Raw genomic sequence first — 57671 nt, 5'->3', positions numbered from 1 at the left:
TCGAATTGAGTAAAGACGCCGACAGACGCCCCAATGAGCTTGGCATGGATAACATCGAGTTTTTAGTGTCAACGAACCCCGGGCAACCAATGCAAGCCCTTGCGAAGGTGGCTTCTGGTGGTGAGCTATCACGGATCAGCCTCGCAATTCAGGTGATTATTGCTAATAAGGTCACTACACCAACTTTAATATTCGATGAAGTAGATGTCGGGATTTCAGGGCCTACCGCCTCTCAAGTTGGTAAACAATTAAGGTTACTAGGCCACTCCACACAAGTCATTTGTGTAACACACTTACCTCAAGTAGCCTGCAGTGGTCACCAACAGTTTTTTGTCCAAAAAGCAGTCAACAATGCGCAAACATATACCTCTATGGTGCCATTGGATATGCACCAACGCGTAGATGAGATAGCCCGATTGCTTGGTGGGGACAGTGTCAGTGACACCACTAGAGCCAGCGCGAAGGAGCTGCTGAGTGTACAAAGCAGCTAAAACAATATACATGCGGGGTGATATCTCTTGCCTATATCACTCACGTAATTTATTTATGGTGCACTGGATGTCATTTTTTTCAGTGTCCGATCTTTTTTCATATAGTGATGAAAAAATGCAGCGCCTGCATGACCTGCTATTAGTAACCAAATTAACCATGCGCCGAGGATGTCTTTGTGAATAAAGTCAATGGGCTTCTCAAATTCCTTAAAGGTAAGCCCTAGGCCATCTATGACAAAGTAGTGAAATAGAGCTGTATCCTCGAATTTAGGGATCTCTAACAAAAAGAAAAACTCTGTATTTGCACCTGTCCCAATATACCCTGTCACAGGTGCGAGAATCATGATGGCATACAAAACGTGGTGACCTACGCGCGCAGCCAACTGTTCTACTCTCGTGCCGGGTTCAGGCGCAGGTGGCTTATTCAATGTTCTCCACAGGACCCTCAGCAAAACAATAACCATAATGGATACGCCAAATGATAAATGCAGCTGCAATGCAGTCCAATTTTCGGGGGTTTTTACTTCTGTAAACCACTGACGATAATATACGCTCATATAGGCCGCCAAAAATAATATCGCGGTGATCCAATGGATCCACTTGGCGATGGTGCCATAATCCGTGTCTGTATTTTTAAGTGTCATAAATACCTCAATCAATTACCGAAATATTATCAAGCTATAAGAGGGTATATTAATACTAGCCCCCCATAAATGTATCTCGGTTAATGCTGGACAACACATCCTGAAAAATAGAATGTTAATAGATAACACTTAGTAGATAAGTTCCTAAAAAACAAAAAAGCCCCAGCATTAGTGCGCTGGGGCTCGTGTCAAAGTATCAGGTTATTTGAATTACGCGACTTATACCTCAAGGTAGTCTAAGATCCCTTCTGCTGCATTTCTGCCTTCGAAAATCGCAGTAACAACCAAATCAGAACCACGTACTGCGTCCCCTCCAGCAAATATTTTAGGATTGCTAGTTTGGTGTGTGTATGCGGCTTGTTCAGGCGCCACAATTCCGCCCCAATGATTTATCTCAACATCATACTGCGCAAGCCAGTCTAGGTTGTGTGGTTTGAAGCCAAATGCCAGTACCACTGCGTCAGCGTCTATAATATGCTCAGAGCCTGCCACTTCCTGTGCTTGGCGGCGCCCATTGCCATCAGCCTCACCCAGCTGTGTTTTAACCATTTTAACGCCGCTCACATTGCCCTTTTCATCTAGTACAACTCCTTTGGGCTGAACGTTAAATTGAAAAACTACACCCTCTTCTTTGGCATTTTTAACTTCTCGCTTGGAACCGGGCATGTTGTCCTCGTCACGTCGATAAGCACAAATCACGGATTTGGCATTTTGTCGAACCGAGGTGCGGACACAGTCCATTGCAGTATCGCCCCCACCAAGCACAACTACACGTTTGCCAGCCATATTAATGTAAGGCTGCTGAGATTCGTCATAACCCATTACACGGTTAGTATTGCCAATCAAAAATGGTAACGCGTCATATACCTGTTCTGAATCCTCATTCTCCAGTCCACCGCGCATATATTGATATGTGCCAACACCGACAAACACCGCATCATATTGTGCGATTAACTCATCCATTGTTACATCAGAGCCAACTTCTGTGTTTAATTTAAATTCAACGCCCATCTCGGTGAAAATCTCTCGGCGCTTTTCCATGACTGATTTTTCAAGTTTAAACGACGGGATCCCAAAAGTGAGTAAGCCCCCGATCTCTGGGTTGCGGTCATAGACAACTGCTTTAACCCCATTGCGAACTAAAATATCAGCACAGCCAAGCCCTGCGGGGCCTGCGCCGATAATCGCTACTTTTTTGTCAGTCCAAGTGACGTAAGATAAATCCGGCTTCCAACCTTGTGCAAATGCGGTATCAGTGATGTATTTCTCTATATTGCCGATGGTAACTGCACCAAATTCATCATTTAGCGTACAAGCACCTTCACATAATCTATCTTGTGGGCACACACGCCCACAGACTTCAGGCAAACTATTAGTACGGTGCGACAACTCAGCCGCTTCCATAATACGCCCAGTTCGGATCAGCTTTAACCACTGAGGAATATAGTTATGCACTGGGCACTTCCATTCACAGTAAGGGTTTCCGCAATCTAGGCACCTGTCTGCTTGTGAGTCAACCTGCTGCCCAGAAAACGGCTCATAGATTTCAACAAAAGAGTTCTTACGTGTTGATATTGGCTTTTTTCTTGGGTCAACGCGCTGCACATCGATAAATTGGTAAACGTTTTCGCTCATAACTCCTCCTCTACTGCGCCTGCACTCTTAGCTCTGCACTACTGCGCGCTCGGTGTCCTAATAAGCTCTTTACATCACTTGACTTAGGCTTTACTAACTTAAACATAGGAATATATAACTCGAAGTTTGCAAGTACTTGCTCTGCTCTATTTGATCCTGTGCACTCCAAGTGTTCTGCTATTAACCCCCTCAGGTGCTCCTGATGTGACGGTAGTCTGTCCAATGTCAGAACCTCCACCAATTCTGGGTTAAAACGTTTGTCCATGTCATTTTCTTCATCCAGCACATATGCAAATCCGCCTGTCATCCCTGCACCAAAGTTAACGCCAATTTGGCCAAGGACGCAGACAACTCCACCCGTCATATATTCACAGCCGTTGTCTCCTAGCCCTTCAACTACCGCATGTACACCGGAGTTCCGCACTGCAAAACGTTCTCCAACACGTCCCGCCGCAAATAACTTGCCCCCTGTTGCGCCATATAAACAAGTGTTACCTGCAATGGTCGCTTGATGAGACATAAAACTAGATCCCAATGGCGGCCTTATTACTAGCTTGCCACCAGCCATGCCCTTACCAACATAGTCATTGGCATCACCAACTAAAGTTAGCTCTAACCCACCAGCATTCCATACACCAAATGACTGCCCTGCCGTACCATGCAATTCTATCGACACAGGATCTGCTGCCATACCTTGATTACCGTATTTACCGGCAATGTAACCAGACAACATAGCACCAACGGAGCGATCCGTATTTTTGATTCGACTAACAAGCGATGTGCCAGATTTTTCATCAATTGCCTGTTTAGCTTTACCTAATAAAGACTCGTTTAGCTCTCCACGGTAATGCGAGGTATTCTCTGCACTACAATACAAAGTCTGCTTGCTCGGGTTGTTGGGCTTAGCCAAAATTGGTGACAGATCTAGCTTTTGCTGTTTGCTCGTTTTGCCTTCAATAACATCTAAAAGATCCGTTCGACCAATTAAGTCTGTCAATTTAGTTACACCTAGAGAGGCCATAAGCTCTCGAGCTTCTTGCGCAATGAATTTGAAGTAATTCATCGCCATTTCAGGCAACCCGTGGTAGTGGCGCTGCCTTAACGTGTCATCTTGCGTTGCAACACCTGTCGCGCAATTATTTAGGTGACATATACGTAAGTACTTACACCCTAATGCCACCATAGGCCCGGTGCCAAATCCAAAACTTTCAGCGCCTAAAATTGCGGCCTTGATAATATCTAGCCCTGTTTTTAGGCCTCCGTCAGTTTGCAAACGAATTCTGTGTCGCAAACCGTTTTCGACCAGTGCTTGCTGTGTTTCTGCCAACCCAAGCTCCCATGGACACCCGGCATATTTCACAGACGTCAACGGACTCGCCCCCGTGCCGCCATCATAACCAGCGATAGTGATCAGATCTGCATAAGCTTTGGCAACACCAGTTGCGATGGTGCCAACTCCTGGTTCAGAGACGAGCTTAACGGAGATCATTGCCTCCGGATTAACCTGTTTTAGGTCAAAAATAAGTTGAGCTAAATCTTCAATTGAATAAATATCATGGTGCGGTGGCGGCGATATCAAAGTCACACCTGGAACAGAATAACGCAACTTGGCAATATATGGCGTCACTTTCTCGCCAGGTAGCTGGCCACCCTCTCCTGGTTTTGCGCCTTGAGCAACCTTTATTTGTATCACGTCAGCGCTTTGTAAATAATGCGGCGTTACACCAAATCGCCCAGACGCAACCTGTTTGATACGAGAGTTTTTCTCGTTACCAAAGCGTAACTTATCCTCACCGCCTTCCCCTGAGTTTGAAAAACCGCCAAGGCGATTCATGGCAATAGCCAATGCCTCGTGAGCTTCTGGAGAAAGTGCGCCTATACTCATTGCAGCTGAGTCAAAACGCTTATATAGGTTTTCGGCTGGTTCAACCTCGTCGATTGAAATCGCTTTTTGCGAGGTTTTAAGTTTCAATAAGTCTCTTAAATTGGTAACCGGTCGGTTATTTACAATGTTCGCGTATTCCAGATAGTCTTCGTACTTACCCGATTTGACCGCCACTTGCAGCGACTGCACCACATCTGGGTTATAAGCGTGATACTCACCACCATGTACAAACTTCAATAAACCGCCATGACTCAACAATTTACGTTTGCTAAAAGCAAGCTGATTTAACAATTTGCTTTCCGCTTCAAATTCCGCAAAATCCGCACCTTTAATACGGCTAACGACACCTTTAAAACATAAATTTACGACCTCATCAGACAAACCTACCGCCTCGAACAGCATTGAACAACGATACGATGCAATGGTACTGATCCCCATCTTAGACATGATTTTATACAAGCCTTTGTTAATCGCATTCCGATACGACAATGTCACGTCACGATATGATTTTTTGATCACACCTTTATCGCACAAAGAAACCAAGGTCTCATAGGCCAAATAGGGATAGATCGCAGTTGCGCCAAAACCAAGTAACACCGCAAATTGATGAGGGTCACGCGCACTGCCTGTTTCTACGATAATATTTGAGTCACAGCGCAGGTTTTCATTCACCAATCGTTGTTGAATTGCGCCTACCGCCATCGCTGCTGGGATGGGTAAAAACCCTTTTGTGATATCTCTATCACTTAGCAAAATCATGACACATCCGTTGGCGGCTTTTTGTTGTGCTTCGTCACATACGCGACGGAGCGCATTTTCTAATCCTTCTTCAGGTGCATAATTTAAATTGACCTGACCAACTTGGTAATGCTTGTCACCTGCTGCTGTTAGCTGTTTGATATCTGAATAGGTTAAAATTGGCGAGTCAAACTGCAAACGCTTTGCATGACCTGTTGTTTCATTGAATACGTTCTGTTCTCGACCAATACAAGTTGCAAGCGACATAACATGGTTTTCTCGCAATGGGTCGATCGGTGGATTAGTTACCTGAGCAAACTTTTGCCGAAAGTAATCGTATAATGAGCGTGCGCCTTGCGACAACACCGCAAATGGAGTGTCATCTCCCATAGAGCCCGTCGCTTCTTGCCCATTGGCACCCATCACACTGATAACCTGTTCCACTTCTTCGTTGCTGTATCCAAACTGCTTTTGGTAGGTCAACAATGTTTCGTCAGAAAAATCACGCTGACCCGCATCTTTCTCATCAAGTTGCTCAAATGGTGTGAGACGTTGCACGTTTTGCTCAAGCCAAGCCCGATATGGGTGTCTTGCTTTTAGGTCTTGATCAATTTCACTAGACTGCCATATTTTGCCATGGAGCGTATCCACAACAAGCAACTCACCGGGCCCAACACGGCCTTTTTCAACAACTTCGTCTGCTTCATAATCCCAAATTCCAATTTCAGACGCTACGGTAATAAACCCATCTTGGGTGACTACATAGCGAGCAGGCCTTAGTCCATTTCTATCTAAGTTACATGCAGCAAACCGGCCATCAGACATAACGATACCCGCAGGTCCGTCCCAAGGCTCCATATGCATTGAGTTAAAATCATAAAATGCACGTAGATCGTCATCCATGGCGCGGTTTTTTTGCCATGCAGGTGGAACTAGCATCCGCATGGCACGGAATATATCCATGCCACCAGCTAAAAACAATTCAAGGATATTATCCAAGCTCGACGAGTCTGACCCTGATTCATTGACAAATGGTGCTGCCAATTGCAGATCAGGTAGTAAAGGCGATGAGAATTTGTATGCGCGCGCTCGTGCCCATTGTCTATTACCCATAATTGTATTGATCTCACCATTGTGAGCCAAATATCTAAACGGTTGTGCCAACGGCCACTTAGGCTGGGTATTAGTTGAAAACCTTTGATGGAAAACACAAATAGCGCTGGTCATGCGAAGATCTGCCAAATCTAGATAAAAATTTGGAAGATCTGCAGGCATCATTAGACCTTTGTAAACAGTTACGAGGCCTGACAAACTCGCTATATAAAACTGCTCATCTGTTGTGATTCTTTTCTCAATTCGTCGCCTTGCGATATAGAGGCGGCGCTCTAAATCTTTAGGTCTCCAACCCTCAGGAGCACTCACAAACACTTGCTCAAACTGTGGTAGCTGAGATTTGGCAATCGGACCCAACATGTCAGGCTGGGTTGGTACTTCTCTCCACCCGACAATACTCAGTGTTTCTTTTTCTAATTCTTCATTAATAATATCTTTAGCTGACTGAGCTAGTACGTCATCGGCATTTAAAAATACCATACCAACCGCATAATTTTTGCCTAGTCGCCAGTCGTTTTCAGCCGCAATAGCTCTGAAAAAGCTGTCAGGCTTTTGCAATAACAAACCGCAACCATCACCAGTTTTGCCGTCTGCAGCAATACCACCTCTGTGTTGCATGCGATCAAGACCCGTGATCGCTGTGCGAATTAATTTATGGCTTGCCTGGCCTTGAGTATGCGCAATAAGACCAAACCCGCAGTTATCTTTTTCTAATGCCGAGTCATATAACATAGACCCCTCCCCTTGCTACACCTGCCAGCTGAATGACTTCGACGATTTGCTGGCAGATATTCAAAACTAGCGCTGAAATTAAAGCGAGTCAACAAAGAAAAGAATAAATATTCACTACATTGAATATTTTTCAACGACCCCATTACGTAACCAAAATTTAATACAACGCATCAAACTGGCAAAATCCGTCCCTAAAAAACACTTGACACCGGTATCAATTGTTAATAAATAGAATCAAAAATAAAACTCGAGATCAGTTTACGTAAACGTAAACCCACACACAAATGAATAAATATTCATAATTTTAATGCTAAGTATTTATTTGAGGCATATTGATTCTCAGCAGGGCTACGCTAGAGAGGAAAACGCTAGAAGTAATGTGTTTTATATCACGTATTGGATGTGTCTTAATGAGATAAGTCAGTTTAGTAGGCATAAAAAAGCCCGAAATACATTCGGGCTTTTACTGTATTTTAAATGTTCTTACTGATTACTCAGCCGCTTCTTCTTTATATTTAGCAGCAGTCTCAGTGATCAAAGGCTGAAGTTCGCCTTTTTGGAACATTTCGATAATGATGTCACATCCACCGATTAATTCACCTTCAACCCATAGCTGCGGGAATGTTGGCCAATTCGCATAGTGAGGCAACTCAGCGCGAATATCTGGGTTTAAAAGAATGTCTACGTATGCAAATTGCTCTCCGCACGCCATCAATGCTTGTGAAGCTTGAGAAGAAAATCCACAGTTAGGTAATTTTGGAGATCCCTTCATATATAGAAGAATTGGGTTTTCTGCAATTTGCTGTTTGATCTTATCAATGGTTTCCATATATACCTCAAATGACGATATTATCTGTTCGTACACGTACTTTTCGCTCAAAATTAACGCATACGATAAATTCACACTACAAGTCTTGGTCACGGGCATTGCTGTTTGCCAAAACTTGAGTAAAATACTCAGGAATTATAGTATCACTATATAACACTAAATCGTACTGAAATGTGCCAAGCAAGTGGCATCTTTTTAGATATTTAGAGTACTCAACCAAAAAATGGAGATTAAAATGGCTTTCGAACTACCGTCACTTCCTTATGCTATCGATGCATTAGAGCCACATATTTCTAAAGAAACTTTAGAGTTCCACCACGGCAAACACCACAACACTTACGTGGTTAAACTAAATGGTCTAGTAGAAGGTACTGACTTTGCGAACAAAACTTTAGAAGAAGTTGTTGTTAGCTCTGAAGGCGGTATCTTTAACAATGCAGCTCAGATCTGGAACCACACGTTTTACTGGCACAGCCTAGCGCCAAATGGTGGTGGCGAAGCACAAGGTAAAGTAGCAGAACTAATTAACGCGAAATGGGGTTCATTTGCCGCATTCCAAGACGCATTTAATGACAAAGCTGTAAACAACTTCGGCTCAAGCTGGACTTGGTTAGTTCAACTAGCAGATGGGTCTTTAGATATCGTTAACACTTCAAATGCTGAAACCCCGCTAACACAAGAAGGCGTTACTCCTATCCTTACTGTTGACCTGTGGGAACACGCTTACTATATCGATTATCGCAATGTTCGTCCTGAGTACCTGAAAGGTTTCTGGTCACTTGTAAACTGGGATTTTGCGAACCAAAATCTAGCTTAATTACAAGGGCATAACTGTACCAATTTAAGCAATAAAAAAGGCGCTCAGGTGCCTTTTTTTTTCACCTCCACATACTGCTATCACATTAAATTCTTATATTTTTTAAGCAAATATCCAATAACAAGACTAAGCTTTAAGTACGCCTTGCATTTTAGCCCACGCATTTAATTTAACTGGTTATTGGAGTTTGATATGACAATATTTGAGCATTACCAATCCCGATACGAAGCAGCAAAAGAAGAAGAATTCACAATTGCTGAATTTCTTGAAATCTGTAAAGAGGATAAGGCAGCTTACGCCAGTGCGCCTGAACGGTTGCTCATGGCCATCGGTGAGCCTGAAATGATAGATACCTCGACGGACGCGAGGTTAAGTCGACTGTTTTCAAATCGGGTCATAGCACGTTACCCTGCTTTCAACGAATTTTATGGCATGGAAGATGCCATTGAGCAAATCGTCTCATACCTCAAACATGCAGCCCAAGGATTAGAAGAGTGTAAACAAGTACTCTATCTATTAGGACCAGTTGGTGGCGGTAAGTCATCGATTGCGGAAAAACTGAAGTACCTAATGCAACAAGTTCCCGTCTACGCAATTAAAGGCTCTCCGGTCAACGACCACCCACTTAGTCTATTTAACCCACAAGAAGATGGCGAGTTACTTGAAAAAGAATATGGGATCTCTAAACGCTATCTAAAAACAGTCATGTCACCGTGGGCAACTAAACGCCTCCATGAATTCAACGGAGATATAAGTCAGTTTAAAGTAGTAAAACGCTATCCTTCGATTTTGGACCAAGTTGCCATCGCAAAAACTGAGCCCGGTGATGAAAATAATCAGGACATTTCGGCATTGGTGGGTAAGGTTGATATTAGAAAGCTCGAACACTTTGCTCAAAATGATCCCGATGCCTATGCATACTCTGGGGCGTTATGCTTGGCAAATCAGGGGCTCATGGAGTTCGTAGAAATGTTTAAAGCACCTATCAAGGTGCTACACCCTCTACTTACCGCAACACAAGAGGGTAATTATAACGGCACAGAAGGTATTTCAGCGCTGCCATTTAGCGGTATTATTCTAGCTCACTCGAACGAGTCCGAATGGCAAACATTCAAAAATAATAAAAATAACGAGGCCTTCTTAGACCGCGTCTTTATCGTCAAAGTACCCTACTGCTTACGGGTCTCGGAAGAAGTTAAAATATACAAGAAACTGCTTGAAAATAGTGAACTCAAAGATGCTCAATGCGCGCCAGGAACACTCGAAACGTTAGCAAAATTCTCTTCGCTTTCACGGATCAAAGAGCCTGAAAACTCAAGTATTTATTCAAAAATGCGAGTCTATGATGGCGAGAGCTTGAAAGACACAGATCCAAAAGCAAAGTCTTATCAAGAATACCGAGACTATGCGGGTGTTGATGAAGGAATGAATGGTTTATCCACTCGATTCGCATTTAAAATATTGTCGCGCGTTTTTAACTTTGACCACGCGGAAGTTGCAGCCAACCCAGTACACCTGTTCTATGTCTTAGAGCAACAAATTGAACGCGAACAATTTAGTGCTGAAGTACAAGAGCGATATTTAAGCCACTTAAAAGGTTACTTAATTCCTCAATATGTAGAATTTATTGGTAAGGAGTTACAAACAGCTTATCTTGAGTCTTATTCAGAATACGGGCAAAACATATTTGATAGATATGTCACCTATGCTGACTTTTGGATCCAAGATCAGGAATATAGAGACCCAGATACCGGGCAGCTTTTTGATAGAGCGGCATTAAATGCTGAACTTGAAAAGATTGAAAAGCCTGCAGGCATCTCAAATCCGAAAGACTTCAGAAATGAAATCGTTAATTTTGTTCTGCGTGCTAGAGCCCATCACAACGGTGAAAACCCAGTTTGGACTAGCTATGAAAAACTAAGAACAGTAATAGAGAAAAAAATGTTCTCAAATACTGAAGATTTACTGCCCGTAATTTCTTTCAATGCCAAGACGTCTGCTGAAGACCAGAAAAAACATGAAGACTTTGTCAATCGGATGATGGAAAAAGGATATACCCAGAAACAGGTTCGACTACTTTCTGAATGGTATTTGAGAGTTAGAAAATCACAGTAATCTAACGATTGGAGGATGGTCAATGGCACATTTCATCGATCGAAGATTGAACGGTAAGAACAAAAGCACGCCTAATAGGCAGCGCTTTATAAGACGCTATAAAAAGCAGATTAAAGAAGCGGTTTCGGATGCAATAAACAAACGAAGTGTGACGGATATTAGCAGTGGAGAAAGTATATCTATACCACAACGAGATATCAGTGAACCTGTATTTCACCAAGGCAAAGGGGGAAATAGAGAGCATATACATCCAGGCAATGACCAATTTAGTACTGGTGACAAAATACAGCGCCCACCTTCCGGTCAAGGAGGGGGCGCTGGTGAAGGCAATGCCAGTGATCAAGGTGAGGGACAGGACGACTTTGTGTTTTCTATTTCAAAGGATGAGTATTTAGATCTCTTGTTCGAAGATCTGGAGCTACCAAACTTGCAAAAGAGTCAGTTAGACAAACTCGTGCAAATGAAAACACACCGAGCGGGTTTCTGTAATGACGGAATGCCTAGTAATTTAGATATAGTGCGTTCACTGAAAGGCTCTATTGCAAGAAGGATCGCGATGACAGCCAGTAAACGCAGCCGCTTAAAGGAGCTCGAAGCTGAGCTTGAGCAACTATTGGCTGAACCGGTTCCACCTCAGCATCAAATTGAAACGATCGAAGCTGAAATAGAAACATTACGCCGCAGAATTGCAGCTGTGCCTTTCATAGACAACTATGATCTTAGATTTAGAAATTATGAAAAGCGCCCACATCCAACGAGCAAAGCAGTTATGTTTTGTTTAATGGATGTATCTGGATCTATGGACCAAGCAACAAAAGATATGGCAAAGCGATTTTATATTTTGTTGTATCAATTTTTAACTCGCACATACAAAGACATTGAGGTCGTGTACATTCGGCATCACACGCAAGCAAAAGAAGTTGATGAACAAGAGTTTTTTTATTCTCAAGAGACAGGTGGCACAATCGTTTCTAGTGCGTTGAAGTTGATGGACGAAATAGTCGCAGAACGCTATTCCCAAGGGGACTGGAATATTTACGCGGCACAAGCATCCGATGGTGATAATTGGGCAGATGATTCGCCACACTGTACCGATATCCTTGCAAATAAACTGCTCAAAGTGGTGCGCTATTACGCCTATATAGAAATCACGACAAGAGCACATCAGAGCCTATGGAGAGAATACCAAGGGCTATCTGCAGCTTATAATAATTTTGCTATGCAGCACATACGCTCAGTAGAAGACATTTATCCAATCTTCAGAGAGTTATTTAAAAAGAATCGGCAAAAGCAGCAAGGTGCAGCATAACAAAGAGGGGAAGCGCAAATGACCTACAACCCTTTAAATGATGGTCCAGATTGGACTTTTGAAAGATTAGAACTGTATCAGGCCGAAATTGCTCGTGTAGCTGAGCACTACCGGCTTGATACCTACCCCAATCAAATTGAAGTGATCACCGCAGAGCAGATGATGGATGCATACTCAAGTGTAGGTATGCCTATCGGTTATGCGCACTGGTCTTATGGTAAAAAGTTCATCCAGACAGAGCAAAATTATAAACGTGGGCAGATGGGGCTCGCCTATGAGATTGTCATTAACTCTGATCCCTGTATTGCTTACTTAATGGAAGAAAATACATTGCCAATGCAAGCATTGGTGATGGCACATGCTTGTTACGGTCACAACTCTTTTTTTAAAGGTAACTATTTATTTAAAACCTGGACTGATGCATCTTCTATCATTGATTATCTGGTTTTTGCAAAAAACTATGTCGCCGAATGCGAACAGAAATACGGCATCGAGGAAGTCGAAAATTTACTAGACTCTTGTCACGCGCTGATGAACTATGGTGTAGATAGGTATAAAAGGCCACAGCAAATTTCGTTGTTTGAAGAACAAAAGCGTCAAAAAGAGCGTGAAGATTATTTGCAATCTCAAGTCAATGAATTATGGAAAACCATTCCTAAAAGCAAACAAGAAGACACAGAGAATTTACCGCACTTCCCATCGGAGCCACAGGAAAACATACTCTATTTCATTGAGAAAAATGCCCCTTTACTTGAGTCATGGCAGCGTGAAATCATAAGAATAGTAAGAAAGATATCTCAATATTTTTATCCCCAAAGACAAACTCAGGTCATGAACGAAGGATGGGCAACCTTTTGGCACTACACCATTCTCAATCACCTATATGATGAAGGAAAACTAAGCGATGCATTTATGCTTGAGTTTTTGCAGAGCCATACCAATGTGGTATATCAGCCCCCCTATAACAGTAAGTTTTATTCGGGAATAAACCCTTATGCATTGGGGTTCAATATGATGGTAGACATAAGGCGCATATGCGAGAACCCCACAGAAGAAGATAGACAGTGGTTTCCTGAATTTGCCGGTAAAAATTGGTTAGATACACTGCACTTCGCAATGGAAAACTTTAAAGACGAAAGCTTTGTCAGTCAGTTTTTGTCTCCAAAGATCATTAGAGACTTTAAGTTATTTACCATATTGGATAAAGAGTCCTCTCCTCATCTTGAAGTTAAGGCTATCCATGATGAAGCTGGTTATCAGAAAGTCAGAAGCAGTCTATCTGCCCACTATAACCTCAGTAACAATGAACCAAATATACAAGTTTATAAAGTCGACGTTCGCGGCGATCGGTCTTTGACTTTAAGGTACGTACCTCAAGATAAAATTCCATTAGCAGATTCAAAAATAGAAGTGCTCAAGCACCTCTACCGGCTTTGGGGGTTTGAGGTCAGATTAGAGCAAGCTGAAGAGGATGGTAGCGTGACCACTCTTGGGCAGTGCCCGATAGAAAACTCAGAAAATGATTAGCCTTACAACACACGAGCTTCTCTCGTGTGTTGTCACTCTAGACCCTTATTTGCCTTCTTGACGCAAATGAGACCCAACTAGATACATTTCAGCGGTAATAATTACTTTCGCACTTTTGCTTTTCAGTACCCGTGCAACGCCAGGTGTATGCTCCACAGTCGCTTGAAAATATGTGAGTAGTTACGAATTATATTAAATTATACTGTCGCATGGGAGCACTCAATTAATGGATATTGGCTGAAACCTTTACCTATTTAGGTTCTTTTAAAGTTCAAGTCACAGCTTGATTTCATTACCAATGAGTGAATTTGGGTTTGCTATGGGCTTAAACCTTTTTAGTCAGGTTTAAGCCAGATTCACGACGTTGAGGTTTAATAAACTTTACAGTGCTCAATCTGCCTATTGAGCACTGTATTTCGTTTACTGAGACATCGACGGGTCATACACGGTGACTTTGTTTCTGCCAGTTTCTTTTGAATGATAGAGAGCAGAATCTGTCGCTTCTATCCACTGCTCATGCTTGTCAAAGCTATTGTCGTAACAAGCTATGCCAAGGCTCACAGTCAATCTAATTTCTTTCTTGTCATAATAAATTACTGAGTTTTCTATCATGCTTCGTAAACGCTCTGCAAAGATCAGCGCCCCATCCGCATCTGTATCAACAAGTGTGACAGCAAACTCTTCCCCACCATATCGACCAGCAACATCTGTTTCGCGTAAGGTTTTCTTTAAAAGGTCAGAGATGTGACGTATCGCTTCATCTCCACCACTATGACCGTACTCGTCGTTAATTCTTTTGAAAAAATCGATATCAAACATCAACAAACAACTACAACCATTATTGCGCTTTAAACGTTTAAACTCAGTTCGCGAGCACTCTTCCCAATACCCTCTATTCGATAACTTAGTCAGGGCATCTGTACGGCTCATTTCCTCTAGCGTTTTGTTTGCTTTTTCCAATTCTAGCTTATTCATTGCTTCATCAGTAACATCATATAGGATCACACAAATGTGACCTACATCCCCTGTTAAAGTTGTCAATGGAATAAAAGTGGCGTTTTGATACATATATTCGGCTTTACCGGTAATTGGTCGGTAGTTTTTAAAGCGAAATATATATGGTTGCTGCTCCCATATGGTAAAAGAGCGATTCTTAAGGACAAAAACAGGCTCTGCTTTCCCCCTAAACCAAGACTCATCAATGCTCGGAAATAAATCAAATACATCTTTGTCTTTCACTGCACTAGGCAGTAATCCAGAATGATTTTCCATAAAACCATTCCAAACACATACGCGATAATCTCGGTCCAGAACAACCAGCCCAACATCGACTGTGTTAAACATATCCATTAGCCAATGGATTTCATTCATGTCAAAATCAGAAGCAGGCATAATTCTAATCTTCTAATAAGTATGCGACTTTAAATTTTAGCGTCTTCAAAGAGTCTTCAGTGAATAGTAGCATCAAGTCACAGTTAATATTATGGTGTTCAATTCCATAGCTGATTTCAATTGCTAGGGTCCTCTGCCACCTTGCTTTATTGGCTTTTACCAACTCAGATACCTCACAGTGTTGTCCAAGAACGACGGGATGTCCTTGGCTAAATGGCATATCGAGCTGTTTAGAGAGGCCTGTTAATATCGCACCAATCAATATGTTGCTAATATCCATCAGCAGTTCGAGTTCAACCTTTTGGTTCAACTCTCCTTCATATTTCATTAAAGACGCGATTTCTTTGAAACTAGAATCATTCAATAGCAGCAATGCTTCTCCCGACACACCACCACCAATGAAGCCTTGGCATACACCAGATGTAGAGGCATTTGCATCTATTGCTTGCAAGGCCATATGTAATTCGTTGACTTCTAAGACGTTGACATTTGGTATTGGCAATTCCACGAAAACATTGAGTAACCTAGCCAACAAGTCGCCAGCTTGTCCCATTGCTACATTTGCAATTTCTTGATAAATATCTCTGAGCTCAGGTTCAATTTGCTCGCCAAGCTTGTGAACTAAGCTCTCGCGGATCGCTTTGTCTTTGATCCCATGCTGAGTAATAATTTCTTCAAGCTTTTTTGCATCACACGGTTTTCTAATAAAATCTATCGCCCCAAGCTCCATCACACGTTGATGGGCGTTGGGTTGTATATCTCCTGATACAACAACAGTCAGAACATTCAGTCCTTGTTCTTGTATCGCTTGCAATACTTCATAACCATCCATATGTGGCATATTGAGATCTAAAAACAAAATTTCAGGCGTAATCTGTTTTATTTTCTCAATACAGTCCAATCCGTGCTCTGCAAACTCAACTTTTATATCCCAGTCATCAGGCAAAGACCGTGCAAGTTGCCGTCTTGCTAGTTTGGAATCATCACAGATTAGGATGGGTGTTGACATAAAAGCTCTCTATATATTGGGTACAATACCCAAAATTCTAATTATAGTTATCAAACAGCAGTGTTTAGATTAAATATGTTAATCAATGCATGATTAATTTACAATCCAAATTACTACCAAAGCTTGGTTATATAAAATCAGTATAATACACTGTCGTGAATTGCGAAAAATTTAAAAAGGAATACGTTATGCGTAGAGTTCCCTTTATTACAACAGCCATTTTCGCGCTGAGCTGTTTTTCAGCCAGTGCAACGCTTGGCGAAAACCAATTAGATAAAGGTAAAGTTACAGCTGGAGGTAAGCCCGTCACTTTACTTGGCTCAGGCGTCGCAGTCGGTGAACAAGCACCGAGCTTTAAAGTAGTTAATGCCGATTTTACGCCTGTGTCGCTATCACAGTTTGATGGAAAAGCTGTTGTCATCAGTGTCGTTCCTAGCTTGGACACTGGTATATGTAGCTTACAAACCAAATATTTTAATGAAAAAGTGGCATCTGAGTATCCAAATATTGTGATGTTGACAATAAGTACTGACTTACCATTTGCTCAAAAACGTTTCTGCAAGCAAGAGGGCGTTGATAAAATTCAAACGTTATCCGATGCAGTATGGCGAAACTTTGGAGAGCAATATGGCCTGTTGATTAAAGATATGGGTTTATTAAGTAGAGCCGTATTTATCCTAGATAAAGAGCATAAAGTAAAATATAAGCAGCTCATCAGTAACCTTGCTTCTGAGCCCAACTATGCTGATGTGATAAAGTCACTAGATACACTCTAAATCACAAAAATTTAAAGTAGATTTTAAAAAGCGTAATAAAAAACGCCCAACCTGAGCAGTTGGGCGCTTTCTATAACTCATTGTAGAGTGTAACTTCTCTTACTTGCTCAAATCTAGCATAAGCTTGTTTAAGCGTGTTACAAAGCCAACAGGGTCTTTTAAGCTACCTCTTTCAGCCAGTAATGCCTGATCTAATAATACTTCTGACCATTGAGCAAACTTGTCTTCATCTTGCTCATCGTTCAGGTGCTTAACTAGCTGATGGTCAGGGTTAAGCTCAAAAATTGGCTTGCTCTCTGGCGCTGACTGACCAATTGACTCCATTAGCTTCTGCATTTGTGAGCTCATATCATGGTCATCGACAACCACACAAGCTGGGGAATCTGTTAAGCGGTGCGTGAAGCGTACCTCTTTCACTTTGTCACCTAGTGACTCAGTGATGCGCTCAACTAGTCCAGCAACCTCTTTTTCACTCTCTTCTTGCGCTTTTTTCGACTCTTCATCTTCAAGGTCACCTAAGTCTAAGTCACCACGTGTAATAGACTGCAACTGCTTACCGTCAAACTCAGTGAGGTGCCCCATCATCCACTCATCGACTCTATCCGACATTAGTAAGACTTCAATGCCTTTTTTGCGGAAAATTTCAAGGTGCGGAGAGCTTTTAGCTGTTGCGAAGCTATCTGCAACAACATAATAAATTTTATCTTGTCCTTCTTGCATACGTTCAACATATTCAGATAATGCGACGTTTTGTGTACTTTCATCTGTATGTGTTGAGCTAAAACGAAGTAACTTAGCAATTGCTTCTTTGTTTGCAGCGTCTTCTGCCGGGCCCTCTTTGATAACTTGGCCAAATTCATTCCAAAATGTTTGATACTCTTCAGGCTTGTTTTTACCCATTCTATCAAGCATTTTCAACACACGAGACGTACAACCCTTACGAATTGCCTGAGTCACTTTGTTATCTTGCAAGATTTCACGTGACACGTTTAATGGCAGATCATTAGAATCAAGTAAGCCTTTTACAAAGCGCAAATAGCTCGGCATAAACTGCTCTGCGTCATCCATGATAAATACACGTTGGACGTATAATTTTAGCCCAGTTTGACGATCGCGATTCCACATATCAAATGGGGCTTTCTTAGGAATATACAATAAGCTAGTGTACTCAGTCTTACCCTCTACCTTGTTGTGAGCCCACGTTAATGGCTCTTCCCAATCATGACCAACATGCTTGTAGAACTCTTTATACTCATCTTCTGAGATCTCTGACTTATCACGTGTCCAAAGTGCTGTTGCTCGGTTAATTGCTTCCCACTCACCTGGTTGAGCTTCAATTTTTTCACCGTCCGGCCCTTCCGATTCAGGGACAGGTGCTTTGAACATTTCTACAGGGATTGAAATGTGGTCTGAATATTTAGTAATAACTGAACGTAGGCGGAATTCGTCTAAAAACTCGCTTTCTTCTTCACGAAGGTGCAAAACAATTTCGGTACCTCGGTCAGCTTTCTCGATTTCAGCTAGGCTATATTCACCTTCACCTTTTGACTGCCACTCAACAGCTGACTGCTCACCCGCTTTGCGTGTGCGCACTGTAACGTCATCAGCGACGATAAATGCCGAGTAAAAACCTACACCAAATTGACCGATTAACTGTGAGTCCTTAGCTTGATCGCCAGTTAAATTTTGAAAAAACTCAGCTGTGCCTGATTTTGCTATTGTGCCTAGAGAGTTAATCACCTCGTCACGGGTCATACCAATACCATTATCAGAAATGGTGACTGTTTTAGCATCTTTATCAGCGCTGATTCTTACTTTAAGCTCAGCATCACCCTCATAAAGGTCACCATTTTGCAAAGCTAGATAGCGTAACTTGTCAGCTGCATCAGAAGCGTTTGAAACTAGTTCACGTAAGAAGATCTCTTTATTTGAATATAAAGAGTGGATCATAAGGTTTAATAGTTTACCTACATCTGTTCCAAACTGATGATTTTCTTTGTTTTTAATATCAGACATCGATCATATCCTAATCTATTTGGTATACAGGGTTTTAAGCTGTTAATCGTATTATGAAACGATATATTGTGCTTCGATGTCATTTTTCAAGAGGAAAGTAAAAATTTTTTTCTACTTGGTAGGTTGTGACGATTCATGGATCTAATTGTCATAGTTTAACTGTGCTACCTAATGAGATAGCACAGTGACTTAAATCATGTGAGTCAGGGGACTAAGCTGTTTTCTGGTTATCAAAAGCACTTTCAGCAATATCACATTGTTCCAGCAGCATGAGAAAGTTTGGTTTACCAAATAACATCATCACATCCAAAAGTTGCGATGCAGATAGCTCAGTTTTACCAGATTCCCAGTTGGAGATAGTCGCCTGATCGACAGGCGTTACTAAGCTTTTACCTAACTGGGCTTGAGTCAAGTTCATATCTTGACGCATTCTACGTATTGTCATTTGAATATAGCGCTTTGCGTCTTGCGTTTGTGCTCTTCGAGAGCGCTCATTTCTAGAGATTATACTCATAACATATCCATATTATTTATATCATTGTTCTGACATTGAATTTAAAAGTACATGTTGAGCAAATAATGCGCTCACTAGATACGTACATCAGAAAAAATGATTAAAATTAACCCCGACCCAATTAGACAACTTATATCATTTCATGTAGGCTATCTGGGTCAACTGAGTAAATAATTGATCGGATTGGGTTATATGTCAACATCTTTTGCTACAAGATTGAAACAACTACGGGTTTCATTGGAAGAATCTCAAATCAGTTTTTCTGAGATATTAGATATACCTACAGCCTCCTATCGCAAGTATGAGAAGGGAGAAAGGGAACCTACTTTGTCCGTGATTGAAAAGTTCTTTACGCACCCATTGACAGAAAATCACGCCTGTTGGCTGATCACTGGCGAGGACCAACCCAATCCGACCACTTTAACCACTGAAGCACCCCAAAGAGATAGCAGCCAGCCGTTTAGTAAAGACTTTGAATCAAAATTTATTCAAACTGCAAAAGAAAGTTTATTATTTATTTGTCATTTAGGGTGGTTTAAACGAGGGAAAGACGTCAACTTTGACAGTTGCGGAAAGATTTTACTGAGAGATTTAGAACCATTTTTAGATAAACACGCCAGCATCGAAAACAAAAAGGTTGGCTAATGATAAAGTCTAGAGGCTTTTAAACGAACTAGCCCCCTGCAATTAATTCACTTAATCACTTTTAATTTTACTTTTTCTTGCTCGTCATTGTTTTGTTTGAGTTGGTAGTCTTTAGAGTCATCTCTAAAATCTTCCACCCGCTTTAATGCCATTTGAACAGCGTCATGTTTAGTCATGTCATTGTCGATCTCAAGCGCTTTACCCAAATCCATTACAATCTCATACGCTTCGTCATAGAGCTCCTCAGGCACTTCCTCATTGCCCGTAGGTTTGATAAATAGCTCACGGATCTTCTCTTCAAATTTAGACAGTGAATGGCCGTTAATAATCGCAGCGAGAATAAAGCAGATCACTAAACAGTGAATTAAAAGCAGTACAATTAAAAATGGCATCCTAACATTCCTTTGCGTATTTTCTTTTCATTATTACATCAAACGGATATTTTGCGATAAGGAAAAGTTGCAAGACGATTGTCATCAATACCAAAATTGAATAATAGTGTTTAAATGAGGTTATATCTAAATAACCAGCCATCAGTAACTGTGCTGTTTTTAACACCATACCAATCAGCAATAAGTAACAAGAGTACCTTGCAACTGGGGAGAAGGTGCACCCTCTGATCGCATGTAATAAAGTCAGTGCTATGATAAACGACGCATTACCACATGCGGAAATAAAATAAAATATTTGCCTACGCACCATTTTGTCTATTTGCAGGTCAAGTAAGCTATTGAGTAGATGTTCAAAAAGAAGAAGGCAAAACACTGAGGTTATGGTTGTTAAAAAACAAGAGTGTAGCTCGTGATCAGATTTATTTTTTAAACTTTTACTGCCGCCAAAAATTAATTCTCGTCGACGCTCTTTAAAAAGGTAAAGAAAGCATCCTAGTACCGAAAACTGAAGCCCTACGATAATCCAAGAAATTATACCCAAAAACTCATTCATAAAATTTTGCTAATACTTTCAGGTTGCCTCCAGTTATTTCAAACCAGAGCAAGGTATACCTATTGACACCAGTATTTGAAAAGACTTTTCCGATAATATCTAAGTCACTTTCTTGTTAATCACCCAGCTCAATACGGGTCGTATTTAGCAACAGCACAGTCATTGCGAAAAATGCTATTTAACCACCCACAAATTGGCTGTTTTATTTTTTGTTGTTTCTTCAGCTGCAGGTGCTGCCTGCTCGTGTTCTGTATGCTGTTTTTGATCCCTAAAGGCTTCAACTCGCTTAAACACACTTTTGACACCATTGTATTTGACCATATCATTATTACATTCCAATACAACGGCTAAATCATCTACGATCTCGTATGCTTGATGATATTCTTTTTCAGAAATATCCTTATCTTCCACAGTTGTTTCTTTTACAACTACATTCTTTATTCTCTTTTCGATAAAATTCAAACTGTGGCCTTTCACTATCACAGTAAAGCAAATGGCAATAACAAGAACATAAAGCAATGTAGCAGCGATGAGCATTATCACAATAAAAACCTTATATGTATCTAGCTAAGATAGCGTGTTCAATTTACCCACATTCTTTGTAATGCATTAGCATTAATTAAGCTCTACTCCAAAAAAAGTGAGTTTAAATAACAATGCTTTGAGCCACGCAAATCGTTTAAATACTATCAGTCACACGATAATAAATTTCTCTATTCCGAATTGCAACTTTTAATTTTACAACTTTTAAACAAAATATACTTGCACGCCAAGCACAGCTCAAAAACCATCCTCAAGTCGCTCTTTTCTTAATCTTTTAAGAAAAAAATGTAATACTTACAATACTTTTCGGCCGGAAAATGCATGCATTAACGTCATGCCATCAACCAGATCTAGCTCACCACCAACAGGCATTCCATGCGCTATGCGCGACGCTTTAACATTGAGATTATTACACAACTCTGCAATATAGTGAGCTGTTGCTTCCCCTTCAACAGTAGGGTTTGTCGCAAGAATAACTTCTTGGATCTGGCCCTTTTGTAATGTTTGCTGAAGCTTATCTAAACCGATCTCTTGTGGGCCTATTCCATCGAGTGGAGATAAGTGACCCATAAGCACAAAGTATAGCCCGGTATATTGACCAGTTTGCTCAATCGCAAGCACATCTGTAGGTGACTCAACTATGCATAGCAACCCTGTATCCTGACGCTTTACACTCTGACAAATATCGCACACCGGAGTTTCAGAGAACGTTCGGCAAGATTCACAGTGACCAATATCCTGCATTGCCTGGCTTAAACAGTTGCCTAATTGAGCCCCTCCATCTCGGTCTCTTTCCAACAAATGAAATGCGATTCGCTGTGCAGACTTAGGACCAATTCCTGGTAAGCATCTTAGCGCTTCGACTAAGGCTGCCAATTTAGGTGATAACTGCATATATCCTCAAATAGGTGTGAAAACACCACTGACTTTTCTTAATAAAATGCGATCATAAGGGATCAAACGCCCGATTGAAAGACATCTAAATTACAACCTTATCTATTTGTCAGAAAATAGCCGAACAGTGTTTAGTTTTCGTTCTTAGCTAAGTTTTTCCAACGTTATGACCTGATGGCATACGCTAACAACAAGCCACTTAAAAAACCAAACAGATGGCTTTCAGTGCTTATATTTTCGGAGAAATTAAACAGTGTTCCAAAAAGGTTTATATTTGCTAAATACGTCAATATTGCAAGTGCGATTAAACTGATAATGCCTGTAAGGTGACGTTGGAATACAGCGACGCCGGATAAATAACCGTAATACCCCATCACCACACCTGACGAGCCAATATGATTGCCATCTCCGGCAAAAAGCCACACCAAGGCACCAGTCATAATTACGATAGCGACGCTGACTCTTTTGAACTTTGGTTGCCTACTTGCAATGTAACCACAAATCCACAAACCAATAAGGTTGCCACTTAGATGTGACCAAGAGCCATGAACAAATGGCGCTGTAACAATACCAATGAGATAGTCTTCTTCTAGCGCAACTATTCCCAGTCGTTCAATAGGTACGCCAATAAAGCCAAGTAACATACACCCTATCATTATCAAGGATGCACCGATTATATATCTAAAGTCTTTAGGGAAAAGGATACGAGACATGAGCATGCCTGTTTATCTAGAGCGATACTTAGATGAGAGGATAAAGCGGTCCATTTGAGTAGTTTCACTCATTCGCCAGTAAGCAAATTGGACCGCTACAAATAACTTGTATAAGTTATTAATATCTAAATTAGAACGGCATTTTGAAGCCTGGAGGCATTTGCATACCGCCGGTTACTTCAGACATACGCTTTTGCGTTTCTTCACCAACACGACGTACTGCATCATTTACTGCTGCCGCAAGCAAATCTTCGATCATGTCTTTGTCATCTTCCATCAGACTTTCATCAATTTCTACACGACGGACATTGTGGCTACCAAGCATAGTTACTTTTACAAGGCCAGCACCTGCTTCACCTGTTACTTCTAAGCTTTTGATTTCTTCTTGGGCTTTTTCCATGCGCTCTTGCATTTGCTGAGCTTGCTTCATGATATTGCCCATTCCACCTTTAAACATAGTGTGCTCTCTTACTTCAATAATTTAATTGGCTAAAAGATAAGGGCTATTGTAACCAATTACAATGCCTTTACCGATTTTTCGTTGACCACTGCATCAAACTCGGCAACCATAGTTTGGATGATCGGATCTGAATTGACAGCATCAACCGCTTCTAGGTAGCGCTGTTGATCAATTTCTTGTTGGATCAAAAACGGTGTTGCCTGTACCTTGTCGATAAATTCCATTCTCAATTCTACTGGCTCATTTAATGTCAGAGAGAAAGACTGTTGCAATTTATCACGCAACATCGGGGAGTCTAAATGCTGTTGACTTTGTTCCGCTTGCAATACGCAAACGCTCCCTTGTTTTTCATACATGGCATGCAAAGCAAACTGCCTGACTCGACCACTCAATGCCATCTTTTCAATCAAGTTTGCCCAGTCATCTTTTTCATAGGCAAATTTTAAACTGCTTATTGGGCTTGTAAAGTTTTCAGGAATAGGCATTTCAATGACATGTTCCTGTACTTCTTCTTTTACGGGTTGAGGAGATAGCTGCTCCAGCAACTCTGGCGCAAGCTTACTCTCATCTTTTTTAAATCGCTCCGTAATTTCAACTTTCTTTAGACGACTTGGCGGCTCACTGCGGGGGACATTCGCTACCACTGGCTGATCACTGAGATTTGATATAGCCTGAGATTGTTCCACTTTAGTTCTCGATACCGGTATATCACGATTTGTATTACTACTGATATTTGACGGTGGCAATTGCCCCTGAGTATCGCGATTGCTTGATTCAAGCTTTTTTGGCGTATCATTGCCTCCAAGCAATTTACCTGCACCAGAGATTTGTCTGTTCTGTAAGATTTTTGCGATAGCAGATTGTGCTTGTCCTTGCTTTTGTGCATATAGCTGCCCAGTTGGAGCCTCACTTTGCACTGTGTTCTGAACTTCTGAATTATCGCTAGAGTAACTCGGCTGCTGAGCGTGTTCATTAAATCCCTGCGCAGCTGCCTGTGCCATAATGTCATTGTACTGTTGCTCATACTCAGGCATAGCACTTTGTACCGGCGGTGCAGAATCCAACTTTGCTGACTCTGGCGTCCTAACGGATTGTCCCGCCGCTGCATTTGCACGCTCCTGCGGGGGCTGAAGCTGTGTATTCTGAGATGTTGGCACCTGTGCTGGTGCAGCTTGAACCGGAACCGACTGCTGTGTATGTGATATTTGTGAGGCCTGAGTTTCCGTAGTCAGTGAAGATTCTGCTGGCGACTGTTCCACGGGCATAGTCTGCGGCGTATTTGGTATTTGTGTCGCCGGAGCTACTGTATTCAGTGATGATTCTACCGGTGACAGATCCGCTGGCTGTGTCTGTAATATATTGCTAGACGCAGCTTGTGACTGCTCAGAATTAACTACATGCGGCTCGATAACTGTTTTTTTTTGATTGTTGTTTAGTATATCCCGCAAAGCACCTGCTTTAGATTTTTTTGCCACAGGCTGACTTGTTGACGCAGTCTGCATTGGCGCATTTGATTGTGCAAAATCGCTACCTTCGAACGCGAGTAGCCTAAGCATAACCATTTCGAAACCCAGCTTTGCGTCTGGCGCCCAATTTAAATCCTTTTTACCAGTCAAAAGCAATTGATATAGCAACTGCGCTGTTTGCGCTGAGATTTGCTCTGCCAATGTTTTCACTTGTTGTTGATCAAACTGGCCTACATGAGCTGCTTGCGGTACCAATTGAGTAAGCTGGATAACATGCAAAAGAGCGATTAAATCATCTATCACACTAGCAAAGTTTCCGTTTTTAAGTGCAATATTGTCAATCTCTGCCATCAATGCATTGCCATCTTGGCAAAGCACCGCACTCATTAATAGCATCGCATGAGCGCTGTCCATAAGCCCCAGCATTTGCTGAACCGCATTGACTGTCAAATGACCATTTGTTTGCGCAATAGCTTGATCAGTCAAGCTTAACGCATCACGCATACTGCCATCTGCAGCTTTTGCTAAAATATGTAATGCCTCTTCTTCAAATTGAAAGTTTTCTTGAGGCAATATCTTTGATAGTTGCTCTACAATTTGGCCTTTAGCCATTGCATTTAAATTAAATTGCAAACACCGAGACAATATCGTAATAGGTAACTTTTGAGGATCGGTGGTAGCAAGCAGAAATTTGACATGTTCAGGAGGTTCTTCCAATGTCTTTAGCAGAGCGTTAAAACTATGCTTTGACAACATGTGAACCTCGTCAATTAAGTACACTTTATAACGCCCACGAGTCGGGGCGTACTGAACATTGTCTAAAATCTCTCGAGTATCTTCGACTTTTGTTCTTGAAGCCGCATCAATTTCAATCAAGTCTATAAACTTGCCTGACTCAATTTCTTCACACGTCCCACATTGGCCGCAAGGCGTGGAAGATATGCCTAACTCACAGTTCAGGCTTTTTGCAAAGATCCTAGCAATAGTCGTTTTGCCCACCCCCCGGGTGCCAGTAAATAAATAAGCATGGTGTAACCTTTGCTCATTCAAGGCATTAATCAATGCCTGCTTTACGTGTTCCTGACCCATCATTTCATGGAATGACTGTGGTCGCCACTTTCTTGCTAAGACCTGATAGCTCATTAATGTTACTCGCCGTCGAACTCTACTAATTTTAGAATATTAATACCTAATGCGGCAACACGCTCTTCACCGCCCAATTCTGGCAATGAAATAACAAAGGCAGCATCGGTTGCAGTACCACCTAAACGTGAAACTAACTTTGCTGTTGCTTCAATGGTGCCACCTGTAGCCAACAAATCATCAACAAGTAATACCTTGTCACCTTCTTCAATAGCATCTTTATGCAGTTCTAATGTGTCTTCACCATACTCTAGTTGATAAGATTGGCTAATAACTTCTCTCGGTAATTTGCCTGGCTTTCTGACAGGTATAAAAGGGATACCAAGCGCTAGTGCTAAGGGCGCACCAAAAATAAACCCGCGAGATTCAGTACCAATGATTTTATCAAAGCCTTGGCCTTTGTACGCATCAATAAATGCATCCATTGTCGCTTGAAAGGCTTCTGGGCTGGCGAGTAAAGTTGTTACATCTCTAAACATAATGCCTGCTTTTGGATAGTCAGGTACTGTAGCGATGCTATTTTTGATCAAAGACAAATTTTGTTGTGTCATAATCGTTCGTTTTTCAGATTTATTTTAGAAAGGAGATGATTATAACAAGAAAGGATCGAGTTTAAATGGCAATGGAGAAAAATCGAAGAAAAAACGCTAAAGGGCTCAATAAATGGGCCAATCTAGATGAAGAAGTGACCCACGAATTAAATTTCACCCTCTATAGGAGGATAATCTAGCCTTTAACTTCCTAAAGTCATCCAACCAAGGATCGCATTTAGACATCCAACAAAAACAAAGCAGACCAAAAAAGCAAAAAAGTACTTCACATTGAATGGATCTTTACGTTCAGTATCTGACATAAGGGTTACCTTAAAAAATATAGCCTTGACCCTATTAAAGGAAAAACAAGGAGTTAGCACGATTCGCAGCTATATAATAATAGAACTTAAGCTTTCAATAAAGTTGAACTGTCGACTTTATCAACAACAATACCCAACTGTGTAAACTGCTGTAGGGTTTGCAAAGCGCCTACTTCAAGCTGCTTAGCTGTAAATCCAGGTATTTGCTCAGACAATTGAGTGCTAAGTTGGGATACCGATATGCCAGGGCTTAGCTCAATGCTAGCCAGCAGTAGGTTTGTCATCGGGTTGAGGGCAATAAATCGCGTTTCTTCATCTGAGTCTCTATACACAACAAAGCTAAAAGGTCCCCCTTCAGGCTCAGTTGGTTGGAAATCAATTTGTATCTGATGCACTGGGTAAGTATATTGCACACATTGAGCAACACTCGATAAATATAGCGGGACGGACTCGTCAATCTCTTCCTCAAAAAGGCCATCATCTTGTGCACGTTTTAATATCGAGACATTCAGTTCAACCCACTCATAATGAGCCAATTCGTACATAAAAGTAGGATCTGTTTCGGTGGTGTTATACTCTTCGTCTAAATATCTTAAAAACTCCTGACTGATCTCCAAAAAGTATGGCGTTTCACATTTGTGTTGAGCAAAAAACTGCCTAACCAGAGCCAGCCAATCATCGTTATCGTATAAGCTTTTCAGAACGGGAAATGCGGAAGCAATAAACCCTTCAACATTATTGAAGAATAGTTCTCTGTAAACTTGCATTCTTCGGTCTTCGACATCAGACGGCTTTTCAAAGTTTTGAGGGTCCTTGATATGCGCGACAAAATCAGCTTGCACTTGATGAAACGACATTAGGCAATACCCCTTTGTTCATTCTGATGTAATAATTGCGCTTGATGAATTTGTTCTACTTCTGTAAGCAACTCGTTCATTGGAGGAAGATTAAAATCCCGCTCAAGTAAAGTTGGGAACACGCCATGGATATTGTACGCTTTTTGCAGAAGTTGCCACACTGGATCACATACCTCAGCGCCATGTGTATCGATCAGTAAATCTTGTGCTTCAACATAGTGCCCTGCGATATGCCCATATGCAATGCGCTCAGATGGTAATGCGGCAAGAAAAGCTTCAGCATCGTAGCCATGGTTAATGGAGTTCACATAAATATTGTTTACATCTAAAAGTAAATCACAGTCTGCCTCTTGCAAAACCGCAAGGGTAAAATCTATTTCACTCATCTCTTGACCAGGGGCCGCGTAATAAGAAACGTTTTCTACAGCTATTCGCCTCTCAAGGCGGTTTTGTACTTCAGCGATCCGTTTTGCTGTGTGTAATACTGCCTCTTCTGTAAATGGAATGGGCATCAAGTCATACATGTGCCCATTGCCCGAACAATAGCTGAGATGTTCGCTATAGCACTTGATATCATGCTGATCAAAAAATACTTTAAGTTCAGCTATAAACTTAGTGTCAAGTGCGTCACAAGAACCTAGTGATAACGATAGTCCATGACAAACAAAATTATGCTGCTCGGTTAAACGAGCAAACTGAGCTGCAAACTTTCCGCCTAGCGTCATCCAGTTTTCTGGAGCCACTTCATAAAAATCTACAGTCGTTGGAGGAGCACTGAGTACATCATCGAGCATTTCTCTGCGCAGCCCTAGCCCTACATTGCCAAAAGTATCTTTCGTTATCACGTTGTCAGTTCCTATCTCTACAAAGTAGCCAAATTTAGTTTAGTGGCTACCACCACATTTACCTTCGCCGCATTTACCTTCTTTATTTTTTGTACTGCCGCCACACTTGCCTTCGCCGCACTTACCTTCTTTACTTTTTGCGCCGCCACATTTACCTTCGCCGCACTTACCTTCTTTGCTCTTTGCGCCACCGCATTTACCTTCGCCGCATTTGCCTTCTTTACTCTTTGCGCCGCCACATTTACCTTCGCCGCACTTACCTTCTTTGCTTTTAGCATCACCGCCACATTTGCCTTCGCCGCACTTGCCTTCTTTATTTTTAGCATCACCGCCACATTTGCCTTCACCGCACTTACCTTCACTCGCATCTAGTTGATAACCAGCTGTGAGTACTTCGTACGAAAATGGGTTTGCATTTGCTTCACTTGACGCAAGTGCTGCCGTGCTCGCAACTGCAGCTGTTAATGTTAACGCTAAGGAATTTTTCTTTACTGTATTCATCGTTATTTCTCTCAATCATTAATTCGGGTTCGTTTAATAGACCCTATTACCTAAAAACTAATTTCAAAGTTTTTCTATTTTGAGTGTAGAGCCACACAAATGGGCAGTTAGTGTATGAGGAACAGATAAGATTTATATTAATAATTCGCTCCATCTCATATAGAATAGCGCGAATTTTATTTTGGTGCAGTACTGATGAAACTTATATTGGCCCCAATGGAGGGCGTTGTCGACTTTAAAATGCGTGAATTACTGACAGATCTCGGTGGGTTTGACCTTTGTGTCACCGAGTTTGTTCGAGTTGTTGACTTAACATTGCCAAGAAGAGTATTCGTGCGCTACTGCCCAGAATTGCTGAACGGTGGTTTTACCCGTGCAGGAACACCTGTAAGGATCCAATTGTTAGGGCAAGTACCACACGTACTCGCAACCAATGCCCGAAAAGCTGTTAAACTGGGATCTCACGGTATTGACCTCAATTTTGGCTGCCCAGCAAAAACAGTAAATAAAAGTAAAGGCGGTGCCGTTTTACTTAAAGAGCCCGAACAAATCTACCAAATCATCAAATCTGTTAGAGAAGCGGTCCCAGAAGAACACGTTGTCAGCGCAAAAATTAGATTGGGCTTTGATGATGACGCCAACAGTACCGAGATTGTAGATGCCGTGCAAAGCGCAGGTGCATCAAGCTTAGCTATTCACGCAAGAACAAAACGAGATGGTTATCGACCCCCAGCATACTGGGAGAAGATCCCGCCATTGCTCAAACGACTCTCCATACCTGTTGTTGCTAATGGTGAAATATGGCAAGTAGAAGATGCACTAAGATGCCAACAGCAAAGTCAATGTGAAGATCTTATGCTTGGTCGAGGCGCACTCGCAACACCCGACCTAGCTGCAAAAATCAAAGCACATGTTAGCAATAGAATATACCGCCCCCTGAGCTGGCAAGAAGTTGTGTACCATATTCTCAACTCATCGATGCATCAGGACGAGAATGTCAGCGAAAAGTATTTTTCTGCGCGAACCAAACAATGGTTAGGCTACTTAAAGTTACAATATCCTGAAGCACATTGTTTATTTGAAGAAATTAAACGTTTAAAAACAAAATCAGATGTAGTTACCGTGCTTCAGAAATACGCAAAATCTCCGTCACTTGATTCAAATCATAACATCTAACTGATTGCATTAGATAATGGGCATTCAGAGGAGAACCTGCCCATGAATGAAAATCTACTAAAGCAATGCCAAGTAAAATTACGGAACGAGCTTGTTCAGACTAGAACAAGCTTTATCCAAGACTTAAAAACCAACACGAATCCAGTTATTCTAGAACTCGCGGAAGTGCTAGAAAGTACGTCACCGACAGACTGGATAGATAGTATTAATGAGAAGATTTGCCCAAGCCAGTTCCCTAGCTACCAGCGACTTGTGCAAATTGAAGCAGCATTGTGTCAAATCGACATCGGTCAATTTGGTTTTTGTTGTGATTGCGAACAAGAAATTGAAGAACCCCTTTTAGAGCAAGATCCAGCTACCCAAAGATGCAGTCAATGCAGCCCCGCAAAAGTTCTTACAGATGCTTAAAATGAGGTAAATAGGCCAGTGTTGTAGCTGGGAAAAATACAATATTTTTTAGTAACGCATAGGCTTGCGCTTCATCTATCACTAAACGTGATTGTAACCTATGCATTGCTTGCTGTTGAGACCAAGCAAACATATGTACACCAATGTCCACCTCTGCGAGCGTCGCCGCAATAGACAGTTGCTCTTTATTTAGTAAAGACCCACACTCTGATACCGTTTTACGAATATTGATAAATAGATCTCGCCAATTCATACCAGCAACAGGCTTGCACTTATCACCCAGCAGACTCAATGCCATTGGCCTTGATAGCAATTCTTCATTGGCTTGCCAATTAAGGCGAATTGGTTCGGAAATTTTCTGTGTTGTCTGACTCAAAACGTCCGCCAGTTCGTGGGGCGCATATACAATCCCAGTATAGTAATTTATTTTGCTCTGATACCACTCTTTTCCGTTCGGGTGTTGATATAAACCGACCCCTGAACGGGTATTATAATTGTGTAAATAGCGCGCTAGTTCGCGAACGGCTTTACTATTGTAAGATGTGGATTCTAGATAAGATAAAATCTGTGCCTTTTCAATACGCGATAGTAAAATTTTACTTTCTCTACCCGTTTTCAGTTTCAACTTTACCAGAGATAACCAAGCATCTATTTCTTCGTGAGAAAAGTGTTTTACCGCCGACTCTAGCACATTAATTTGGGCAGGCCATATCAGATACCGCTCCGGGTATCGCTGCTGAATTTGGAGGTAGGCGTATGTGTGTTCATTATCAAGACTAAGGTTTGTATGGTCGAGGTTTTCAAGTAACGTATGACGACGAGATAAGTAGGCTTCATCGAAAGGCATAACCTTCTCAACAACTGCATTCGTGCTACCAGCAGAAAACCAATTCAAAGCACGGATTTGCTTATCAAATTGCGCTAGATTAATCGTTTCTTTAGGATCGCTGCAAGCACCTAAGCACATCGTTAAACTCAACACAGTTGCTATACCAAGACTTCTCAACATCAAATCTCCACTTCGTAAGTATTTAAAGAGATCGCCACACAATGGAATGCATAGCATAGTTTACGCAAACTTTTCGACAGGAATATGTTTTGAATCAAACTTTAGTTACAAGCAATAAAAAAGCCCCTTTCGGGGCTTTTAAATTAAAGACTGATGCCTTTACGCTGTGCTTTTTCTTTAATGAATGCAGCCCAGCTGCGAGCAAACCTGCGTGTTTTAGGATCTTCTTGAGCCTTCATAATTGCACGGTATGCTTGCTTGTACTTCTCTTGATAAAGATAAGCTTCAGCCAAATCAGAGTAGATAGTACCCTTCTTCTTCGAGCCAAGCTCAAGCGCTTTGTTTAAACGAACAACAGCAGCTGCATACTGAAGGTCTTGCAGCAATAAGCTACCGGCCTTTCTGTACATCTCTGGGTCGTCATCAAACTTTGCTGCTTCTTCGTAGTACTTCGCTGCTTTGTCAATGTTCTTCGCTTGGTGGAAGTAACTTGCCGTCGCAGTCACATTTTGCTTTGTACGCTCAATGTGTTTGTTTTTGATAGCCGTTTCAAACGTACTAGCCGCTTTAAAAGGTATCTCATTCAATGAGTAGTAACTACCAAGGATCTTGTAGTGGTTCTCTTTATCAAAATAGCCCTTGTCATATGCAATCTCCATCACAGTTTGACCTTTACGGTACTGTTCTGTCTGCATATAGAATGAACCAAGTTGAGTCCAAACCTGCTTATCTTCTGGGAAAATTTTAACAAGAGTTTCGGCAACACTAACAGCGTTCTGATACTGCTTCAGTTCAAAATATGAACCGATTTTTAGCATGTAATAGGACTTGTTAGGTTCTTCTTTATTTAAAGCAATCGCTTGGTCAGCAGGCTCGATTACATCAGCAAACTTTTTAAGCTCGTAGTTTGCTTGAGCAATACGACCATAAACTTTAGGGTCTTGTTCACCCGTAAAGTCCATCCAGTCGTAATAAGCTTTTTTAGCACCTTCATACTGCTCAGTACCAATTAATAGGTCACCAAGTAACTTTAATAGATCAGCATGATCTTTAAAGTTAAGTACATCAGGGCCTACTGCTTGACGAATATACTTGATAGCCGTCTTATACTCTTCTTTCTGAGCATAAAGGTTACCCAAGTAACGATTAACCGTAGCCTTATCAAAATCGTCAGACGCATCGATTTCAAGAAGTAAAGTGATTGCTTCGTCAACTTTATCTTCGTTGTATAGGTCAAATGCTTTGATGACCTTTTTACCAACACGCTCACCCATGACTTTAGTCTTAGCACTTTTGCGCGCTTCGATCTTTGCTGGATCTGGCGCTGCAAATGCTGCGGTGCTTAGTGCACCGCCAGCTATAGACATCATCAGAGCAAGAGCTGTTGCTTTTGACATTTGCTTCATATCTTACTCCTTAGTCCTGGTTAAGGTTGAAATCAAGTTGAACCTGAATACCAAATTGTTTCTGTGGTTTACCATCAACAATCTTTGGTCTGTACTTCCACTTACGAAGTGCACGTTGCGCTTCGCGGTTGAAAATACGCTTAGGTTCAGCTGCGATAATTTTAATATCTTCTACGCCACCAAGCTCATTGATTGTAAATTCAAGCTGTACCCAGCCTTCTTTACCATCACGCGCTGCTTGTGGCGGGTATTTAGGTTCAATACGAACGATAGGTGTTGCTTCACCATCACGACCGAAATCACCAGGGCCACTTAGACCACCTGCCGTACCACCAATACTGATGCTAGGCATGTTAAAACCAATTGCACCAGCAGCAGGGTTTGAGTTCTCTGGCTGTGGCGGCTGCGGTTTAGGCGGCTGCTTAGGCGGTGGAGGAGGTGGAGGCGGTACACGCTTCCTCTCCTGCACATCTGATTCAGGCGGATTCGACATAATCTCGACTATGATCTCTTCTTTTTGGTTGTCTGCCCTTTCAGCTCCACCGGAGATGAGGTAAGACATAAAGAAGAATAAGCCGAAAGTTACTGCCCCACCTGCGAGAAGTGAAAACAGAAATCGAATCATTACTTAGCTCCAGCTATTGAAATCTTCAGTCCATCATCAGTTGCCTTGATCTGGTCCATTACCTTCACAACAACACCGTGCTTAGCGCCTTTATCCGCTTGGATAATGACAGTCTCAGTTTGTTGTTCAGCCAATAGGTTCTCAAGGTTAGCGCTTACACGCTCAACATCGACTTGACGCTTGTCCATCCAAATCTCACCGTTTTCACGGATAGCGATAAAGATGTTTGCATTTTTCTTAGTTTGAGCCTGTGCAGCTTTTGGCTTTTTAACTTCAATGCCTGCCTCTTTAACAAAAGAGGTAGTTACGATGAAGAAGATCAACATGATGAATACGATGTCAAGCATCGGCGTCATATCTACTGCTGCTTCTTCTTCTTCACGAAAACGCTGTTTACGTGCCATATTTATATCTCTCTCTAGTGATGTGGCAAGCTATCGATAAGTTTTTCTTTAGCCATTTTTGCTCTCGCTTCTAGGCGAGTGCTAAAGAATACACCAGATAGTGCCGCAACCATTCCAGCCATTGTTGGTATCGTTGCCATTGAAATGCCTGATGCCATCAAACGCGGGTTACCAGTACCTTGTGTAGCCATGGTTTCGAATACCGAAATCATACCTGTAACTGTACCTAGTAGACCGATTAATGGACACATTGCAACCAATGTCTTGATAATCAACATACGCTCATCTAATTTTTCAGACGCTTCAGAAACCCATGCTTCACGGATTCTGTGTGCGTACCAAGATGTAGTATCTTGGCGGGCATCCCATTTAGCTACAATCCCCTTATGCATTCTAGGGAATTCAACTAATAGGAACCAATAGCGCTCAATCATTAATACCCACATAAGAAAGAGTGCCATCGCGACAACGAACAGTACGTCGCCGCCTGTAGCAACAAAATCCCTGATAGATTCCCACGTCTCCACCAGGACTAGCATTATGCTTTCTCCTTCTCCGCGTGCGCAGCAACGATACCCGCGCTTTGCTCGTCAAGAACGTGTAGGATTGATTTACTACGACCTGCTACAATAGCGTGAAGTAGGATTAGTGGTAGCGCAGCAATTAGACCAAGAGCGGTTGTAACAAGTGCTAGAGAGATGTTACCTGCCATGATCTTCGGATCACCAGTACCGAATAGAGTAATTGATTCGAACGTTAAGATCATACCAACAACCGTACCTAGTAGACCTAGTAGCGGTGCGATAGCAGCAAGGATCTTGATGATGTTGATACCAGCTTCGATGCGAGGCGTTTCACGTAGAATAGCTTCGTCAAGTTTAAGCTCAAGGTTTTCAACGTCTTGGTTCTTATTGTCATGGTAAACTTTCAAGATACGACCAAGTGGGTTGTTGTCACTTGGGTTGTTCGCATTCTTGATTTGCGATTTGATTTTCGCACCAACAAGCATAAGGTCAACGAAACGTACAAGTGCGATTAATGCACCTAGCGCTAACAATGCTGTGATGATGTAACCAACCGTGTCACCTTGGTGCCAACGCTCTTCTGGAGTTGCTTTCTGCGTGTTTAGACGAAGAATTGCGCCGCGAGTTGGGTCAACTACGAAAGGTACGTAGCTGCTAGCTTGCGTGTTAAGAAGGTCGCCAATTGTAGCAACAACGTTTGATGCAGGCTGCTTACCTAGAGGAACAATTGATTTGTTCTCTGCATCGTAAACAACATAACCGTCTTGAGTGATTAGGTTGAAGTTACCGATACGAGTAACAGGCTTAACATTGATGTCACCGCTTAATTCAGCTACTTCAGCTTCGAAAGTAGATGTCTTAGCAGATTCAGTCATTTCAGTTTGGAAAGCAATCCAAAGCTCTTCTAGTTCACGTGTAGTTGGAAGCTCTTTAGCTGCTGCTAGAGAACGAAGAACTTCTGCACGTCCTGGCTTTTCAGCACTTACGATTGACGCTTCGATTGAACCGATAGCATCTGCCGCTGAACGACGTACAACACCGAACATCTCACCAAGAGTACCCTGTGCGTTTACTAGCTCAGTTTCTTTCTCAGAAAGAGTGATTTCGTTTTGCTTGAATTGCTTGTTAAGACGCTCACCACGTGCTTTTTCAGCAGCAAGGTCACGCTTAGCTTTGTTTAGTAGAGCCTGCTTGTCAGCACGCTCAGACAAGAATTCTTGCTCACGAGCTTTGTTAATTTTACCTTCAGAGATACGGTTCTGTTTAACTTGCTCAAGGATCTTGTCTAGTGCTTCAGTGTTTGCATGTGCATTCAACGCGGCACCAGCAGAAACTGTTAATGCTGCAGCAACTGCAAAACCTTTAAATAGCTTCTTCATGTTTTATTACTCCGCGCCGAAAATAGGAAGTTTAACTAGTTCAGGGGCAGCCTGACCACGTGCAATACGGATCATGTCTTTAATAGGCTTAAGATATTCTTCACCTAGTGATTGCCACTGCTTTGCACTGTTGTCCCAAACCCATGCATTCTTTTGATCGAATGACTGAGCAACATATGCAATACGACCTAGACGTGCGAAGTCAACGTTGATATTTTTACCGTCGATTTCCAGTGAACCTTGAGAAGCAGTCATTGCAGTACCGTAAGCAGTTTCAACTGTGTATGCTTCAAGTACCTGACGATATTTCTCAGAAGTGGTTACTTTTGCGTTAGATAGTGTTTCACGTAGTCTTTCAACACGCTCTAAACGCTTCTCTGTATCAAACGGGACGTCCGCTTTGATGAATTGCTCGAGTGTATCAATCATGCGATACATCAAAGGCACAACGTCTTGCTTAGTTTTATCAACTGTTGCGATCTGACGCTCTAGAGACTCAATATTTGCATTTTGGTCCGCTACCAAACGTGCAACGTGGTCGTTGTATACTTTTAGAAGCTCTGTTTCATCTACAGTAGTACGATATTCAGCGATCATATCGATAGACTGACCGTAAATTTTATCAACTTTTTCTTGAGACTTTTGAGCAGCCTTTTGAGTTTGCTGACCTACTTTCTGTATGTCATTCAAAGGATCTGCCATCACATTGCTGCTTGCAAATGCTGCTGCGCCAAATAACGCTGAAGCTACAAGACTCTTTCTGATTTTAACAGACATAGTTCCCAACCAATTAAGTAATGTTACTTTTATAATTTTTGCACTCAACTAAAGAAGAGTACCCCGGATACCTTTTTAGAAGTATCAACCGTGCAATAATGCTAAATGCATTTGCCCATGTCAACTTCATGTTTAAAACTAATTTTGCGATAGTACTTCTAATAACTTGAAATAAAACATTGCATTAACAACAAAACAAAGAAAAAAAACTTAAATCACTTACTTTTCATACACAAAGCAACTTAATTAACAATTTATTACAGTTAAAAATTAACCAAGTTTTGTTTTCATCTACATTAAAAATCATCAGTTTGGCTTTATTTTTCATTGCGTTAGAATATTTTCGCAGGAAAAAAGAATTGCATATAACACAATATTATCAGCCCCTGAAATTTTTTTTACTTTGCAAATATTCACATAACGCAATGATCTGACGACGGAATTCATCTAAAAACAGTGATAAATGATACCCATCAACCAATCCATGATGTACCTCTATTGCTACGGATAAGCTATTTTTCTCCTTGTTAAATTTACCAAAAACAACTTTAGGGATGCCTAAATTATCCCCATTATGACGAGCATGCTTGAATCCATATACCTCAAACCAAGGTAATATAGAAACATAAACTCGATCGACAGCATCACTTTGAGACATAAATTCTTCATTTAGTAATCGCTGTTTTAGCCCTCGCTGCTTATTAGCTTGGTTCTTTGTGACAAATTCATCAATGGAATCGCAGTTTTCTAACAAAATAAATCTGAAAGTTTTGTTCTCTGCCAAGAATGTACTACTAATTGCTACGTCATCAATTTCTACAGGGGCACTATCAACAATGCGCAAACGCATAAAGTCGCATGCTCTCAGCGTTTGTGTTAAGCAGTATAGATAACAATCCGAAAAAGGCAGCTTTGCCTCTTGTGCATCTACATATAAAGAATGAGTATCAAGAGAAGTGACAACATTAAAGTTTGGGTCATCGAATTGCTGATAAAACTGAAAATGCTCAGCTCGTTCCCAAGTAGTTAGATTTATTTTTTTCATAAATACAGCGACAAAAAAAGGGCGATAATCGCCCTCTATTATAGCTGCAATACTAATCTATCACAGCCCATTTTCGATGATTTCTAATGCAAGCTCATCCGCGATAACATGGGTAGATTTTTGTTCATCGTCTGAACGCTTAAATATTTCCGCTAGCGTATCAAAAATGCCTTCAACATGCTTTGTTGCTAGTGCTTCATTATAGCCTTCAGGTTTTGTTTCGTAATAAACATTAATGATGCCACCCGCATTGATAACATAATCAGGAGCATAAAGAACTCCTTTTTCTCGCAGCACATCACCATGTCTAGGCTCTGCTAATTGGTTGTTAGCACAACCAGCAATGATTGAGGCCTTGATACGAGGGATAGTCTCATCATTTACAGTCGCACCCAAAGCACAAGGAGCATAAACATCTACATCTAGGTCATAGATTTCGTCAATTGCTACAGCGGTTGCATTGAAGTCGTTCACTACGCGCGCAACTGAAGCTTCATTAATGTCAGTCACAAAAAGCTGTGCGCCTGCTTCATGTAAATACTTACATAAACTATAAGCAACAGCACCCAGACCTTGAACAGAGACTTTTACGCCAGATAGGTCTTGATGACCATGTTTGTGTTGATAAGCCGCTTTGATGCCCAAAAACGTACCTAGTGCAGTAAATGGTGAAGGGTTACCACTTTTACCCTCAAGACCAAGTACATAGTTGGTTTCTTTATGCATCATCATCACATCACCAGTTGTGATGTTTACATCTTCTGCAGAGTAATAGCTACCACCTAGTCTTTCTAAGTGTTTTCCAAATGCTCTGAATAAAGCTTCAGACTTGACTGTTTTTGCATCGCCAATGATCACCGACTTGCCGCCACCAAACGGAAGACGTGCAACAGCATTTTTGTATGTCATGCCTTTTGAAAGACGTAAAACATCGTAAACTGCATCTTGATCTTCTGCATAATCCCATAGGCGACAACCGCCTACAGCCGGCCCCAACTTAGTATTATGTACTGCGATAATCGCTTTTAAACCCGATTTTTCATCAGAACAAAACACAACTTGTTCATGGTTATCAAATTCAACTTGGTTAAATACAGCCACTTTGATTATTCTCCGATTATTGTCTGACCATGTCAGATAGCGCTGAAATTGGCCTGACTCTATCATTAACCCATTAGTCAATCCAGCAAATGAGATGATCTAAGCTGAACATCTCACCATCACACATAAACAATCCAATATAAAAAACAAATAGGAAAGTTCAATCCAATATAGATTAACTTATAAACATATTTAATTATAAATACCTCTTTAATTCACACTTTCTGTTTACGTAAACGTAAACAAAGAATCTCTTGTAAGTATAAATTTACACGCCAAATATGCTTAAATTTCACTCAGAATTTTAAACTATTAAATGTTTCATACGTAACCAATTGACCGATTCAATTTTGCATATAATATACAAAGAGCCGTATCGGCAAATTAAATAATAATATTAAGAGTTCAAAAGGATATTTAAATGAAAGTAAAGTTAGTAAAAAAAGAACTTAAAACACTCTCGGATAATGATGTAAAGATGGAGAAAACCATGTTTGTGGCTGGCGGTACTGGGGGCCCTCCGGGGATCCCTGGGATTACAGGTACTCCTCGATGTGCAAAAATAACGCCTGGTAGTCAAATGTGCTAATAACAGTAGCATCGGCAGGCTGAGATTAGAACAGCCTGCCTTTTGAAGAAATTAGCTTAATTTACTATCAAGCTCTTCAATTTTTGCTTTCCAGATAGCAGGCCCTTGAGTATGTGCATTTGCACCTTCACTATCTACAGCTACTGTTACAGGCATATCTTCCACTTCAAACTCATAAATTGCTTCCATACCTAAATCTTCAAAAGCAACAACACGAGATTTCTTAATCGCTTTCGCAACCAAATAAGCAGCACCACCTACAGCCATCAAATATACAGCCTTGTTTTGCTTGATAGACTCTACAGTTGCTGGGCCACGCTCTGCTTTACCTATCATACCAACAAGCCCTGTTTTCTCTAACATTAAGTCAGTGAACTTATCCATACGCGTAGAAGTTGTCGGGCCAGCAGGACCTACCACCTCATCACCCACCGCATCAACAGGACCAACGTAATAAATGAACTTATTAGTAAAGTCCACACCTTCCGGTAAGCCTTCTCCTGAATTAATCATTTCTTGCAGGCGCTTGTGAGCAGCATCTCGACCAGTTAAAATTTTACCTGATAACAATACTGTTTCACCCATCTTCCAATCTTGGATATCATCTTTAGTCAATGTGTCTAAGTTTACGCGACGCGTATCTTCGCCCACTTCCCAAGTCACTTCAGGCCAATCTTCTAGTTTTGGCGCTTTAAGATCTGCAGGGCCAGATCCATCAAGCGTGAAATGTACGTGACGAGTAGCAGCACAGTTCGGGATCATAACTACAGGCTTTGATGCTGCATGAGTAGGTGCAGTTTTGATCTTTACATCAACAACCGTCGTCAAGCCACCAAGGCCCTGGGCACCAATACCTAGTTTATTCGCTCTTTCAAAGATTTCTAAACGTAGCTTTTCTTCCGCTGTCTCAGCACCACGCTCTTGAAGGTCATGAATATCTACCGGGTCCATCAGGGATTCTTTAGCTAAAACGGCTGCTTTTTCCGCTGTTCCACCAATGCCAATGCCAATCATGCCCGGTGGACACCAGCCTGCCCCCATTGTTGGTAACGTTTTTTCGACCCAAGCAGCAACGTCATCCGATGGATTTAACATCGCCATTTTAGTTTTATTCTCAGAACCACCACCTTTAGCAGCGATCATCACTTCAACCTCAGCACCTGGCACTAAATCTACATGTACCACAGATGGCGTGTTGTCTTTTGTATTCTTGCGGCTACCAGCAGGATCTGCAACGATTGAAGCGCGCAATGGGTTGTCTGGGTTTGTATAGGCGCGACGTGTGCCTTCATCAACCATCTGTTGTACAGTTAAATCCGTTTTGTCCCATTTTACGTCCATACCCACTTTTACAAAGCAGGTAACAATACCCGTATCTTGGCAAAGTGGACGCTTGCCTTCAGCTGACATACGCGAGTTGATCAGAATTTGTGCAATTGCATCTTTAGCGGCTTTGCTTTGCTCATTGTTATAAGCTTTTTCTAATGCTTGTACAAAATCAAGAGGATGGTAAAAAGAGATATATTGTAACGCATCTTCAATGCTATCAATAAAATCTTGCTGACGGATAATGCTCATGACGGTTCCTTTATTAGCCACTTAATCTAACTAAATGGCATGTTCTTGATAAGTAGTACTATGCTAACGAATTACCAGTAATACTGCGAGTAAGTCACAAAATCTTTGGGTGCCCCTATTTTGCTCAACCAGACCCCAGTATGAATATGGTTATGAGTTATCACTTCACTACTCTATAGATTCATTTCTAATTATGATAACCTCCTCGCCCGTTTCGGGCTAGTTTTCAGGGTCAAGTAAATGATAAATGCACAGAATAATTGCATTGCCGTTGACATTTCACTCTCAACCGTTGAAGTTTTTGAACAAATTGCAACTCAACATCACGCTATTCTTTTAGATTCTAGTAACGCAGCGCACGAGAATAGTCGTTTTGACATTATCAGCTTTGCGCCAGTACATGTACTAGAAGCTAAAAACGGACGAGTTTATATAGATGACGTTGAGCAACAGCAGAGTATATTTGAAATACTACAACATCATTTAGATAAACTTTGCTCACAGCGCATTCATGCACTGCCTTTTTGCGGCGGATGGCTTGGTTATTTTGGTTACGACTTAGGCCGGTATATCGAATCATTGCCTTCGCATGCCACATCGGATATTTCACTTCCCGACATGTCTGCTGGTCTCTATCTTGACGCCCTGATTTACGACAACAAGCAGGCACAATGGTTTTATGTGTCTCAGCCGGACGTGAATCGGCTTGAGCGGTATATGAGTTTAATTGCGAACAATGCCGAGCACCATCAGTTTGAATTGTGTAGCGATTGGCAATCTAATATGACCAAGCAAGAATATCAAAGCAAGTTTCAGCGTATTCAAGACTACCTATTGAGCGGTGATTGTTACCAAATTAACCTAGCGCAAAGGTTCAGTGCGCAGTTCAGAGGCTCCCCATGGGCAGCTTACAAAAAATTAAGGCAACACAATAAGGCACCATTTTCTGCGTATTTCAATTTAGGCAATGATTCAGCCATCGTTTCTGTTTCGCCCGAGAGATTTATATCTGTACGCCAAAGGCAAGTTGAAACAAAACCAATAAAAGGTACATTACCGCGCTTAACTGACCAACAAGCAGACAATGAACAAGCACTCAAGTTACAAAATAGCAGTAAAGATCGTGCTGAAAACGTAATGATTGTCGACTTGCTTCGCAATGACTTAGGTAAAGTTGCAAAACCAGGTTCCGTCAGCGTACCAAAGCTATTCGACATAGAAAGTTTCCCTGCAGTTCATCATCTCGTCAGTACTGTGACTTGTGAACTCGCCGAAGGTAAAAAAGCCGTTGATCAACTACACGCTGCGTTTCCAGGGGGCTCAATTACAGGCGCACCGAAAATTAGAGCGATGGAGATAATAGAAGAGCTTGAACCCCATCGCAGAAGTGCGTACTGTGGTTCTATGGGTTACCTAAGCGCCTGTGGCGATATGGATACCTCCATTACAATTCGTACCTTGGTGTGTGAGGAGCAAAAAATCTATTGCTGGGCTGGAGGCGGGATTGTCGCCGATTCAGAACTCGAAGCTGAGTATCAAGAAACCTATCACAAGGTCAATAAAATTTTACCAATACTGCAATGAAACTCGATCATTTAATTAGTAGTTTTAGACTGTCTCCTTTTGCTGCTTCCAATAAGACACTGCAGGGAGTTCAAAGTGCCGTTTTAGTACCGCTCGTTGAAGTAGAAGGCAGTGCGCACATATTACTGTGTAAACGTAACGCCAGCTTGAGAGCACATCCAAGCCAAATTTGTTTTCCTGGCGGAAAAGTAGAGCAACATGATAGTTCAGCTGAAGATACCGCCCTTAGAGAAACCTTCGAGGAAATTAGCCTCGCTAGAGAGCAAGTCACAACGCTTGGTCAGCTGCCAACACACAGCTCCTTGAGCGGATTTCATATTACTCCGGTCGTAGCGCGAGTGCAAAATTCAGCCACTTGGCAACAAACCAGTAGTGAAGTCGACAGCGTATTTACGGTTTCATTAAGCGCTTTAATGGACCCTAATCAATGGCAGAGCTACCCTTGTCAAATCCGTGGCAACACCATAAATATCAATGGATTCATGACTTCACATGGTCTTTTATGGGGGGCGACTGCAAGCATTATAAAAAAATTAACCAAGTCGCTTTCGTAAACTCATTACAATTGTCAAATTTCCATCCAATAACGGGTTACTTCTGCAATAATTAACGTTATTATGTGCGCCCGTTCAGAGGCAATGATGAGTAAATTTTATGATTAGTGCATTCGATATGTTTAGCATCGGTATTGGGCCATCGTCTTCCCATACTGTTGGTCCAATGCGCGCTTCGCGTCTTTTTGTCAAAGATCTACAAAATAGTAAATTAATTGACGACGTCACTTCTGTAAAAGTCGAATTATTTGGTTCCCTTGGTCAAACAGGTATCGGTCACGGATCAGGTAAAGCGGTCATATTAGGCCTTGCTGGCCATGACCCTGAAACTATCGACGCAGATCTTGTTCCAGAAATACTCGAAAAAATTGAGCAAGAGCAAGTAATCTATCTTGACCAAAAACATAAAGCTGATTTCCCAAAGCAAGGCGCTGTTGTATTTCACCGTCGAAAAACACTGCCGAAGCATTCCAATGCCATGGAAATCCAAGCGTATAAAGGTGACACGCTCTTACATAGCCAGATCTACTATTCGATTGGCGGCGGGTTCATTGTCACGGATCAAGATTTCGAAGCGGAAAAGCAAGCAGCACTTGATGTGCGAGAACAAAATCCAGCGCCCTATTTGTTTGATACAGCTGAAGAACTTTTAAACATCTGTAAGGAGACTGGGCTAAGTGTTTCCGCCCTCATGATGGCTAATGAGAAAACCCTTCGCAGTGAAAGTGAAATAAAACAAGAGCTGTTCAATATTTGGCAGGTAATGAAAGCGTGTACCGAAAGAGGGATGCGTACCGAAGGGATCCTTCCGGGTGGGTTAAAAGTAAAACGCAGAGCACCGAGCCTATACCTTAAACTCAATGTAGAAAACAGTAATGATCCATTACGTGCAATGGATTGGGTTGATTTATTTGCCCTGGCCGTGAATGAAGAGAATGCAGCTGGAGGACGAGTCGTCACCGCCCCGACCAATGGCGCTGCCGGTATATTACCAGCCGTATTGATGTACTATCACACCTTTATCAAAGAAGTTGATGTCGAAATTGCAACGCGCTACTTACTGACAGCCGCTGCTATTGGTATCCTCTATAAAAAGAACGCTTCTATCTCAGGTGCAGAGGTTGGTTGCCAAGGTGAAGTTGGTGTCGCCTGCTCAATGGCCGCTGGTGCATTGACTGAAATCATGGGTGGCAATGTCGTTCATGTGGAAAACGCAGCTGAAATTGGTATGGAACACAACCTAGGCTTAACCTGTGACCCTGTTGGGGGATTAGTACAAGTGCCGTGTATCGAACGAAATGCAATGGGTGCAGTAAAAGCCATCAATGCCTCAAGACTTGCTCTTCGAGGTACAGGAGAGCAAAAGGTCTCTTTGGACAAGGTCATCAAAACCATGCTAGACACAGGTAACGATATGAAGACCAAATACAAAGAAACTGCACGCGGCGGTCTTGCCGTAAATATTATTGAGTGCTAAAACAAAAAAACCCAACACAAGTTGGGTTTTAAATTAAAGCCGCAAAGAGAAAGTCTACAAGTAGACTATTCAAAACGTGGCTTTTATTTTACTGGTAATGTGACTTTAGCGAATAATGCATCTACATCATCTTGATTACGCATAAGGCTTGCTTTTTCAACCACATCCTTCGTCAAATGCGGCGCAAAACGCTCTATAAAGTCATACATGTAGCCTCTTAAAAAACTACCTTTTCTGAAGCCAATTTTTGTTGTGCTCGCTTCAAACAGATGGCTCGCATCAATACAAACCAAATCTTTATCAGCAATATCGTCAACAGCCATAGTTGCCAATACCCCTACGCCCAATCCAAGCCTTACATATGTCTTAATCACGTCTGCATCTGTTGCGGTAAATACAATGTGTGGTTCAAGGCCATGTGCATTAAATGCTTTATCTAGTTCAGAGCGACCTGTAAAACCAAATACATAGGTTATGAGTGGATACTTAGCTACGTCTTGTACCGTAATATTTTTTCCAAGCTGCGCTAGTGGGTGATCTTTCGTTACCACAATGCTTCTATTCCAGTGATAACATGGCAACATGATCAAATCACCGTATAAATGGAGCGCCTCTGTTGCAATTGCAAAGTCCGCGTCACCTCTCGCAGCCGCATCTGATATTTGCTGCGGAGTACCTTGATGCATGTGTAAAGAAACAGCCGGATACTTTTGCATAAACCCTTGAATAACAGGAGGTAAAGCATATCTTGCTTGGGTATGTGTCGTTGCAATGTTTAATTTACCTTGATCAGGCAAAGTGTGTTCATTTGCAACCGCTTTGATACCTTCAACTTTTGACAAAATTTCTCTGGCAATATTGATGATCTCATTACCAGCACTGGTTACATGTGTAAGGTGCTTACCACTACGGCCAAAGATCTGCACACCCAATTCATCTTCTAGCATACGTACTTGTTTTGAAATACCTGGCTGAGAAGTGTAAAGACTTTCAGCGGTAGCAGATACATTCAAATTATGATTAAGTACTTCAACTATGTATTTCAATTGTTGTAATTTCATAACATTGTTTATTTTTTTAGTTGTTATCCAATAAGTGACTTGGTTTACGCGGAACGCCGAGTCGGATCTTTTGTAAGACTAGCATAGTTATTGGTAGCCTGATAGTAATTGTAACATTTACGCAATCATATAAGAAAAACGAATTAGAAACGCCTATACTGAAAAAGTGGTGTATTCAAATTCATTTACATACACCTTGTTATTAAAACTATCCAATATACAATTGTTTGATGTAATATAAAAAATTATCGCCGTGGGTAGTTTTCGTAGAGATTCGGGTATGTTTGTTTACATAATAATATTGTTGATTGTTGCTTTAGTTGTGATAGCTGTTTGGATTAGTGCAATTCAGCAACATAAAGAAAAACAAGAAGCAGAAAGACGTAAAGAATTAGCAAAACAAAAGCGGATTATAGAAGAGTCCGAGGATGTTCTCGTCAATAGCACAAATATCCCTATGTCAGGAGACATGCTTAGGGTGATTCAAAAGCGCGTTCATGATGCGTTAGCCATGATGGTAGAGCTGACTCCCACATCAAGAGAACTTAAAAATCGACTGCACGAATCTCAAGAACGCATGAATACAGAAACGGCAAATCTCACTGACAGCGATAAAGTCTCATTGCCAGATAACGACAAACAACTGATTGCGCTAGTGCAGGGCATCAAAAAGCTTCGTCAGCTTTTGCGCTCTGAACACAGTAAAGGTAAAGTGGATACTCAAGTTTTTGTAAAAGAAGACCGCCGTTTAGAGAAAATCCAACTGCGCATTAACGTTGAGAGTCAAATCAAACGAGGCCTATCTGCAAAAACAGCCAACATGGTTGGCTCAGCCAGACAGTACTTTGAAAAAGCCTATGCGACCATCATGGCTGTGACCTATAGCGATGAGTATGTAACTGAGAAAAAGAATCAGCTAGAGGCTTATCTCAACGAAATTAGTACTGAACTTAAGGCCTCGAATGCCTCTGCAGTTAAGAAAAAAGCAGAAAAAGAAAAGGACGATTTGGACGTCCTTTTCGCCCCGAAAAAGAAATGGTGATCAACTAAGCGCAAATTTGACGATAAATAACACTGTCAGAACCCACACGCTGATGGATATATCGTCTTTTTTGTTGCAAGCCAGCTTTACCGCAGTGTAAGCAATAAAACCCAATGCTATACCATGTGCAATTGAGAATGTTAGCGGCGTCATCAACAAAACCACACTTACAGGGATCGCGTCTGTCATATCGTCCCAGTTCACCAGCTTCAGGTTTTGCAACATCAAAACAGAGACATACAGAATTGCACCAGCAGTTGCATATGCAGGCACCATTTTTGCCAAAGGTGCAAAAAACATCATAAGTAAAAAGCAAAAGCCCACAACCACAGCAGTAAGTCCCGTGCGTCCGCCAACAGAAACACCAGATACAGACTCGATATAAGAAGTCGTCGTAGACGTCCCTAAAAACGAACCTGCTACTGTCGCCGTGCTATCCGCAGATAAAGCGCGTCCTAACCTCGGCATGTTCCCTTTTTCATCTGCAATACCCGCTTTTTGAGTTACAGCCACCAAGGTGCCGCTAGTATCGAAAAGATCAACAAATAAGAAAGCAAATACCACACTCAACATGGTGATTTCCAATGCGCCAACGATATCTAGCTGCCCTAAAGTAGGCGCAATGCTCGGTGGCGCAGAAACAATGCCTTGGTACTCAACCAAGCCAGCCCCCCAAGCAATAACTGTGACTAATAAAATGCTGATCAGTACGCCACTTTTCCACTCTCTATACATCAATGCAGTTATCACAAAAAGGCTGAAAATGGCCAACAAAGGGCCGGGACTGGTGATATCGCCAAGTTGCACAAATGTGGCTGGACTCGAAACAATAATTTCAGCATTCTTTAATGCGATCAAAGCTAAAAATGCGCCTATCCCAGTTGCTATCGCACGCTTTAGTACCACTGGAATTGCCTGAATAACCCACTCTCTAATTTTGAAAATACTCAGTAGTAAAAACAAGCACCCAGATAGGAAGACCGCTCCCAAGGCAGTTTGCCAGCTATGCCCCATACCTAAAACAACACCATATGTAAAAAATGCATTCAACCCCATACCTGGTGCCAAAGCCAATGGGTAATTTGCAAAGAAGCCCATGATAAAACAGCCAATTGCTGCGGCTAAACACGTGGCAACGAACGCTGCACCATGATCAATGCCAGCTTCCGCCAGCATAGCCGGATTAACAAATACAATATAAACCATGGTAATAAATGTAGTGAGCCCTGCCACAACCTCCGTTTTTACATTGGTCTGTAGCGCTTTGAGAGAAAATAGTTTTTCTAGCATGTCTTTGTATTTTAAATGGAAACGAGGGGGGCGATTTTACCATATTTCCTCGCCATAAACGGACAAATAAACTAAAAATCAGCTACAATGAAAACTAAGTTGTAATAAGTGAAGAGAGTATGAAAAGCAATCAATCTACAAAAGCTTATGGCGGAGACCTCGAGCAACAACTATTCAATGTACTCGAATTTGTTACCCAAGAACCAGACCCCAAACACAGCTGGCCAAAGGCACAAGATCCAGAGCAAGCTTATAAAAAAGGCCTTTATTACATCAAAGAAAAGCAGTATCCGCTTGCCGCTAAATGGATGAGATTGGCAGCGATGTCAGGTGACAACAAAGCACAATTTTATTTAGGCCTGTTATTTATAAAAGGTCAAGGCGTACCTAAAAGTGTTTTTCACGGTGTAGCTTGGTTAAGTCTAGCGCAGAGTCAAGGCAATAGCGCGGCATTAAGCACTCTCAATGAAGTGCGCCCCCACCTAACAACAAAACGCTATATAGACGCACAATGTTATGCCGCGACACTATTTGAACAAATCCATCAGCAAATGCATTTTGGGGCAAACCCAGAATAGACTGCAGGTGTTAATGATTCGAAGTGAACAAAAAAACATCAAATAAAACTTGATTAAAACCACTGTATGAAATACTGTATATGCACTGTATAAAGAATCAGTGGTCTAATCATGTTACCAATCACACCCAATGTAAAAACGCAATCGAGCAGCATTAGCCATGCCAGTAGTTTGAATATCTTGGATGCATACGATGAAACAACCACCAGTAATGAACTTTTAAAAATCTTATCTCGTTGTAATTCAAAAGCTGGTTGGACACTTTTGATAGCACCTGATCAGGTTTTCAGTAAATCTATGTTAGATGGCTATAATATCGATGTGAATAAGCTACTAGTGCTTAAGCAAAAGGATCTGATAAACTTAGAACATACTCTGGATAGCGCTTTGTCCAATGGTAATTTTGCGGCTGTCATCACTTGGCCGGGTATTTTGACGAAAAAGCAAATTGAATACCGTAGCCTAAATCACTCTAAAACAGCACTATACTGCTTTAAAGACTTTGCTCAATTGCCACTATCAAAGCTCACACACTAACTATATAGGTCATTTATGTGTTTTTGTGGTAACACACAAGCCTTTGAGCAATGCTGCAAGCCATTTATTAAAGGACAGTCTATTCCTCACCAATCTGAACAGCTAATGCGCTCTCGTTATAGTGCATACTGTACAAAGGAATGTGAGTATATTTTAAATACGTATGCATCAAAAACACGCAGCGAGCACACAGTCGAAGATATACTTATGTTCGCTCAACAAGTTAAGTTTGTTCATTTGGATGTTATTGAAACTGATCAAGATGACCAATATCAATATGTAGAATTCAAAGCATCGTATTTGGAAGGGGTGCAGCTGAGCGTGTTGCATGAACGCTCCAGATTTGTAAAAGAGAATGGCGCCTGGCTATATCTTGACGGCGCTCTTTACCCTGAAGAGAGTAAAAAAGTAAGCCGAAACGATCCTTGTCCCTGCTTAAGTGGGAAAAAGTTCAAGAAGTGTCACGGATAACATGTATTCAGCCTGAAGTGGCGTTACCTCACCAACGCCACTTTCGAAATTTAATCAGTACTCCCTATCCTATCAGAATCATAATAAAGCGATTATACAGCCACACTTAACTGAGACTGCATTTCTCCACTGGCTAACTGATCATAAAACCCGGCAGCATCTATTTCTCTTTCTTTAACTTCGATTTCAGGATGCTTTTGTTTATATAGTTTTGCTTTCACTGCCGGCTCTAGGTTTTCCATGACGTTTAAAGGGATATGCGTTTTATCGTCACGAATATGAAATGGTTCAGGATCAAGGCACTCATTTAGCTTGATATCTTCTAGCCCACCATCTTTCACAAAATATCGGTTGTATTGACCAATTAAAAAGTCAAACTCTTCAGGTGCCAAAGGTTGCTTCGGACCTACTTGCAACTCTTTTCGCAATGCCTCTTCAGACTTATCAGCTTCGTCAACAGCACTTCGTGGTAAGTCAAATTGGCTAAAGTCCAATGCATCTTGTGACAATGCACTTAAGAGCAGAGCAAAATCGCTTCTACGCGATTCATGGACACTCAAACTTAACGCATTGCCTAACTGCGCTTCCTTGAGTAACAATTGTTCTATCTGCATGGATTTTCGCCAAAATTTTCAAAGTCTGAAAATTTATCGGCATTTTTTGAAAAAACTTTAGGACATTTCTTTACTTCGCCAAAAACTTTGTTATTATCAGCGCCGTTGTTGAGGAGGGGTTCCCGAGCGGCCAAAGGGATCAGACTGTAAATCTGACGGCTCAGCCTTCGCTGGTTCGAATCCAGCTCCCTCCACCATCAACGACAAAGTACAATTGGAGGGGTTCCCGAGCGGCCAAAGGGATCAGACTGTAAATCTGACGGCTCAGCCTTCGCTGGTTCGAATCCAGCTCCCTCCACCACTTTGTACTTAAAAATCTGTTATGGAGGGGTTCCCGAGCGGCCAAAGGGATCAGACTGTAAATCTGACGGCTCAGCCTTCGCTGGTTCGAATCCAGCTCCCTCCACCACTTCCTTTTTATCTTAATTTTAATTCTTTGCATCTTCATTTCATATTTTATTTCTAGTGAATAAGCTTTATTTCCTGTTTCAAATAAGCCTTCGCTGTTTCAAATTCAGGATAAAAACGTCCGACAATACACCAAAACGCATGATTGTGTGCCATTACATGATAATGCGCGAGCTCATGTACAATCACATAATCAATCACCCATTTAGGTGCACTTAATAAAGCACTGTTGAAAGCTAATACACCTTTACTAGAGAGGCTGCCCCAACGTCGTTTATAAAAGCGTACTTTTAGAGTTTTATATTTCGACCCCATCAATGCCTGATAGTAAGGCAATCGAGCATGTAAATAGGCTATTAGCTCAACCTTAAACAAATCATATATTTCTCCAATGTGGATATCTCTGTGTTGTTGCATAGAAGATTTTATATAGATGCGATGGTGTTGATGATCAATATAGGCAGATGAATGTCCATAACAAACTACGTAGCAATCACCAAAGATTGTAACTTTTTCTAATGGTGTTTTTTTACATGGCAGCGTATCCGCTACCAAACGCTGTTTTTGAGCAACCCAGCTTTGCTTTGAGTGCAGCCAAGCCGTTAACCAATTTTCGCAAATCCCCTCAGGCGCGTAAACGACAACCCCATCCGGTTTTACTTTAATTGCAACTGTCTTTCTTCGTCGACTGAGCTTAAGTTGGTAATTGAAATTCATAGTAAATTTATTGCTTTTTCATCTATCAATCTAATTTGCTGCTAACCTTTATACTTATTACGGAAAAAACAGGCTGCCATGAACAATAAACCTAAATGTCAGTATACATCTCCTGATGGACACAAGTGTCAAGAAATAGACATGGGCTCTGGATATTGTTTTTGGCATGATGCCAAATTCGACAAAAGTGGGTTAGAGCTATCTCACAAACTCGAACGTTATGCCAAAAAAGGGGGATTACTGCAAGGACTTGAGCTGAAAAGAGCCAATTTGGAAGGGCTAAATCTCGTTAAGTTTAATGATCACAACGGCTATGACCTATCGTATAGCAATTTTTATAGAGCGAACTTACACGGTGCTCACCTCTTTAACAGCACAATTCAAAATGCATCTCTAATGAAAGCGGATTTAAGGGATGCAAATCTACACTGCTGCAAGTTAGAAAACACCAATATTCTAGGAGTGAAGCTCAATGCAACTAGAATTGACAACCTTGTATTGGGCGACAAGTTATTACAAGAAAAACAAGCAATTGAAGCAACCAAACAAAAAAATGTGGAAGAAGCGCAAGATTTATATTTGCAAAGCGAAGAGATCTACAGACTGCTAAGAAAAGGCGCTGAACAGCAGGGCTTGTTTGAGATGGCAGGAAAGTATACCTATAGCGAATTGCGCATGCGTCATGCGCAGTACCCAACCTATTCAAAAAAGCGCTTAGTTTCAAGCTTTATTGACATGTTATGTGGGTATGGAGAAAAACCAGAAAATGTAATTCGCTTTAGCTTAGGTATGATTTTATTGTGTGCGCTTTGCTATTTTATGCTGGGTATCAATTACAACGGTGAAATCATTCAGTTTGCCACCAATGCCCCTCTCAAGCAGAATCTCCACTCAATGCTCAATTGCTTTTATTTTAGTGTTGTTACATTTACTACTTTAGGGTACGGAGATATCACACCAGTTGGGATTACACGCCTTATAGCGACCATAGAAGCTTTTATTGGTAGCTTTTCACTGGCGCTATTCGTCGTTGTCTTCGTCAAAAGGATGACTAGGTAACTTTTACCTAGTCATTCGATATTTCACGCCCTAATTCCCTCAAGAATAGTTGCATAAACTCCGTGCGCCTTTGCGCTTCTTTTTTTGCTGCCTCAGTGTGCATCTGTGACTCAATGTGCAGCAATTTCACAAAGAAATGATCAATGGTATAACTCTTATCATCCGGCTCTCTTTTCTCACAAAACGGGTCTTCGGTATGGTATAGGTGCCTGGCTATTGCACCGCCAACTTTCATACATCGACTCACACCAATTGCCCCTAATGCATCCATTCTATCCGCATCTTGTACGATTTGTGCTTCCAATGTCGTTGGCGGCACGTTTGCACTGAAGCTATGCGCAACGATTGCGTGATATATACCTTCTAATTTATCTTCCGGATACCCGATTTCAATCAGAAACCTTTCTGCTTTATCGGCAGCCATTTTTGATGCAAAAGCACGATCCGGGTGATTTTTTGCTACTGCGACACAGTCATGTAGCCAAGCTGCTGGAACAACAACATCTAAATCAGCCCCTTCTTCTATCGCTAGCTGTTTTGCAGTTTTTACAACCCTTTGTATATGCGAAAGGTCGTGTGCTGTATCAGCAAAGGGTGTATCAAGCATAAATTCCTTAAATGCTGCTTCAAACTTATTCATATTTTCCATCATTTTCACTTAAACCTTCTGCTTCACATTGTATGTTGGAACCCCCTTCACTAAAATGACAGGATTCTACTTAGTAAGGAATTTATATGTCTTGCGCGCTGTATTTACAACCCGGCCGAGAAAAATCTCTTAAAAGAAAACACCCATGGATATTTTCCAAAGCAATAAAAAAGATCAAAGGTAAACCAGGACTTGGAGATATTGTAAAAATCTACAGTCATGATGGGCAATATCTGGCTACCGCAGCATATAGTCCAAGTTCTCAGATCCGCGCACGGATCTGGAGTTTTGATGAAAGCGAACAAATTGACCAAGCATTTTTTAAACGTCGCTTAGCACGTGCATTAGCAGTAAGAGACTATGCAATATCAGAAGGTGGGCTGACCGGCTTTAGGCTCAGTGCTGCAGAATCTGATGGGCTACCCGGCATTACTATTGATAAGTTTGACAAATATTTGGTGTGCCAGCTTCTCAGTGCTGGTGCAGAAAGGCATAAAGGCGAAATCGTTGCTGCTTTACGTGAATTATTCCCAGATTGCCATGTCTATGAACGTTCCGACGTAGATGTACGGAAAAAAGAGGGCCTCGAGAAAATCACAGGTGTGCTGCACGGAGATGCCCCACACGAACCAGTATTAATCGAAGAAAATGGCCTTAAGTTAGAAGTAGATATTATTGGTGGGCACAAAACTGGTTTTTATCTCGATCAACGCGACAGTCGCGCTGCGCTAGAGCGTTTCTCCAAGGGTAAAAGTGTGCTGAATTGTTTTTGCTATACCGGCACGTTTAGCCTTTACGCACTCAGAGGTGGTTGTGATGAAGTGATTAATGTCGATGTATCGCAACCAGCACTAGACACAGCCAAAAGAAATGTTGAACATAATGATCTTGACCTCAGTAAAGTAGATTTTGTCAAAAAGGACGTATTTAAGTTACTTAGAGAATACCGCGACGAAGGCAGGGAGTTTGATACCATCGTTATGGATCCTCCGAAATTTGCCGAAAGCAAAGCACAACTCACAGGTGCATGCAGAGGGTACAAGGATATCAATATGCTTGCTATGCAGTTATTGAAACCCGGCGGTACGTTGCTGACTTTCTCATGCTCAGGCTTAATGGACCAAAATTTATTTCAAAAAGTCGTTGCAGATGCTGCACTTGATGCAGGAAAAGACCTGATGATAATGGAAAGGCTTAATCAAGCTGCCGATCACCCTATCGCAGGGTTTTATCCTGAAGGGTTCTACCTTAAAGGACTTATCTGTAAAGTCTATTAAATAAAAAGGGAGCCAATGGCTCCCTTTTTATTTCATTATTAGAAACTGCCTGTCAAAGTAACACCTGAGTAAGCATTGTATCCACGTAACATGATGTGGTACGTCGCGTCTCCTCCAGTATTCGTTAAGCTACAAGTTTCAGCATTACCATTTCGGTATGGTCTGCAATCATATGTGCTTGTTGTTGGTGCTGCACCTTTTCTCACATATAGGTCCGCATCACCTGAACCACCAGATATTTGCACATTAACAGTCGCATTGGCTGGTACGTCAATCGTGTATGCGACCTCGCTACCAGAAGCACCTGATAAGTTAGTCACAGGTACACCATTGCTTAAACAATTGCTACCACAGCCGCCACCATCTCCAGCAGTGCTTGCTACTAAGCTTGCACCTGAGTATGCGCTATAGCCGTGTAACATGATATACCAGTCGCCTGCCACAGGGTTATTAAAGGTACAAACTTCTTCGTTACCACTTTTGTAAGGACGACAAGAGTAACTGCTTTGAGTAGGCTGTTGACCTTGTTGGACATAAAGATCCGCATCACCTGTACCACCAGAGAGTTTCACTGTTAACGTGGTTTTACCCGCAGGTACTTTGAACAAATAATTTGATTCTTCACCTTTAGCTCCACTCGCATTTACTGCGACACCATCATCAAGCTCTGGTAACGGAGGAGGTGGTGGTGGTGGCGTTGAATCTGCTAGCGAGAATAGCAATTCATTTGGTGAACCAGTCTTCGCATCACTGACCTTATTCTTAGAGCTACGAGAGCTGAGTAAGGTGTCAATCTGGCTAGGTGTCAACGATGGGTTCTCATCTAGGTATAGAGCAACAACACCAGCTACATGAGGTGCTGCCATTGATGTACCGCTGATTGTGTTTGTTGCTGAGTCTGAATTATACCAAGCTGACTTAATGCTAGAACCTGGCGCATAGATATCTAAACAATTACCATAGTTTGAGAAGCTTGAACGAGCATCAGAGCTAGTTGTAGAACCGACAGTTACGGCGTCAGCAGCACGTGCTGGTGAGTAGTTACATGCACTGCTGTTATCGTTACCAGCGGCAACAACGAAGGTCACACCTGACGCCACAGCTGCATTTACAGCATCATCAACCGCCTGAGATACACCACCACCTAAACTCATATTTGCGACAGATGGGCCACTTGCATTGTTCTTAACCCAGTTAATACCTGAGATTACCCCAGAGTAGGAACCAGAGCCATTACATCCTAAAACACGCACACCTACTACGTTGACGTTTTTAGCTACACCATATGCACCACCGCCAATCGTCCCAGCAACGTGAGTACCGTGACCATTACAGTCACTTGAGTCTGCATCGTTATCAACAAAGTCGTAACCATGGCTTGCACGGCCGCCAAACTCTGCGTGTGTGATTCGAACACCCGTATCGATTACATATGCCGTTACACCGCTACCATCAAAGTCATAGTGATAGTTGCTGTTTAAAGGCAAGTCTCTTTGGTCAACTCTATCTAAGCCCCAGATTGCATTGCCTTGATCTGCGCTTGCATCAACCATTGGAGTAACTGTTACAATTTGGTCTTGCTCAATGTAGTCAATACTCGGATTGTTTAGTAGTTCTTGTACTTTCTGTTTTGAAGCTGTAACTACAACACCATTTAAAACACCATCAAAATGCTGAGTAACCTGCACATTATGCTGAGTGCTCAAAGCTTGAGCTTGACTCGCTGCATAGTTAGAAATGGCAGCACTGCTCGCAGCATTCATAACGGCCGGCGTTTTAAAGACCACAATATACTGATCTTCAATTGCACTGTTTTGGTCTACAGACATTAGTTCTGCTTGTGCTAAGCAGCTGCCCGAAAGACCCGCCAAGACCGCAAATGCTAGTGTGTTTAATTTACGCATACTTGTTCCTTTATTATGTCATTTGGTTAATTTCCAATCAAAATGTAGCGCAAATGTAGAATTAATAAACAATTTATTTAACTTAAATTTAACCAAAAACACCTCTTTTTGTAAACTAAAATTTACAACAGCAAGTTTTATTCATTAATATCAATTCTTAAACAAACTTAATTCAAGTTGAGTGATTGCAATAGTCAATCCTTATACAAGCGCATATGAAAAACCAATTTTAAGTATTATTTTCAACTGGTTATTGAAATATAAAGCAAACACCCAACGATGTCTCTACATTTAAAAGGTAATAGCAATAATGTGCTAAGCCGTTAACAGTCCAAGGTTAGATAGTTTTCAAATAAAATCAGAGTGATTTTATTTCACTTTCCTTCACTTCCCAATTGGACGGCTTATTCTAGTTTTTACAAATTTTTTCTCCTAATACAAACTGATGAACTCCTCACACATCAAAATATTGCATTAAACACTGTAAATACATCTCTAGTGCGCAGCAAGGTGCAAAAGCCTAATGACAAAGTACTGACATCATTTTTACGCAAGGGGGAGTGAGCTGTTTTGACAACTGCTAAGACAGCCACCTATAACATTAAAAACATGGATCCTGAAACGAGCTCAGGATGACATCGTGCAAAATGTAACGACAGTGAGCGAAGCGAGTACGTTCAATTTGCGCAAGTAAAGTGTAAAAGGTTAGCGACAATGAACGCAGTGAGTACGCTTCTTTTGCGCAAGGTGAATATCGTGCGAAAGGTTTATGACACGGCGCGAAGCGCTGGCATTCTTTTCGCGCAAGGTGAAGTGAGCTAGTTTAACAGTTGCTAAGGCCACTATTTCTGCAAGCCCCCTTTTCGTCACCCTGAACTCGTTTCAGGGTCTAGAGTGCAAAAGGCTAGCGACAGCGAACAAAGTGAGTACAGCTCTTTTGCGCAAGGTGAAATGAGCCGTTTTAACCACTGCTGAGGGACTTAAACGAAAAAAGCCCGACTCTTTCGAATCGGGCTTTTTC

At 41.6% G+C, this 57671-nt stretch carries 53 protein-coding genes and 3 tRNA genes (1 of these 56 running past the window's edge); 22 read left to right on the top strand and 34 right to left on the bottom strand.

The genetic code is table 11. The features are described from left to right. A protein-coding gene (gene recN / locus J8M00_RS03185) for a DNA repair protein RecN (RefSeq protein ID WP_211008923.1) crosses the window boundary here: on the top strand, positions 1 to 491 show its 3' end. The gene continues 1186 nt to the left of window position 1, outside the view; 491 of the gene's 1677 nt are visible here — the last part of the coding sequence; the start codon falls outside the window, past its left edge; it ends in the stop codon at positions 489 to 491. Positions 492 to 544: 53 nt separating this feature from the next. Here recN and J8M00_RS03180 read toward each other — a convergent pair whose 3' ends face one another. The 4 genes from J8M00_RS03180 to J8M00_RS03165 all read right to left on the bottom strand — a co-directional run bounded on the left by J8M00_RS03180 (position 545) and on the right by J8M00_RS03165 (position 8067). Further along, a complete protein-coding gene (locus J8M00_RS03180; RefSeq protein ID WP_211008922.1) occupies positions 545 to 1135 on the bottom strand; it encodes a cytochrome b in 591 nt (196 codons plus the stop codon). A gap of 219 nt (positions 1136 to 1354) precedes the next feature. After that, positions 1355 to 2770 carry an FAD-dependent oxidoreductase gene (locus J8M00_RS03175; protein WP_211008921.1) on the bottom strand — a complete coding sequence of 472 codons (1416 nt, stop codon included), beginning with the start codon at positions 2768 to 2770 and terminating at the stop codon, positions 1355 to 1357. A gap of 10 nt (positions 2771 to 2780) precedes the next feature. After that, the gene (gltB, locus tag J8M00_RS03170) at positions 2781 to 7238 is read right to left on the bottom strand and encodes a glutamate synthase large subunit (RefSeq protein ID WP_211008920.1); all 4458 of its coding nucleotides are present in this window, start codon (positions 7236 to 7238) and stop codon (positions 2781 to 2783) included. A 490-nt stretch (positions 7239 to 7728) separates the two neighbouring features. Then, the gene (locus J8M00_RS03165; RefSeq protein WP_023402222.1) at positions 7729 to 8067 is read right to left on the bottom strand and encodes a Grx4 family monothiol glutaredoxin; all 339 of its coding nucleotides are present in this window, start codon (positions 8065 to 8067) and stop codon (positions 7729 to 7731) included. 235 nt (positions 8068 to 8302) lie between these two features. Here J8M00_RS03165 and J8M00_RS03160 point away from each other — a divergent pair, with 235 nt between their 5' ends. From J8M00_RS03160 to J8M00_RS03145, 4 genes are all read left to right on the top strand, one after another. Then, a complete protein-coding gene (locus tag J8M00_RS03160; RefSeq protein WP_211008919.1) occupies positions 8303 to 8884 on the top strand; it encodes a Fe-Mn family superoxide dismutase in 582 nt (193 codons plus the stop codon). Positions 8885 to 9076: 192 nt separating this feature from the next. Then, the gene (locus J8M00_RS03155) at positions 9077 to 10999 is read left to right on the top strand and encodes a PrkA family serine protein kinase (RefSeq protein ID WP_211008918.1); all 1923 of its coding nucleotides are present in this window, start codon (positions 9077 to 9079) and stop codon (positions 10997 to 10999) included. Between the two features lie 22 nt (positions 11000 to 11021). After that, entirely contained in the window at positions 11022 to 12308 is a 1287-nt protein-coding gene (locus J8M00_RS03150; protein ID WP_211008917.1) for a YeaH/YhbH family protein, read from the top strand. An 18-nt stretch (positions 12309 to 12326) separates the two neighbouring features. After that, positions 12327 to 13835 (top strand): SpoVR family protein, encoded by a 1509-nt coding sequence (locus J8M00_RS03145; RefSeq protein ID WP_211008916.1) that lies wholly within the window; start codon positions 12327 to 12329, stop codon positions 13833 to 13835. A gap of 420 nt (positions 13836 to 14255) precedes the next feature. On the opposite strand, the gene J8M00_RS03140 is transcribed toward J8M00_RS03145, so the two are convergent. Further along, positions 14256 to 15227 carry a GGDEF domain-containing protein gene (locus J8M00_RS03140; protein WP_211008915.1) on the bottom strand — a complete coding sequence of 324 codons (972 nt, stop codon included), beginning with the start codon at positions 15225 to 15227 and terminating at the stop codon, positions 14256 to 14258. Between the two features lie 4 nt (positions 15228 to 15231). Beyond that, positions 15232 to 16236, bottom strand: a complete 1005-nt coding sequence (locus J8M00_RS03135; protein WP_211008914.1) for a response regulator — start codon at positions 16234 to 16236, stop codon at positions 15232 to 15234. Between the two features lie 188 nt (positions 16237 to 16424). Here J8M00_RS03135 and tpx point away from each other — a divergent pair, with 188 nt between their 5' ends. Continuing rightward, positions 16425 to 17012 (top strand): thiol peroxidase, encoded by a 588-nt coding sequence (tpx, locus tag J8M00_RS03130; RefSeq protein ID WP_211008913.1) that lies wholly within the window; start codon positions 16425 to 16427, stop codon positions 17010 to 17012. Between the two features lie 99 nt (positions 17013 to 17111). On the opposite strand, the gene htpG is transcribed toward tpx, so the two are convergent. Together htpG and J8M00_RS03120 are read right to left on the bottom strand one after the other, a co-directional pair. Continuing rightward, positions 17112 to 19028 (bottom strand): molecular chaperone HtpG, encoded by a 1917-nt coding sequence (gene htpG / locus J8M00_RS03125; protein WP_211008912.1) that lies wholly within the window; start codon positions 19026 to 19028, stop codon positions 17112 to 17114. A 211-nt stretch (positions 19029 to 19239) separates the two neighbouring features. Further along, complete coding sequence (locus tag J8M00_RS03120; protein WP_211008911.1) at positions 19240 to 19542, bottom strand: helix-turn-helix domain-containing protein; 303 nt, start codon at positions 19540 to 19542, stop codon at positions 19240 to 19242. Positions 19543 to 19734: 192 nt separating this feature from the next. On the opposite strand from J8M00_RS03120, the gene J8M00_RS03115 reads away from it, so the two are divergent. Further along, the gene (locus tag J8M00_RS03115) at positions 19735 to 20187 is read left to right on the top strand and encodes a helix-turn-helix domain-containing protein (RefSeq protein WP_211008910.1); all 453 of its coding nucleotides are present in this window, start codon (positions 19735 to 19737) and stop codon (positions 20185 to 20187) included. 47 nt (positions 20188 to 20234) lie between these two features. On the opposite strand, the gene J8M00_RS03110 is transcribed toward J8M00_RS03115, so the two are convergent. The 10 genes from J8M00_RS03110 to J8M00_RS03065 all read right to left on the bottom strand — a co-directional run bounded on the left by J8M00_RS03110 (position 20235) and on the right by J8M00_RS03065 (position 29407). Continuing rightward, positions 20235 to 20579 (bottom strand): hypothetical protein, encoded by a 345-nt coding sequence (locus J8M00_RS03110; protein WP_211008909.1) that lies wholly within the window; start codon positions 20577 to 20579, stop codon positions 20235 to 20237. A gap of 727 nt (positions 20580 to 21306) precedes the next feature. Further along, on the bottom strand, positions 21307 to 21675 hold the full coding sequence (locus tag J8M00_RS03105; protein ID WP_211008908.1) for a hypothetical protein: 369 nt from the start codon (positions 21673 to 21675) through the stop codon (positions 21307 to 21309). A 294-nt stretch (positions 21676 to 21969) separates the two neighbouring features. Beyond that, positions 21970 to 22569, bottom strand: coding sequence for a recombination mediator RecR (gene recR / locus J8M00_RS03100; RefSeq protein WP_211008907.1), 600 nt, complete (start codon positions 22567 to 22569; stop codon positions 21970 to 21972). Between the two features lie 164 nt (positions 22570 to 22733). Beyond that, positions 22734 to 23282 (bottom strand): rhomboid family intramembrane serine protease, encoded by a 549-nt coding sequence (locus J8M00_RS03095; RefSeq protein ID WP_247687213.1) that lies wholly within the window; start codon positions 23280 to 23282, stop codon positions 22734 to 22736. A 130-nt stretch (positions 23283 to 23412) separates the two neighbouring features. Further along, positions 23413 to 23739, bottom strand: coding sequence for a YbaB/EbfC family nucleoid-associated protein (locus tag J8M00_RS03090; RefSeq protein ID WP_010368987.1), 327 nt, complete (start codon positions 23737 to 23739; stop codon positions 23413 to 23415). A gap of 59 nt (positions 23740 to 23798) precedes the next feature. Beyond that, positions 23799 to 26351 (bottom strand): DNA polymerase III subunit gamma/tau, encoded by a 2553-nt coding sequence (dnaX, locus tag J8M00_RS03085; RefSeq protein ID WP_211008905.1) that lies wholly within the window; start codon positions 26349 to 26351, stop codon positions 23799 to 23801. 5 nt (positions 26352 to 26356) lie between these two features. Next, a complete protein-coding gene (apt, locus tag J8M00_RS03080; RefSeq protein WP_211008904.1) occupies positions 26357 to 26902 on the bottom strand; it encodes an adenine phosphoribosyltransferase in 546 nt (181 codons plus the stop codon). A gap of 388 nt (positions 26903 to 27290) precedes the next feature. Then, positions 27291 to 28061, bottom strand: coding sequence for an HvfC family RiPP maturation protein (locus tag J8M00_RS03075; RefSeq protein ID WP_211008903.1), 771 nt, complete (start codon positions 28059 to 28061; stop codon positions 27291 to 27293). Beyond that, on the bottom strand, positions 28061 to 28906 hold the full coding sequence (locus J8M00_RS03070; protein WP_284138606.1) for an HvfB family MNIO-type RiPP peptide maturase: 846 nt from the start codon (positions 28904 to 28906) through the stop codon (positions 28061 to 28063). The genes J8M00_RS03075 and J8M00_RS03070 overlap by 1 nt, the downstream gene beginning before the upstream one ends. A 39-nt stretch (positions 28907 to 28945) precedes the next feature. Beyond that, a complete protein-coding gene (locus J8M00_RS03065; protein ID WP_211008902.1) occupies positions 28946 to 29407 on the bottom strand; it encodes an HvfA family oxazolone/thioamide-modified RiPP metallophore in 462 nt (153 codons plus the stop codon). A gap of 195 nt (positions 29408 to 29602) precedes the next feature. Between J8M00_RS03065 and J8M00_RS03060 the strand changes: the two genes are divergently transcribed. Both J8M00_RS03060 and J8M00_RS03055 read left to right on the top strand, forming a co-directional pair. Next, complete coding sequence (locus J8M00_RS03060) at positions 29603 to 30583, top strand: tRNA-dihydrouridine synthase (RefSeq protein WP_211008901.1); 981 nt, start codon at positions 29603 to 29605, stop codon at positions 30581 to 30583. A 42-nt stretch (positions 30584 to 30625) separates the two neighbouring features. After that, positions 30626 to 30991, top strand: a complete 366-nt coding sequence (locus J8M00_RS03055) for a conjugal transfer protein TraR (protein WP_211008900.1) — start codon at positions 30626 to 30628, stop codon at positions 30989 to 30991. Here J8M00_RS03055 and J8M00_RS03050 read toward each other — a convergent pair. The 9 genes from J8M00_RS03050 to J8M00_RS03010 form a co-directional block, all read right to left on the bottom strand. Then, positions 30978 to 32000 carry a hypothetical protein gene (locus J8M00_RS03050; RefSeq protein WP_211008899.1) on the bottom strand — a complete coding sequence of 341 codons (1023 nt, stop codon included), beginning with the start codon at positions 31998 to 32000 and terminating at the stop codon, positions 30978 to 30980. The two genes, J8M00_RS03055 and J8M00_RS03050, sit on opposite strands and share 14 nt — an antisense overlap. A gap of 143 nt (positions 32001 to 32143) precedes the next feature. Beyond that, positions 32144 to 33406 carry a hypothetical protein gene (locus J8M00_RS03045; protein ID WP_211008898.1) on the bottom strand — a complete coding sequence of 421 codons (1263 nt, stop codon included), beginning with the start codon at positions 33404 to 33406 and terminating at the stop codon, positions 32144 to 32146. A gap of 10 nt (positions 33407 to 33416) precedes the next feature. After that, a complete protein-coding gene (locus tag J8M00_RS03040) occupies positions 33417 to 34031 on the bottom strand; it encodes an energy transducer TonB (protein ID WP_211008897.1) in 615 nt (204 codons plus the stop codon). After that, on the bottom strand, positions 34031 to 34435 hold the full coding sequence (locus J8M00_RS03035; RefSeq protein WP_023402250.1) for an ExbD/TolR family protein: 405 nt from the start codon (positions 34433 to 34435) through the stop codon (positions 34031 to 34033). Before J8M00_RS03035 ends, J8M00_RS03040 begins: the two co-directional genes overlap by 1 nt. A 14-nt stretch (positions 34436 to 34449) precedes the next feature. Then, positions 34450 to 34974: a MotA/TolQ/ExbB proton channel family protein gene (locus tag J8M00_RS03030; protein ID WP_023402251.1), complete on the bottom strand. Its 525-nt coding sequence runs from the start codon at positions 34972 to 34974 to the stop codon at positions 34450 to 34452. Further along, positions 34974 to 36338 carry a MotA/TolQ/ExbB proton channel family protein gene (locus J8M00_RS03025; RefSeq protein ID WP_211008896.1) on the bottom strand — a complete coding sequence of 455 codons (1365 nt, stop codon included), beginning with the start codon at positions 36336 to 36338 and terminating at the stop codon, positions 34974 to 34976. Before J8M00_RS03025 ends, J8M00_RS03030 begins: the two co-directional genes overlap by 1 nt. Before the next feature lie 6 nt (positions 36339 to 36344). Beyond that, complete coding sequence (locus tag J8M00_RS03020) at positions 36345 to 37115, bottom strand: DUF3450 domain-containing protein (RefSeq protein WP_023402253.1); 771 nt, start codon at positions 37113 to 37115, stop codon at positions 36345 to 36347. A 379-nt stretch (positions 37116 to 37494) separates the two neighbouring features. Continuing rightward, positions 37495 to 38160 carry a CatA-like O-acetyltransferase gene (locus J8M00_RS03015; RefSeq protein WP_211008895.1) on the bottom strand — a complete coding sequence of 222 codons (666 nt, stop codon included), beginning with the start codon at positions 38158 to 38160 and terminating at the stop codon, positions 37495 to 37497. Between the two features lie 60 nt (positions 38161 to 38220). After that, positions 38221 to 39261 carry a Leu/Phe/Val dehydrogenase gene (locus J8M00_RS03010; protein ID WP_211008894.1) on the bottom strand — a complete coding sequence of 347 codons (1041 nt, stop codon included), beginning with the start codon at positions 39259 to 39261 and terminating at the stop codon, positions 38221 to 38223. Positions 39262 to 39682: 421 nt separating this feature from the next. Here J8M00_RS03010 and J8M00_RS03005 point away from each other — a divergent pair, with 421 nt between their 5' ends. Further along, positions 39683 to 39850, top strand: coding sequence for a hypothetical protein (locus J8M00_RS03005; RefSeq protein WP_211008893.1), 168 nt, complete (start codon positions 39683 to 39685; stop codon positions 39848 to 39850). Between the two features lie 51 nt (positions 39851 to 39901). Here J8M00_RS03005 and J8M00_RS03000 read toward each other — a convergent pair whose 3' ends face one another. After that, positions 39902 to 41428, bottom strand: coding sequence for a fumarate hydratase (locus J8M00_RS03000; protein ID WP_211008892.1), 1527 nt, complete (start codon positions 41426 to 41428; stop codon positions 39902 to 39904). Positions 41429 to 41668: 240 nt separating this feature from the next. On the opposite strand from J8M00_RS03000, the gene pabB reads away from it, so the two are divergent. The 3 genes from pabB to J8M00_RS02985 all read left to right on the top strand — a co-directional run bounded on the left by pabB (position 41669) and on the right by J8M00_RS02985 (position 45043). Further along, complete coding sequence (pabB, locus tag J8M00_RS02995; protein WP_211008891.1) at positions 41669 to 43012, top strand: aminodeoxychorismate synthase component I; 1344 nt, start codon at positions 41669 to 41671, stop codon at positions 43010 to 43012. Beyond that, entirely contained in the window at positions 43009 to 43566 is a 558-nt protein-coding gene (locus tag J8M00_RS02990; RefSeq protein ID WP_211008890.1) for a CoA pyrophosphatase, read from the top strand. Before pabB ends, J8M00_RS02990 begins: the two co-directional genes overlap by 4 nt. 100 nt (positions 43567 to 43666) lie before the next feature. Then, positions 43667 to 45043, top strand: a complete 1377-nt coding sequence (locus J8M00_RS02985; RefSeq protein WP_211008889.1) for an L-serine ammonia-lyase — start codon at positions 43667 to 43669, stop codon at positions 45041 to 45043. A gap of 83 nt (positions 45044 to 45126) precedes the next feature. On the opposite strand, the gene cysB is transcribed toward J8M00_RS02985, so the two are convergent. Beyond that, on the bottom strand, positions 45127 to 46104 hold the full coding sequence (cysB, locus tag J8M00_RS02980; protein ID WP_023402261.1) for an HTH-type transcriptional regulator CysB: 978 nt from the start codon (positions 46102 to 46104) through the stop codon (positions 45127 to 45129). A gap of 280 nt (positions 46105 to 46384) precedes the next feature. Here cysB and J8M00_RS02975 point away from each other — a divergent pair, with 280 nt between their 5' ends. After that, positions 46385 to 47146: a hypothetical protein gene (locus J8M00_RS02975; protein WP_211008888.1), complete on the top strand. Its 762-nt coding sequence runs from the start codon at positions 46385 to 46387 to the stop codon at positions 47144 to 47146. Here the strand turns inward: J8M00_RS02975 and J8M00_RS02970 are convergent, their stop codons facing one another. Beyond that, the gene (locus J8M00_RS02970; protein WP_211008887.1) at positions 47147 to 48436 is read right to left on the bottom strand and encodes an NCS2 family permease; all 1290 of its coding nucleotides are present in this window, start codon (positions 48434 to 48436) and stop codon (positions 47147 to 47149) included. Between the two features lie 119 nt (positions 48437 to 48555). Between J8M00_RS02970 and J8M00_RS02965 the strand changes: the two genes are divergently transcribed. From J8M00_RS02965 to J8M00_RS02955, 3 genes are all read left to right on the top strand, one after another. Then, entirely contained in the window at positions 48556 to 49014 is a 459-nt protein-coding gene (locus J8M00_RS02965; protein WP_211008886.1) for a tetratricopeptide repeat protein, read from the top strand. Between the two features lie 111 nt (positions 49015 to 49125). Further along, positions 49126 to 49551, top strand: a complete 426-nt coding sequence (locus J8M00_RS02960) for a SulA-like leucine-rich domain-containing protein (RefSeq protein ID WP_247687212.1) — start codon at positions 49126 to 49128, stop codon at positions 49549 to 49551. Between the two features lie 15 nt (positions 49552 to 49566). After that, a complete protein-coding gene (locus J8M00_RS02955) occupies positions 49567 to 50022 on the top strand; it encodes a YchJ family protein (RefSeq protein ID WP_211008885.1) in 456 nt (151 codons plus the stop codon). A 92-nt stretch (positions 50023 to 50114) separates the two neighbouring features. Here the strand turns inward: J8M00_RS02955 and J8M00_RS02950 are convergent, their stop codons facing one another. Beyond that, the gene (locus tag J8M00_RS02950; protein ID WP_211008884.1) at positions 50115 to 50636 is read right to left on the bottom strand and encodes a VC2046/SO_2500 family protein; all 522 of its coding nucleotides are present in this window, start codon (positions 50634 to 50636) and stop codon (positions 50115 to 50117) included. Between the two features lie 112 nt (positions 50637 to 50748). Between J8M00_RS02950 and J8M00_RS02945 the strand changes: the two genes are divergently transcribed. From J8M00_RS02945 to J8M00_RS02935, 3 genes are all read left to right on the top strand, one after another. Further along, positions 50749 to 50833, top strand: a tRNA-Tyr gene (locus J8M00_RS02945). A 19-nt stretch (positions 50834 to 50852) separates the two neighbouring features. Continuing rightward, positions 50853 to 50937 (top strand) — tRNA-Tyr (locus J8M00_RS02940). Positions 50938 to 50960: 23 nt separating this feature from the next. Beyond that, positions 50961 to 51045: transfer RNA gene (locus J8M00_RS02935), tRNA-Tyr, on the top strand. 53 nt (positions 51046 to 51098) lie between these two features. On the opposite strand, the gene J8M00_RS02930 is transcribed toward J8M00_RS02935, so the two are convergent. Further along, complete coding sequence (locus tag J8M00_RS02930; RefSeq protein ID WP_211008883.1) at positions 51099 to 51761, bottom strand: M48 family metallopeptidase; 663 nt, start codon at positions 51759 to 51761, stop codon at positions 51099 to 51101. 78 nt (positions 51762 to 51839) lie between these two features. On the opposite strand from J8M00_RS02930, the gene J8M00_RS02925 reads away from it, so the two are divergent. Beyond that, positions 51840 to 52820, top strand: coding sequence for an ion channel (locus J8M00_RS02925; protein WP_211008882.1), 981 nt, complete (start codon positions 51840 to 51842; stop codon positions 52818 to 52820). Between the two features lie 7 nt (positions 52821 to 52827). On the opposite strand, the gene J8M00_RS02920 is transcribed toward J8M00_RS02925, so the two are convergent. Beyond that, positions 52828 to 53460, bottom strand: coding sequence for an HD domain-containing protein (locus tag J8M00_RS02920; protein WP_247687211.1), 633 nt, complete (start codon positions 53458 to 53460; stop codon positions 52828 to 52830). A 95-nt stretch (positions 53461 to 53555) separates the two neighbouring features. Between J8M00_RS02920 and J8M00_RS02915 the strand changes: the two genes are divergently transcribed. Next, positions 53556 to 54746, top strand: a complete 1191-nt coding sequence (locus J8M00_RS02915) for a class I SAM-dependent methyltransferase (RefSeq protein ID WP_211008880.1) — start codon at positions 53556 to 53558, stop codon at positions 54744 to 54746. A 38-nt stretch (positions 54747 to 54784) separates the two neighbouring features. Here J8M00_RS02915 and J8M00_RS02910 read toward each other — a convergent pair whose 3' ends face one another. Next, positions 54785 to 56650, bottom strand: coding sequence for a S8 family peptidase (locus J8M00_RS02910; RefSeq protein ID WP_211008879.1), 1866 nt, complete (start codon positions 56648 to 56650; stop codon positions 54785 to 54787). Positions 56651 to 57671 lie beyond the last annotated feature (1021 nt).

This window comes from Pseudoalteromonas luteoviolacea (assembly GCF_018100925.1).
Classification (GTDB): Bacteria; Pseudomonadota; Gammaproteobacteria; order Enterobacterales; family Alteromonadaceae; genus Pseudoalteromonas; species Pseudoalteromonas obscura.
Note: the sequence above shows the minus strand (reverse complement) of the source record. Positions and strands in the feature narration are given on the sequence as shown.

Coding starts and splice junctions, on each gene's coding strand:
- J8M00_RS03180 (WP_211008922.1), bottom strand. CDS start 1,135: ATGACACTTAAAAATACAGACACGGATTATGGCACCATCGCCAAGTGG.
- J8M00_RS03175 (WP_211008921.1), bottom strand. CDS start 2,770: ATGAGCGAAAACGTTTACCAATTTATCGATGTGCAGCGCGTTGACCCA.
- gltB (WP_211008920.1), bottom strand. CDS start 7,238: ATGTTATATGACTCGGCATTAGAAAAAGATAACTGCGGGTTTGGTCTT.
- J8M00_RS03165 (WP_023402222.1), bottom strand. CDS start 8,067: ATGGAAACCATTGATAAGATCAAACAGCAAATTGCAGAAAACCCAATT.
- J8M00_RS03160 (WP_211008919.1), top strand. CDS start 8,303: ATGGCTTTCGAACTACCGTCACTTCCTTATGCTATCGATGCATTAGAG.
- J8M00_RS03155 (WP_211008918.1), top strand. CDS start 9,077: ATGACAATATTTGAGCATTACCAATCCCGATACGAAGCAGCAAAAGAA.
- J8M00_RS03150 (WP_211008917.1), top strand. CDS start 11,022: ATGGCACATTTCATCGATCGAAGATTGAACGGTAAGAACAAAAGCACG.
- J8M00_RS03145 (WP_211008916.1), top strand. CDS start 12,327: ATGACCTACAACCCTTTAAATGATGGTCCAGATTGGACTTTTGAAAGA.
- J8M00_RS03140 (WP_211008915.1), bottom strand. CDS start 15,227: ATGCCTGCTTCTGATTTTGACATGAATGAAATCCATTGGCTAATGGAT.
- J8M00_RS03135 (WP_211008914.1), bottom strand. CDS start 16,236: ATGTCAACACCCATCCTAATCTGTGATGATTCCAAACTAGCAAGACGG.
- tpx (WP_211008913.1), top strand. CDS start 16,425: ATGCGTAGAGTTCCCTTTATTACAACAGCCATTTTCGCGCTGAGCTGT.
- htpG (WP_211008912.1), bottom strand. CDS start 19,028: ATGTCTGATATTAAAAACAAAGAAAATCATCAGTTTGGAACAGATGTA.
- J8M00_RS03120 (WP_211008911.1), bottom strand. CDS start 19,542: ATGAGTATAATCTCTAGAAATGAGCGCTCTCGAAGAGCACAAACGCAA.
- J8M00_RS03115 (WP_211008910.1), top strand. CDS start 19,735: ATGTCAACATCTTTTGCTACAAGATTGAAACAACTACGGGTTTCATTG.
- J8M00_RS03110 (WP_211008909.1), bottom strand. CDS start 20,579: ATGCCATTTTTAATTGTACTGCTTTTAATTCACTGTTTAGTGATCTGC.
- recR (WP_211008907.1), bottom strand. CDS start 22,569: ATGCAGTTATCACCTAAATTGGCAGCCTTAGTCGAAGCGCTAAGATGC.
- J8M00_RS03095 (WP_247687213.1), bottom strand. CDS start 23,282: ATGTCTCGTATCCTTTTCCCTAAAGACTTTAGATATATAATCGGTGCA.
- J8M00_RS03090 (WP_010368987.1), bottom strand. CDS start 23,739: ATGTTTAAAGGTGGAATGGGCAATATCATGAAGCAAGCTCAGCAAATG.
- dnaX (WP_211008905.1), bottom strand. CDS start 26,351: ATGAGCTATCAGGTCTTAGCAAGAAAGTGGCGACCACAGTCATTCCAT.
- apt (WP_211008904.1), bottom strand. CDS start 26,902: ATGACACAACAAAATTTGTCTTTGATCAAAAATAGCATCGCTACAGTA.
- J8M00_RS03075 (WP_211008903.1), bottom strand. CDS start 28,061: ATGTCGTTTCATCAAGTGCAAGCTGATTTTGTCGCGCATATCAAGGAC.
- J8M00_RS03065 (WP_211008902.1), bottom strand. CDS start 29,407: ATGAATACAGTAAAGAAAAATTCCTTAGCGTTAACATTAACAGCTGCA.
- J8M00_RS03060 (WP_211008901.1), top strand. CDS start 29,603: ATGAAACTTATATTGGCCCCAATGGAGGGCGTTGTCGACTTTAAAATG.
- J8M00_RS03055 (WP_211008900.1), top strand. CDS start 30,626: ATGAATGAAAATCTACTAAAGCAATGCCAAGTAAAATTACGGAACGAG.
- J8M00_RS03050 (WP_211008899.1), bottom strand. CDS start 32,000: ATGTTGAGAAGTCTTGGTATAGCAACTGTGTTGAGTTTAACGATGTGC.
- J8M00_RS03045 (WP_211008898.1), bottom strand. CDS start 33,406: ATGAAGCAAATGTCAAAAGCAACAGCTCTTGCTCTGATGATGTCTATA.
- J8M00_RS03040 (WP_211008897.1), bottom strand. CDS start 34,031: ATGATTCGATTTCTGTTTTCACTTCTCGCAGGTGGGGCAGTAACTTTC.
- J8M00_RS03035 (WP_023402250.1), bottom strand. CDS start 34,435: ATGGCACGTAAACAGCGTTTTCGTGAAGAAGAAGAAGCAGCAGTAGAT.
- J8M00_RS03030 (WP_023402251.1), bottom strand. CDS start 34,974: ATGCTAGTCCTGGTGGAGACGTGGGAATCTATCAGGGATTTTGTTGCT.
- J8M00_RS03025 (WP_211008896.1), bottom strand. CDS start 36,338: ATGAAGAAGCTATTTAAAGGTTTTGCAGTTGCTGCAGCATTAACAGTT.
- J8M00_RS03020 (WP_023402253.1), bottom strand. CDS start 37,115: ATGTCTGTTAAAATCAGAAAGAGTCTTGTAGCTTCAGCGTTATTTGGC.
- J8M00_RS03015 (WP_211008895.1), bottom strand. CDS start 38,160: ATGAAAAAAATAAATCTAACTACTTGGGAACGAGCTGAGCATTTTCAG.
- J8M00_RS03005 (WP_211008893.1), top strand. CDS start 39,683: ATGAAAGTAAAGTTAGTAAAAAAAGAACTTAAAACACTCTCGGATAAT.
- J8M00_RS03000 (WP_211008892.1), bottom strand. CDS start 41,428: ATGAGCATTATCCGTCAGCAAGATTTTATTGATAGCATTGAAGATGCG.
- pabB (WP_211008891.1), top strand. CDS start 41,669: ATGATAAATGCACAGAATAATTGCATTGCCGTTGACATTTCACTCTCA.
- J8M00_RS02990 (WP_211008890.1), top strand. CDS start 43,009: ATGAAACTCGATCATTTAATTAGTAGTTTTAGACTGTCTCCTTTTGCT.
- J8M00_RS02985 (WP_211008889.1), top strand. CDS start 43,667: ATGATTAGTGCATTCGATATGTTTAGCATCGGTATTGGGCCATCGTCT.
- cysB (WP_023402261.1), bottom strand. CDS start 46,104: ATGAAATTACAACAATTGAAATACATAGTTGAAGTACTTAATCATAAT.
- J8M00_RS02975 (WP_211008888.1), top strand. CDS start 46,385: ATGTTTGTTTACATAATAATATTGTTGATTGTTGCTTTAGTTGTGATA.
- J8M00_RS02970 (WP_211008887.1), bottom strand. CDS start 48,436: ATGCTAGAAAAACTATTTTCTCTCAAAGCGCTACAGACCAATGTAAAA.
- J8M00_RS02965 (WP_211008886.1), top strand. CDS start 48,556: ATGAAAAGCAATCAATCTACAAAAGCTTATGGCGGAGACCTCGAGCAA.
- J8M00_RS02960 (WP_247687212.1), top strand. CDS start 49,126: ATGTTACCAATCACACCCAATGTAAAAACGCAATCGAGCAGCATTAGC.
- J8M00_RS02955 (WP_211008885.1), top strand. CDS start 49,567: ATGTGTTTTTGTGGTAACACACAAGCCTTTGAGCAATGCTGCAAGCCA.
- J8M00_RS02950 (WP_211008884.1), bottom strand. CDS start 50,636: ATGCAGATAGAACAATTGTTACTCAAGGAAGCGCAGTTAGGCAATGCG.
- J8M00_RS02930 (WP_211008883.1), bottom strand. CDS start 51,761: ATGAATTTCAATTACCAACTTAAGCTCAGTCGACGAAGAAAGACAGTT.
- J8M00_RS02925 (WP_211008882.1), top strand. CDS start 51,840: ATGAACAATAAACCTAAATGTCAGTATACATCTCCTGATGGACACAAG.
- J8M00_RS02920 (WP_247687211.1), bottom strand. CDS start 53,460: ATGAATAAGTTTGAAGCAGCATTTAAGGAATTTATGCTTGATACACCC.
- J8M00_RS02915 (WP_211008880.1), top strand. CDS start 53,556: ATGTCTTGCGCGCTGTATTTACAACCCGGCCGAGAAAAATCTCTTAAA.
- J8M00_RS02910 (WP_211008879.1), bottom strand. CDS start 56,650: ATGCGTAAATTAAACACACTAGCATTTGCGGTCTTGGCGGGTCTTTCG.